54 protein-coding genes and 1 pseudogene (2 of these 55 cut by a window edge) are annotated in these 57671 nt (G+C 68.9%); 18 read left to right on the top strand and 37 right to left on the bottom strand.

Features of this window, described 5'->3' with window-relative positions; genetic code table 11:
- The 12 genes and pseudogenes from MAA44156_RS05910 to mutA form a co-directional block, all read right to left on the bottom strand.
- Positions 1-549: the start of a glycosyltransferase gene (locus tag MAA44156_RS05910; RefSeq protein ID WP_080555749.1), read on the bottom strand. It extends 738 nt beyond the left edge of the window; 549 of the gene's 1287 nt are visible here — the first part of the coding sequence; its start codon is at positions 547-549; its stop codon lies beyond the left edge, outside the window.
- Between the two features lie 403 nt (positions 550-952).
- On the bottom strand, positions 953-2230 hold the full coding sequence (locus tag MAA44156_RS05905; RefSeq protein ID WP_009977506.1) for a glycosyltransferase: 1278 nt from the start codon (positions 2228-2230) through the stop codon (positions 953-955).
- 122 nt (positions 2231-2352) lie between these two features.
- Positions 2353-3159, bottom strand: coding sequence for a TylF/MycF/NovP-related O-methyltransferase (locus MAA44156_RS05900; protein WP_009977507.1), 807 nt, complete (start codon positions 3157-3159; stop codon positions 2353-2355).
- Positions 3160-3440: 281 nt separating this feature from the next.
- Positions 3441-4568, bottom strand: a complete 1128-nt coding sequence (locus MAA44156_RS05895) for a class I SAM-dependent methyltransferase (RefSeq protein WP_011725372.1) — start codon at positions 4566-4568, stop codon at positions 3441-3443.
- A gap of 263 nt (positions 4569-4831) precedes the next feature.
- Complete coding sequence (locus MAA44156_RS05890) at positions 4832-5881, bottom strand: NAD-dependent epimerase/dehydratase family protein (RefSeq protein ID WP_009977510.1); 1050 nt, start codon at positions 5879-5881, stop codon at positions 4832-4834.
- Positions 5882-6012: 131 nt separating this feature from the next.
- The gene (locus MAA44156_RS05885; RefSeq protein ID WP_011725373.1) at positions 6013-7038 is read right to left on the bottom strand and encodes a sulfotransferase family protein; all 1026 of its coding nucleotides are present in this window, start codon (positions 7036-7038) and stop codon (positions 6013-6015) included.
- A gap of 448 nt (positions 7039-7486) precedes the next feature.
- Positions 7487-8401 carry a sulfotransferase family protein gene (locus MAA44156_RS05880; protein WP_031347731.1) on the bottom strand — a complete coding sequence of 305 codons (915 nt, stop codon included), beginning with the start codon at positions 8399-8401 and terminating at the stop codon, positions 7487-7489.
- A 321-nt stretch (positions 8402-8722) separates the two neighbouring features.
- The gene (locus MAA44156_RS05875; protein ID WP_009977514.1) at positions 8723-9919 is read right to left on the bottom strand and encodes an acyltransferase family protein; all 1197 of its coding nucleotides are present in this window, start codon (positions 9917-9919) and stop codon (positions 8723-8725) included.
- A 174-nt stretch (positions 9920-10093) separates the two neighbouring features.
- Positions 10094-11380, bottom strand: a complete 1287-nt coding sequence (gene lipL / locus MAA44156_RS05870) for an esterase/beta-lactamase LipL (RefSeq protein WP_009977515.1) — start codon at positions 11378-11380, stop codon at positions 10094-10096.
- A 52-nt stretch (positions 11381-11432) separates the two neighbouring features.
- Positions 11433-12424 (bottom strand): annotated as a pseudogene (gene meaB / locus MAA44156_RS05865) (methylmalonyl Co-A mutase-associated GTPase MeaB).
- 82 nt (positions 12425-12506) lie between these two features.
- The gene (gene scpA / locus MAA44156_RS05860) at positions 12507-14759 is read right to left on the bottom strand and encodes a methylmalonyl-CoA mutase (protein ID WP_009977518.1); all 2253 of its coding nucleotides are present in this window, start codon (positions 14757-14759) and stop codon (positions 12507-12509) included.
- Positions 14760-14764: 5 nt separating this feature from the next.
- Positions 14765-16642: a methylmalonyl-CoA mutase small subunit gene (gene mutA / locus MAA44156_RS05855; RefSeq protein WP_009977519.1), complete on the bottom strand. Its 1878-nt coding sequence runs from the start codon at positions 16640-16642 to the stop codon at positions 14765-14767.
- Positions 16643-16822: 180 nt separating this feature from the next.
- On the opposite strand from mutA, the gene MAA44156_RS05850 reads away from it, so the two are divergent.
- Together MAA44156_RS05850 and MAA44156_RS05845 are read left to right on the top strand one after the other, a co-directional pair.
- Complete coding sequence (locus MAA44156_RS05850) at positions 16823-17590, top strand: TVP38/TMEM64 family protein (RefSeq protein ID WP_009977520.1); 768 nt, start codon at positions 16823-16825, stop codon at positions 17588-17590.
- Between the two features lie 61 nt (positions 17591-17651).
- Positions 17652-18641 (top strand): trypsin-like serine protease, encoded by a 990-nt coding sequence (locus tag MAA44156_RS05845; protein WP_009977522.1) that lies wholly within the window; start codon positions 17652-17654, stop codon positions 18639-18641.
- Between the two features lie 427 nt (positions 18642-19068).
- On the opposite strand, the gene MAA44156_RS05835 is transcribed toward MAA44156_RS05845, so the two are convergent.
- The gene (locus MAA44156_RS05835) at positions 19069-20523 is read right to left on the bottom strand and encodes a HAMP domain-containing sensor histidine kinase (RefSeq protein ID WP_121035596.1); all 1455 of its coding nucleotides are present in this window, start codon (positions 20521-20523) and stop codon (positions 19069-19071) included.
- A complete protein-coding gene (locus tag MAA44156_RS05830; protein ID WP_009977526.1) occupies positions 20520-21242 on the bottom strand; it encodes a response regulator transcription factor in 723 nt (240 codons plus the stop codon). Before MAA44156_RS05830 ends, MAA44156_RS05835 begins: the two co-directional genes overlap by 4 nt.
- Before the next feature lie 285 nt (positions 21243-21527).
- Between MAA44156_RS05830 and MAA44156_RS05825 the strand changes: the two genes are divergently transcribed.
- From MAA44156_RS05825 to MAA44156_RS05805, 5 genes are all read left to right on the top strand, one after another.
- Positions 21528-21860, top strand: a complete 333-nt coding sequence (locus MAA44156_RS05825; protein ID WP_121035594.1) for a hypothetical protein — start codon at positions 21528-21530, stop codon at positions 21858-21860.
- Positions 21861-21867: 7 nt separating this feature from the next.
- The gene (locus MAA44156_RS05820) at positions 21868-22395 is read left to right on the top strand and encodes a nitroreductase family deazaflavin-dependent oxidoreductase (protein ID WP_011725380.1); all 528 of its coding nucleotides are present in this window, start codon (positions 21868-21870) and stop codon (positions 22393-22395) included.
- Between the two features lie 112 nt (positions 22396-22507).
- Positions 22508-22699: a hypothetical protein gene (locus tag MAA44156_RS05815; RefSeq protein WP_009977535.1), complete on the top strand. Its 192-nt coding sequence runs from the start codon at positions 22508-22510 to the stop codon at positions 22697-22699.
- A gap of 3 nt (positions 22700-22702) precedes the next feature.
- Positions 22703-23482 (top strand): hypothetical protein, encoded by a 780-nt coding sequence (locus MAA44156_RS05810; protein ID WP_023863977.1) that lies wholly within the window; start codon positions 22703-22705, stop codon positions 23480-23482.
- 69 nt (positions 23483-23551) lie between these two features.
- Entirely contained in the window at positions 23552-24172 is a 621-nt protein-coding gene (locus MAA44156_RS05805) for a sensor domain-containing protein (protein WP_179143962.1), read from the top strand.
- 18 nt (positions 24173-24190) lie between these two features.
- Here MAA44156_RS05805 and MAA44156_RS05800 read toward each other — a convergent pair whose 3' ends face one another.
- The 3 genes from MAA44156_RS05800 to MAA44156_RS05790 are packed head-to-tail and all read right to left on the bottom strand — an operon-like array spanning position 24191 to position 26167.
- Positions 24191-24547 (bottom strand): DoxX family protein, encoded by a 357-nt coding sequence (locus MAA44156_RS05800; protein ID WP_003876108.1) that lies wholly within the window; start codon positions 24545-24547, stop codon positions 24191-24193.
- A gap of 18 nt (positions 24548-24565) precedes the next feature.
- A complete protein-coding gene (locus MAA44156_RS05795; RefSeq protein ID WP_011725383.1) occupies positions 24566-25699 on the bottom strand; it encodes an SPFH domain-containing protein in 1134 nt (377 codons plus the stop codon).
- 30 nt (positions 25700-25729) lie between these two features.
- Positions 25730-26167: an NfeD family protein gene (locus MAA44156_RS05790; protein ID WP_009977542.1), complete on the bottom strand. Its 438-nt coding sequence runs from the start codon at positions 26165-26167 to the stop codon at positions 25730-25732.
- Positions 26168-26224: 57 nt separating this feature from the next.
- Between MAA44156_RS05790 and MAA44156_RS05785 the strand changes: the two genes are divergently transcribed.
- Complete coding sequence (locus MAA44156_RS05785) at positions 26225-27151, top strand: Rv1486c family protein (protein ID WP_009977543.1); 927 nt, start codon at positions 26225-26227, stop codon at positions 27149-27151.
- Between the two features lie 3 nt (positions 27152-27154).
- Here the strand turns inward: MAA44156_RS05785 and MAA44156_RS05780 are convergent, their stop codons facing one another.
- The 3 genes from MAA44156_RS05780 to fabG1 are packed head-to-tail and all read right to left on the bottom strand — an operon-like array spanning position 27155 to position 29783.
- A complete protein-coding gene (locus MAA44156_RS05780; RefSeq protein WP_009977544.1) occupies positions 27155-28165 on the bottom strand; it encodes a ferrochelatase in 1011 nt (336 codons plus the stop codon).
- A gap of 6 nt (positions 28166-28171) precedes the next feature.
- Positions 28172-28981, bottom strand: a complete 810-nt coding sequence (gene inhA, locus MAA44156_RS05775; RefSeq protein WP_009977545.1) for an NADH-dependent enoyl-ACP reductase InhA — start codon at positions 28979-28981, stop codon at positions 28172-28174.
- Between the two features lie 34 nt (positions 28982-29015).
- Positions 29016-29783 carry a 3-oxoacyl-ACP reductase FabG1 gene (gene fabG1, locus MAA44156_RS05770; RefSeq protein WP_009977546.1) on the bottom strand — a complete coding sequence of 256 codons (768 nt, stop codon included), beginning with the start codon at positions 29781-29783 and terminating at the stop codon, positions 29016-29018.
- Between the two features lie 140 nt (positions 29784-29923).
- Here fabG1 and MAA44156_RS05765 point away from each other — a divergent pair, with 140 nt between their 5' ends.
- Entirely contained in the window at positions 29924-30763 is an 840-nt protein-coding gene (locus MAA44156_RS05765; RefSeq protein ID WP_009977547.1) for a type IV toxin-antitoxin system AbiEi family antitoxin, read from the top strand.
- Between the two features lie 101 nt (positions 30764-30864).
- On the opposite strand, the gene MAA44156_RS05760 is transcribed toward MAA44156_RS05765, so the two are convergent.
- The 6 genes from MAA44156_RS05760 to MAA44156_RS05735 form a co-directional block, all read right to left on the bottom strand.
- Positions 30865-31872: a VWA domain-containing protein gene (locus tag MAA44156_RS05760; protein WP_009977549.1), complete on the bottom strand. Its 1008-nt coding sequence runs from the start codon at positions 31870-31872 to the stop codon at positions 30865-30867.
- Positions 31873-31879: 7 nt separating this feature from the next.
- Positions 31880-32830: a DUF58 domain-containing protein gene (locus tag MAA44156_RS05755; RefSeq protein WP_009977550.1), complete on the bottom strand. Its 951-nt coding sequence runs from the start codon at positions 32828-32830 to the stop codon at positions 31880-31882.
- Positions 32827-33969, bottom strand: coding sequence for a chaperone MoxR1 (gene moxR1 / locus MAA44156_RS05750; RefSeq protein WP_003876097.1), 1143 nt, complete (start codon positions 33967-33969; stop codon positions 32827-32829). Before moxR1 ends, MAA44156_RS05755 begins: the two co-directional genes overlap by 4 nt.
- A gap of 122 nt (positions 33970-34091) precedes the next feature.
- Entirely contained in the window at positions 34092-34826 is a 735-nt protein-coding gene (gene ripB, locus MAA44156_RS05745) for an NlpC/P60 family peptidoglycan endopeptidase RipB (protein WP_003876096.1), read from the bottom strand.
- A gap of 25 nt (positions 34827-34851) precedes the next feature.
- Positions 34852-36264, bottom strand: coding sequence for an NlpC/P60 family peptidoglycan endopeptidase RipA (gene ripA / locus MAA44156_RS05740; protein WP_023861230.1), 1413 nt, complete (start codon positions 36262-36264; stop codon positions 34852-34854).
- A gap of 230 nt (positions 36265-36494) precedes the next feature.
- Entirely contained in the window at positions 36495-37040 is a 546-nt protein-coding gene (locus MAA44156_RS05735; protein ID WP_003876094.1) for an Rv1476 family membrane protein, read from the bottom strand.
- Between the two features lie 230 nt (positions 37041-37270).
- Between MAA44156_RS05735 and MAA44156_RS05730 the strand changes: the two genes are divergently transcribed.
- Together MAA44156_RS05730 and MAA44156_RS05725 are read left to right on the top strand one after the other, a co-directional pair.
- Positions 37271-40084, top strand: a complete 2814-nt coding sequence (locus MAA44156_RS05730; protein ID WP_029248521.1) for an aconitate hydratase — start codon at positions 37271-37273, stop codon at positions 40082-40084.
- A 35-nt stretch (positions 40085-40119) separates the two neighbouring features.
- Positions 40120-40698 (top strand): TetR/AcrR family transcriptional regulator, encoded by a 579-nt coding sequence (locus MAA44156_RS05725; protein WP_003876092.1) that lies wholly within the window; start codon positions 40120-40122, stop codon positions 40696-40698.
- Here MAA44156_RS05725 and MAA44156_RS05720 read toward each other — a convergent pair.
- The 4 genes from MAA44156_RS05720 to trxA all read right to left on the bottom strand — a co-directional run bounded on the left by MAA44156_RS05720 (position 40695) and on the right by trxA (position 43853).
- Complete coding sequence (locus MAA44156_RS05720) at positions 40695-40904, bottom strand: helix-turn-helix domain-containing protein (RefSeq protein WP_003876091.1); 210 nt, start codon at positions 40902-40904, stop codon at positions 40695-40697. The genes MAA44156_RS05725 and MAA44156_RS05720 overlap by 4 nt on opposite strands.
- 102 nt (positions 40905-41006) lie before the next feature.
- Positions 41007-42644, bottom strand: coding sequence for an ABC-F family ATP-binding cassette domain-containing protein (locus tag MAA44156_RS05715; protein WP_009977557.1), 1638 nt, complete (start codon positions 42642-42644; stop codon positions 41007-41009).
- 23 nt (positions 42645-42667) lie between these two features.
- Positions 42668-43477 (bottom strand): enoyl-CoA hydratase, encoded by an 810-nt coding sequence (locus MAA44156_RS05710; RefSeq protein WP_009977560.1) that lies wholly within the window; start codon positions 43475-43477, stop codon positions 42668-42670.
- Between the two features lie 22 nt (positions 43478-43499).
- Positions 43500-43853, bottom strand: a complete 354-nt coding sequence (gene trxA / locus MAA44156_RS05705; protein WP_003877663.1) for a thioredoxin — start codon at positions 43851-43853, stop codon at positions 43500-43502.
- Between the two features lie 141 nt (positions 43854-43994).
- On the opposite strand from trxA, the gene MAA44156_RS05700 reads away from it, so the two are divergent.
- From MAA44156_RS05700 to MAA44156_RS05685, 3 genes are all read left to right on the top strand, one after another.
- Positions 43995-45824, top strand: coding sequence for an acyl-CoA dehydrogenase (locus MAA44156_RS05700; protein WP_009977561.1), 1830 nt, complete (start codon positions 43995-43997; stop codon positions 45822-45824).
- Positions 45825-45913: 89 nt separating this feature from the next.
- Complete coding sequence (locus tag MAA44156_RS05690) at positions 45914-46690, top strand: DUF5666 domain-containing protein (protein WP_011725388.1); 777 nt, start codon at positions 45914-45916, stop codon at positions 46688-46690.
- Between the two features lie 128 nt (positions 46691-46818).
- Positions 46819-47538, top strand: a complete 720-nt coding sequence (locus MAA44156_RS05685; RefSeq protein WP_003877660.1) for a DUF5666 domain-containing protein — start codon at positions 46819-46821, stop codon at positions 47536-47538.
- A gap of 31 nt (positions 47539-47569) precedes the next feature.
- Here the strand turns inward: MAA44156_RS05685 and MAA44156_RS05680 are convergent, their stop codons facing one another.
- Genes MAA44156_RS05680 through MAA44156_RS05650 form a run of 7 tightly spaced genes read right to left on the bottom strand, consistent with a single transcriptional unit; the run spans position 47570 to position 53875 of the window.
- Entirely contained in the window at positions 47570-47917 is a 348-nt protein-coding gene (locus MAA44156_RS05680) for a metal-sulfur cluster assembly factor (protein WP_009977564.1), read from the bottom strand.
- Positions 47892-48356 (bottom strand): Fe-S cluster assembly sulfur transfer protein SufU, encoded by a 465-nt coding sequence (gene sufU, locus MAA44156_RS05675; RefSeq protein ID WP_031351714.1) that lies wholly within the window; start codon positions 48354-48356, stop codon positions 47892-47894. Before sufU ends, MAA44156_RS05680 begins: the two co-directional genes overlap by 26 nt.
- A gap of 18 nt (positions 48357-48374) precedes the next feature.
- Positions 48375-49622, bottom strand: coding sequence for a cysteine desulfurase (locus MAA44156_RS05670; RefSeq protein ID WP_009977566.1), 1248 nt, complete (start codon positions 49620-49622; stop codon positions 48375-48377).
- 2 nt (positions 49623-49624) lie between these two features.
- On the bottom strand, positions 49625-50407 hold the full coding sequence (gene sufC / locus MAA44156_RS05665) for a Fe-S cluster assembly ATPase SufC (RefSeq protein WP_003876081.1): 783 nt from the start codon (positions 50405-50407) through the stop codon (positions 49625-49627).
- A complete protein-coding gene (gene sufD / locus MAA44156_RS05660) occupies positions 50404-51594 on the bottom strand; it encodes a Fe-S cluster assembly protein SufD (RefSeq protein ID WP_009977567.1) in 1191 nt (396 codons plus the stop codon). Before sufD ends, sufC begins: the two co-directional genes overlap by 4 nt.
- Positions 51594-53042 (bottom strand): Fe-S cluster assembly protein SufB, encoded by a 1449-nt coding sequence (sufB, locus tag MAA44156_RS05655; protein WP_009977569.1) that lies wholly within the window; start codon positions 53040-53042, stop codon positions 51594-51596. The genes sufD and sufB overlap by 1 nt, the downstream gene beginning before the upstream one ends.
- Positions 53039-53875 carry a helix-turn-helix transcriptional regulator gene (locus tag MAA44156_RS05650; protein ID WP_170924192.1) on the bottom strand — a complete coding sequence of 279 codons (837 nt, stop codon included), beginning with the start codon at positions 53873-53875 and terminating at the stop codon, positions 53039-53041. Before MAA44156_RS05650 ends, sufB begins: the two co-directional genes overlap by 4 nt.
- Before the next feature lie 11 nt (positions 53876-53886).
- Between MAA44156_RS05650 and mptB the strand changes: the two genes are divergently transcribed.
- From mptB to MAA44156_RS05630, 4 genes are all read left to right on the top strand, one after another.
- Positions 53887-55590, top strand: a complete 1704-nt coding sequence (gene mptB / locus MAA44156_RS05645; protein WP_009977573.1) for a polyprenol phosphomannose-dependent alpha 1,6 mannosyltransferase MptB — start codon at positions 53887-53889, stop codon at positions 55588-55590.
- Positions 55587-56522: an ABC transporter ATP-binding protein gene (locus MAA44156_RS05640; protein ID WP_003876076.1), complete on the top strand. Its 936-nt coding sequence runs from the start codon at positions 55587-55589 to the stop codon at positions 56520-56522. The genes mptB and MAA44156_RS05640 overlap by 4 nt, the downstream gene beginning before the upstream one ends.
- A gap of 65 nt (positions 56523-56587) precedes the next feature.
- Positions 56588-57298 carry an ABC transporter permease gene (locus MAA44156_RS05635; RefSeq protein WP_225601037.1) on the top strand — a complete coding sequence of 237 codons (711 nt, stop codon included), beginning with the start codon at positions 56588-56590 and terminating at the stop codon, positions 57296-57298.
- Positions 57299-57466: 168 nt separating this feature from the next.
- On the top strand, positions 57467-57671 hold the 5' end (the start) of the coding sequence (locus tag MAA44156_RS05630; RefSeq protein ID WP_009977577.1) for a COX15/CtaA family protein. It continues 749 nt past the right edge of the window; only the first 205 of its 954 coding nucleotides appear in the window; its start codon is at positions 57467-57469; the stop codon falls past the right edge of the window.

The following is a 57671-nucleotide window of genomic DNA, read 5'->3' as shown; positions in this document are numbered from 1 at the left end:
GGTCGGTAGGCCGAGTTCGCGGCGCTGCCTGTCCTCGGCCTTCTTGTTCATCCGCCAGCACATCCAGTCGTAGACCGCCATCCCGGTGCGGACCAACGGTCCCGGCACCCGCGGCAGCAGCTGACCGTTGGGGCGCATCGGAATGTAGTGCAGCGTGGCCATCGGGATGCCGTAATAGTCGGCGACGTTGATGGCCAGGTCCTGGTAAAGCTGGCCGGTGAACAGCAAATCAGCTCCGGCGCCCACCGACATCAACGCCGAGCTCATTTCCTGCCAGTTCTTCAATACCGGTTCCCAGGCTTCGCGGATCAATGTGACCGGGCCGCGCAGGAAGTTTTTGAAGAAGTCCCGGATGAACTCGTCGCTCCAAAAGTCGTGCATATCCGGCCCATACGCGATCGCCGACAGCCCGGCGGCTTCGGCTAAATCGACCAGATTGGGCGGGACGGCCATACGTACCGAATGCCCTCTGCGCATCAGTTCACGACCAATGGCGAGGCAAGGCTCGATATCGCCACGCGTCCCATAACTTGCCACAGCAAATTTCATCGCGATTATTACCTTAATCAATCTCCGACAGCATGGGCAACTTTGGCGGCGGCGTTTCCTCTCGGTGATCTGCGGCCCGCCATCGGCCCCGGGGCCCGGTCGAAGTCATTGGTTGTAGTTGTTTCGCAACGGATTTGGAAACACCCCACCCAGCGGGAAGATCACGGCGCATCGGAGTAGCCGAGTGCGACAGAGCCAACCTCATCGGCCTTCCCCCCGACCGTAGAAACAAGACGACCCTTGGGCGGTGTGGCTGTACCCAAGCGTCGTCGCCTGATCCTACGTCAGTGTGCCAGACGATCGATCGGGTGTCTTGGAAAACGGGAAGTCAACCGGCGGGTGTGCGGGCACCTGCGGGGTAGCAATCCTGGCCGTTTGCCCAGCGCAGCGGCCATGCGCCAGGTTAGCTGCGACCGGTGCGGCTGCGGGATTGGACGAAGTCCTCCACGACATCGGCGGCCTTCATGACGCTGTCGGCGGGCTTGGTCATCCGGGCGGCGATCTCGCGGGCGCGCCGAGCGTAATCCGGGGCCAGGATCTTGCGCAGATCCTGCACCAGCGAGTCGCGGTCGGTTGCCGAAAAACGCCGTGTGGCACCGACTTTCAGCCGTTTGAGCTGTGCGCCCCAGATGGTCTGGTTGGCGTCCATGGACAGGATCAAGGTGGGCACGCCGGCGCGCAGGCTCGCGGCCGTGGTGCCCGAGCCGCCGTGGTGCACGACCGCGCGGCAGGCCGGGAAAATGGTGGCGTAGTTCACCGGGCCCACCACCTTGACGTGATCGGGCGCCGGGACGCCGCTGAAGTCACTGCGGCCGGCGCACAGCAGCGCGCGCTCGCCCAGCTGGGCGCAGGCCGTGCCGATCATGTCGACCGTGTCGGCCGGCGATTCGACGGGCATGCTGCCGAACCCGAAGCAGATCGGCGGCGTTCCGCCGCGGATCCAGGACATCACCTCGTCGTCGGCCTCGGTGGTCAACTCCATCGTCAGCGTGCCGACGAAGGGCCGTTGGCCATCCCATTTCGCCCATTCCTCGGCCAGGCCGGGGAAGCAGACCTCGTCGTAGGCCTGGATTTCCAGCGAGCCGCGCTCGGCGATCCGCCGCGGCGACGGTCCGGTCGCTTTGGGCAGGCCCAGCTCGCGGCGCTGGGCGTCCTCGACCTTCTTGTTCAGCCGCCAGCAGAACCAGTCGAACGCCGTCATCGCCGAGCGGGCCAGCGGCGCCGGCAGCACCGAAACGACCTGGCCGTTGGGCCGCATCGGCACGTGGTGCAGGGTGGCCAGCGGAAGGTCGTAATACTCGGCGACGTTGGCGGCGGGCTCCTGGTAGCTCTGCCCGGCGAACAGCAGGTCGGCTCCGTCGGCCAGCGACAGCAGCGTGGTGTTCATCTGCGCCCAGCACTGGTCGCTGAGATCCCACATCTCGCGCCACATGCCGCGCATCTCCCCCATCTTCCAGAACCCCCGGAAGAACGACGTCCAGAAGTTGCGGTACACGTCGAGCCAGGCCTGCGAGTCCAGCCCGTAGGGGACGGCCGTCAACCCGGCCGCCTCGGTGAAGCTCACCGAGTCGGGCGGCACGGCCATGATCATGTCGTGGCCCCGGCGCTGCAGTTCGCGGGCGACCACCACGGATGGCTCGATGTCCCCGCGCGTCCCGTAGCTGGCCAGCACACATTTCATCGCGAATCCAAGCCCTTCGGTTGCGTCCTCGACGGTGATGCACCGACCACTCTAGGTATCGACGAATCCGCACAGCACCGGTTTACGGTTCTGCGCCGACGCGGCCCCGATAAAGGTTGCCCTCAGGACTTGCGCCACAGCACGCCGGTGCCGTCGATCTCCTCGATCGGCGCGGTCACGCCGTGTTCGGAACGGTAGTCGGTCACCGCCTGCCGGCAGGCGTCGATGGCGTGGTAGTCGTCGATGATGCAGATGCCGCCCGCCGAGAGCCGCGGGTAGAGCGCGTCCAGGGCCTGGATCGTCGATTCATACAGGTCGCCGTCGAGGCGCAGCACGGCGATCCGTTCGATCGGCGCATCCTGCAGGGTGTCCTTGAACCACCCGGGAACGAAGCGGACCCGGTCGTCGAGCAGACCGTAGCGCTCGAAATTCGCCCGGACCTGCGCCTCGGGTACGGCCAGTATCCCGGCGGCGCGATGCAGCTTGATGCCCTTGTCCGCCTGGTAATGCGCGGTGTCCGGCGGCGGCACGCCCTCGAACGAATCGCACAGCCACACGCAGCGCTTCTCGTCGCCGTAGGCCGACAGCACGGCACGCATCAGAATCGACGCCCCACCGCGCCACACTCCGCACTCGACCAGATCGCCGGGAATGTCGTCTTTGAGGATGGTTTCGACGCAGTGCTGCAAACTGGTCAGCCGCTGCATGCCGATCATCGTCAAGGCGTCGGCCGGCCAATCCAGGCCGAGGTCGCGGGCGTGCGCATTGAACGGGCGCTTGCGCACCAGCATCAGTTTGCGGGTGCTGAAAAGCGGACGGCCCAGATAGTTCCAGCCCACCGGCACCAACTCGTCGCTGCCATACCGGGTGAGGTTGCGCCGCAGCAGGTCGAGGTAGGCGGAACGGGTATCGAGGAATGGAGATCGCATGTCACGATCAGTCACGGTCAAGGCTGCCCCCTGGTTCAGATGAAGTGTCGGTGATGGCCTCGGGATCGCCGAAGCCGTCGATGCGTTTTCCGCATTCGCGCTACAAGCTCGCCTGACCGGCCTCCTTGACCTGCCCCCGCAGCCACCGGGGCTGCCCCCATCCGTGCCCTACCGGGCAGTAGCAACCATCATATGCTGGAAATCCGCGTAACCTGGGCCGCTGTCCCCGACCGTTCGCCGTCCGGGCGCCGGGCGGACACCTGCCACGCGCGCATGCACCATTAGTGCGGCACGGCGAGTTTGCCCAAGCCGGTGATCTCGATGCTCACCGATTTTCGTGACCCGGCCGCGCCGAGTATGAAGAAGATGTCCTCGGCGGGGGCGTTCAACCAGAATCTCCAGAACGGCTCACGGAAGCACGCCCAAAGGAAGCGGCCGTCCCCGAGGAGCAAATACCCGGGGATCGCGGCAATGGAATACAGCCAGCGCTTCCATCGTGAGGTGACCATCTCGACGTTCATTTCGATCATCTCGAGGCCCCAGGCCCGGTATTGCCATTCCAATTCGTAACGCTTCTGGAAGTCGTAGAAGGCCCGCATTTCACCGTTGGTGACGAGATATTCGTCGAACACGAGGATGGATCCGACGACGAAGTGATCCTTGCAGGTCTCCAGCGCGTGCAGGCAGCTTTCGTAGGTGTCCAGGTCCATGTGGAAGAGCCTGATGGGGGCCGCCGGCCGGTCCGCCAGGAACGGCGCCAACGTGTCATAGGTGCTGCCCTTGATGAATCTCACGTCGCGCCCGAGCGCGGCCGGGACGCCGTCGTCGTTGATCGTCACGCCGGTATCCCGGATGAAGCGCTGCGCGAACGGTTCCGAGAGGGAAAAGGCCCCACGCTTGACGATCCGGTCCTCGAGTCGCCAATCTTCGACCAGTCCGGAAAAGGTGTCGAACCCGTACACCGTGCGATGGCACGTATCGAATATCAGCCTGGTCGACCAGCCGATCCAGACGCCCAGATCTAACAGAAGCTCCTCGGAATTCTCCGCGCCGGGCTGCGGCAATTGCGATGCTTCCCATAACAGGGTGTGGCCGCCAATTCTGCGGCGCCGTAATTCCGCGAGGGTCCGACGGATGAATTCGCGATATTGGTCGTCATAGATTCTGGTGTCCCGGGCATACAAATTGGGAATGTAGCGGTCCCGATCCCTGCCGGGAATGCGCGCGCAGAGCAGCAGCAACAGGATTGCGCCGATCCCGACGGCCAGGACCGGCCAGAAGTAACAGGCGGCGGCCAGCAGGAGCGCGCCGCCGAGCAGCACCGCTTTCCATAGCCAGTGAATGCGGGTGCGATCCGGCGCCCGGTGAAGCTTCGTTGGAACCATTGTCCGTCGGTCGACAATGCCCACCGCTTCACCTCTTGCCGCGTCGTAGCCCGTGTATGAAACCTCGCCGAACGATTCAGTAAATTACTCGGTTGCGGGCCATATCAATAGGCCCGAGTTCTCAAAGACAACGGGCTCGGACGGATCCGCGCTGTTCACGAGGCTTTACGCGCGGCGTTACCGGTGGGCGAATGCGTCTTTTTGCCGGTATTTGAAGGTTGCGAAAATTTCGGGGAATCGCCCGATTTGTGCTCAGTCGCCGGATTTCCGGCCGAGCCGCCGGCGGCTTACGGCCGGTTGCCGATCCATTCGAGCAGGGCGCGCAGACCGTCCTCGAGTGTCCACTTGGGGTGCCAGCCGAGCTGGCTGGTTGCCGGCTCGATGTCGCAACTCGCCGCTCGCACGTCGCCGTCCCGGAATTTTCCGACGACCACTGGTTCGGGCGCCTCGCACATGGCGGCGATCGTGTTGGCCAGCTCCTGGATGGTGGTGGCCCGGCCGGACCCGACGTCCAGCCGGCGCTGCGGGCTGGCCGGTCGCTGCACCGCCGCGAACAGCGCGTCGACGACGTCGTCGATGTAGACGAAATCGCGGACGATCCGGCCGTCTTCGTAGACCTCCAGCGCCTGCCCCTGCCGGGCCAGCCGGGCGAACAACGCGACGATGCCGGTGTAGGAATTGGTCAGCGACTGGCCGGGGCCGTAGACGTTCTGCAGGCGCAGCACGCTGAGGTTGGTGTCGTGCGCGGCGGTCCAGGCGGCCAGCAGGTGCTCCTGGGCGAGCTTGGTCGCCGCGTAGACGTTGGTGGGCCGGGGCTCGGTGCGGTCGGCTCGGCTCGGCAGCGGCACCGCCTGCTCACCCGCGGGTCCTTGCGGGTCCCAGCGGCCAGCGACCAGCTGGGCATGGCTGCGGGGTTGCGGATAGAAGACCTCCGCGCCCGACTGCCACGCGCCCTCGCCGTAGACCGCGCGGGAGGACGCCAGCACCAGCTGCTCGGGAACCAGGCCTGAGCGGCTCAGCGCGTCCAGCAGCTGAGTGGTTCCCACGACGTTCACCGAGCCGTGCCGGGTGGCCTCGGACAGCGACTGCGCGGTGCCCGTCTCGGCCGCCAGGTGGACGATCTGGGTGGGCCGGAACAACCGCAGCACCGCGTCGAAGTCGGGCGCGTGGGTGACGTCCCCGGTGAACAACCGCACCGAGGGCGCCAACTCGACGGGCCGGTCGCCGCCGTGCACCTGCGGATGCAGCACGTCCATCAGGGCGACGTCGTATCCGGCCTCGACGAGACGACGTGACAGCGCCGACCCGATGAACCCTGCCCCGCCGGTGATGAGCACGGACGCTGACACGAATCGAGGCCTGCCTTTCGGGCGTAGCGAGAAAATTCAGCGACCGGCGTCTGGTATCGCGGTCCGGTCGATCATATCGGGGACCTTTCCCCGCATCAGACGATTCCGCCAACCGCCGCCTAGGCCCAGGTGCCGCGGTTCCGGTGGAGCATCGCGAAGATTTCCATCACCGGCCGTGCGACGGCCGGCCGGAAAACCCGGAAGAGCATGCTGTTGGACAAGCCGTGAAAGTCCTCGTGCGCCTTGCGGAAATCACGCTCGCTGGCCCGGTAGGAATCGAAAACGCGGTCCAGCGTTGCGGTGTCGACGGGCTCGTCGTGCGCGGCGTCGCGCAGCGCCGCATAGACCGTGGAAATCCAGTCGGCGCCGAAACGATTTGTCACCGACCCGCTGTGCCGCTGCCGATGCAGGCCGGGGGTGAGGAACTTCTCGATGGCGTCCTCGTCCTGGGTGTGCAGCTCGACCGGCAGCTCGGCGGAGATCCGCTTCGTCTCCCGGCGCCAGTCGTCGAGAAGGTTTGCGTAGTCGACGAACACGCGCGGCATGCCCCGCGTGTTTCGTTCGGCCAGGATGTTGCACTTCAGCCACAGGGCGCTGGCGAGTGCCGGCGAGACTCGCCAGGACTTCGCGATCGAGCAGATGACTTCCTGCGGATGACGAACCGCGATCACCGCCGCGACATCGAACCCGGCCCGCCGCGCCGCCTGGAACCACAGGTCGGACAGCGTGGTGATGCGCGGTTCCTTGATCACCACCAGCGGCGCGGCCGGCAGCGTGGACAGATAGGCCGCGATTTTGTTGATACAGGCCGTGTTCGCCGACTCGTCGGCTGCCTGCTCATCCAGAAAACGAAACGACGGGTCGTACCAGTTGGTCCCGAGGCGACGCAGGATCGCCTCGTTGAGCGAGATGGCCGCTCGCGGCTCCCAATAGCCGAGCGGGTTGTTGGCGTCGGCGCCCAGCAGCGCGGTGGGCAGGGTCCCGCCGCACAGCGACAGCACCCGGGTGAGCGCCGACGTTCCGGACCGTTGCGGCCCCAACACGAACAGGGCAACCGGGCGGTTCGGAGGGCCGGCGAGATCAGCGAGCGGACCGGAGGAATTGGCGGCGGTTTCGGCGGGCTTGATCGTCCGGGCCAATCTCATCGCAACTCCAAACCTTTCACTTGTCCTGCGTCTGAGCGACTTTCGGAGTTCGGTTGCCATCCACGGTTTTCCGATTCGGCCAGGCCGCGGGCCAGCCGGCACTCGGCAATCCAGCCGGAATCGACACCGTCGCGCAGACTACGACGTCAGGGAACTAAAACTCAGCCGTATCAACAGCTTTGGCAAAAGAGGCGACGATTTCGTTCGTGCCTCTCGGACCGAGTCAGGCTTGACTTGTGACCGGCAACTCTGCCCCCCTGGCTGAGAATGATCGGATCATTGCGCCCGCTAAAGACTATAGCCGCAGCGGATGAGGCGGGACAGCATTTTCACGAATCCGTTTTGCTTACTTAACCTTTGGTCGGTCTCATTGCATGGAATGGTGCAAAGGCGCTCACCGCGGCGTCGTTACCGTAACAAACGATCTCGGCGGCCGGGCCTTGGCGCGTTAGGCCCAGGCTCCCCTGCGCCGGTGCAGCACCGCGGCAACCTCGAGAATCCACTTCACCAGGAACGGCCGGAACACCCGGCGAACGACGCTGTTGGTCCGGGCCTGAAAATCCGTGAAGGCGGTGCGAAAGTCGCGCTCACTCGCCCGGTACGACTCGAAAACCCGATCCAGCGTGGCCGTGTCCAGCGGGTCGTCGTGCGCGGCGCCGCGCAGCGCCGCATAGACCGCCGACATCCAGTCCGCGCCGAACAGGTCCGTCACCGGCCCGCAGTGTCGCTGGCGTCGCAAATCCGCGGTGAGGAACTCCTCGATGGCGCCCTCTTCTGCGGTGTCCAGCTCGATCTCCAGCGCGCCGGCGATCCGCTTCATCTCCCGGTGCCAGTCGTCGAGCAGGTTCGCGTAGTCCACGAACACCCGCGGCACCCCGCGGGTGTGCCGCTCGGCCAGCAGGTTGTATTTGAGCCACAGTGCACTCGAGAGCTCCGGCGAGGTCGACACGTATTTGGCCGCCGACGCGATCACCTCCTGCGGGTGGCGCACGGCGATCACTGCCGCCACGTCGAACCCGACTCGGCGCGCCGCCTCGAACCACAGGTCGGACAGCGCCGTGATCCGCGGTTCCTTGATCACCACCAGCGGCGCCGCCGGCAGCGTGGACAGATACGCCGTGATCTCCGCGATGCAGGCGGCGCGCTCGGCGGCGCCGAAGGCGGCCTCCTGCTGCAGCCGCAGCGTCGGGTCGTACCAGTTGCTGTCGTGGCGGCGCAGGATCGTTTCGTTGAGCATGATGGCCGTGCGCGGTTCCCAATAGCCGCGCGGATTGTTGCCGTCGGCGCCGCACATCCCGGCCGGAAGCGTGCTGCCGCACAGCGACAGCACGCGGGTCAGTGCCGAGGTCCCCGACCGCGCCATGCCCAGCACGAACAACGCGACGGGACGAACGTCGCCCGGGAGGCGGGTGGGGTGCCGCGGGAGGTCGGGGCCGTCGGCGGGTTGACTCGTCCGGGCAGCTCTCATCGGGGACCCACACCCTTTCAGTTGCGCATCTGACGGCCCCCGGGTTCCCGGCCATTATCCATGACATTGCGAGTTCTCGCGCGGTGTTGAATTACCGGTATCCGGCAACGCGCAATGGGCGGATCGGAAAGCGTCAATCCGGGCTTTTCCAAGCTCTCTGGCTAAAGGTGACAGTGAGGGTTTTGCTATTGCGCAAAAGCCGCGGCTATGACTTTCCTATGAGCCTGGTGTGGAAATGCGTGAGCCACTGGAGACGACGGCGCCCCACCCGCGCGCTCGGCGCTTGATGCGAGATTTGAGCGACAGGGCGCGCTTTTCCACCAGAAACCAGCTCAGTGCGGCCAGCGGAAGGGTGACGACGACGGCGACGACGGCGAACACGACGGGAGGCAAGAAGCTGAGCCCGCAGATGGCCAGCAGCTGCTGCATGGGCCACGCGTAGATGTAGACGCCGTAGGACAGGTCGGTGCGCAACCTCAACCGCTCGTGGTGGATCAGCGCTCCGGAGACGACGACGGCGTAGGCCAGCGGAATCGCGGCCAGCACCCGGTAATTGGGCATCAGCAGGCCGGCCGCCAGCACGATCACCGCGCTGAGCGCCACCAGTGACCAGCGGGCGGGGATCTTGTCCTGGAACTGATGCAGCAGTGTTCCCGCCGCGAACACCAGGGCGAACCGCCCGATCATCTGGAAGACGGTCTGCACCTCGACCGGGTAGGCCACCAGTGCCGAGAAGACCACCAGAAGGATGAATACCACCACCGCCGGCCACCGGCGCTTGAGCAGTCCGGCCACCCCGGCGACGGCAATGGCGATGTAGCAGAAGATTTCGAAGATCAGGGTCCACAGCACGCCGTCCCACACGCCCGGGAACGGCACGTGGCGCGGCGTTCCGTCGATGCCGGCGAAAAAGACGTGCAGGACCGCGTTGTGGAGCACGTACTCGATGGGCGCGCGCGACATCAGCAGCTTCGCGGCCGAGCCTCCTTGGATCGCCACCCCGATCGGGGCGATGACGAACGCGATCACTACCAGGCAGACCCACAACCCGGGCAGAATGCGCAGCGCCCGCGCCGCGACATACTCGCGCAGCCGCGGATTGCGCACCCAGCTCGCCGCGATGAGGAATCCCGAGATCGCGAAGAACCCGTCCACCCAGACCTGGGTGAACAGTTGGTCATACGGTGGGTGCACCTTCCGGCCGGTCAGCGGCCAGGAGTGTTGCAGGATGACGCCGGAGGCCAGCACCAATCGCCACACGTTCAGCGCGTTGATCCGGGTGTCGAAAACCTGGGCGAGTGTCGGGCCCGGGACCCGTCGCCGGGCAGGCCCCCGCGCAGCGATGGTAGTGGGATCGGAAACGTTCGGGTCGGCGCTCACCGGCGCGATTCCCGCACCCTCGGCTGGCCGCACCGAGTTTGACCGGCCCGGTATTCTCCGGCGACACCGCGGGAATGCGCGGGAATGGTCGGAGCAAACACCCGCACAGAGTACATTGCGTGCGAACTACTGCGCAGCGGCGTTCCTGCGAAAGGGATTGCCGATTTAAGCGCCGTGTTCAATACCGGCCATTCCCGTGACGGCGCCTCAGCCGGCGACGGCTCCCGGCTCGCGAAACGGCGCGCCGAATTCGGTGACCGGCCGGAACCCGTGCTTGCGCACCTGCTCGGCCGCCCGGCGGATCAACGCGTAGATCCCGACGAACGCCGCATGGTCCGTCATCACCAGGGGCGTCAGCAGCCGGTTGTGCACCAGCGAGAAGGCCACCCCGGAGGCCGGGTCGGCCCACCCGAGCGAACCGCCCATGCCCACGTGGCCGAACCCGGGCATCACACCGCCGATCGGCACACTGTGATAGCCCAGATGAAAAGCCAACGGCACGTACAGGTTTCGGTCCGGCCGCAGACTCCGCTCACCCGTCAGACCCGCCACCAGGTCGCGGGAGAGGAACCGGATGCCGTCGACCTCGCCGCCGTTGGCGATGGCGCCGTACATCCGCGCCAGACCACGGGCCGTCGCCACCCCGTTGGCCGCCGGGATCTCGGCGTCCAGCAGCGGGGTGTCGCCCTGCACGGCGGCGATCATGCCCGGGAAGTACATGGCCCGGAATCCGCCGGAAAGCTGGTTGGCGACCTTGCGGGACACGTAGTTGACGATCGAGCTGCCCACCAGGTTCTGCGGCGCGACGATCTCGGCGACCCGCGTCGGTGCCCCCGCCGGCGGGCGGCCCAGGTACAGGCCGTCGGTGCCCAGCGGCTCGGCGAGCTCCTCCCGGATCAGCGTGCGCATCCCCTTACCGGTGACGGCCCGGCCCAGGCCCGACATCAGCCAGCCGAACGTCAGCGCGTGGTAGGCCGATTTGCCCAGCAGCCGTCCGGGCGCCGCCGCGGCCAGCCGCTCCTCCATCACGAGGTGATCGAGCAGCTCCTCCTTGGTGGCGCCGCGCAGCCCGGACAGGCCGGCCTGGTGGCGCATCACCTGGCGCACCGTCATGTTGGCCTTGCCGTTGGCCGCGAACGCGGGCCAGTACTCGGCGACCGGGGCCTCGTAGTCGATCAGCCCGCGATCGACCAGCCGGTGGATGACCGTGGCGGCCATTCCCTTGGTGGCCGAGAACACCATCGGCGCGGTGTTCTCCGACCACGGCCGCTGACCGGCCCGGTCGGCCCACCCCGTCCAGACGTCCACCACGGGCTGGCCGTCGACATAGACGGCCAGCGCCCCACCGCCAAACCGGCGGGCCGGGAACATGCTGGCGAAACTGCGAACGACGCAACCGAAGTGTGAGTCCGCCGCGCCGGACACACGGTGACCTGCGTCAAGGTCATCGTGGACACGGACCGCGCGGCGATCGACTCGGGCATCCACCGTCACACTTCCGAATCTACTTGGATTACACACCCGGCAGGAGCGAAATCCGGATTATTTACCTATCCGTTAGCGCGACGCGGCCGCCAGGATTTCCTGGGCAGCCAGCGCCGGGGTGAGCTCCCCCGCCTTGACCCGTCGCTCGACGTCGGCGCGCATGGTGCGGACCGCCGGGTTGGACAGCAGCCGGTCCAGCACCGTGTCGCGCACCATCTGCCAGGTCCAGTCCACCAATTGCGACCGGCGCCGCGCCTCGAACTCGCCGGCCTTGCTGAGCACCTGACGGTGCCGCTCGATGGTCTCCCACAGTTCCGGCAGACCGGTGCCCTGCGCCGCGCTCATCGTGAGAACCGGTGGGCGCCAAAGGGTTTCGCGGGGGTGGATCAGCCTGATCGCGCCGGACAGTTCACGCGCGGCGGACCGCGCCTCGGCCAGGTGCTCGCCGTCGGCCTTGTTCACCACGACGATGTCGGCCAGCTCCAGCACGCCCTTCTTGATGCCCTGCAGCTGATCGCCGCCGCGGGCCAGGGTCAGCAGCACGAACGTGTCGACCATGTTGGCCACCGTCACCTCGGACTGACCGACGCCGACGGTCTCGATCAGGATCACGTCGAAACCGGCGGCCTCGAGCAGGACCACCGTTTCGCGGGTGGCCTTGGCCACGCCGCCCAGCGTGCCCGACGTCGGCGATGGCCGGATGTAGGCGTCCGGATGATTGGCCAGCCGGGCCATCCGGGTCTTGTCGCCCAGGATGGAGCCACCGGTGCGGGTCGACGACGGGTCGACGGCCAGCACCGCCACCTTGTGGCCGAGCCCGATCAGGTGCATGCCGAGCGCCTCGATGCTGGTGGACTTGCCCACCCCGGGGATGCCGGTGATGCCGACTCGATGCGCGTCGCCGGCATCCGGCGTCAGCTCCAACAACAGCTGCTGGGCCTGCTCCTGATGGTCGGCGCGGGTGGACTCCAACAGCGTGATGGCCCGCGGCAGCGCCGCGCGGTCGCCGCTGCGGATCGCCTCGGCCAGCTCGGTCACCGTCCGCCCGCTCATGGGACCGCCGCCTGTAACGCCATGGCGAAAATCCGTGCCATTCTTCGCCGTAGCGTTACGAGAGCGGCAGGAATCGCGGCCATCAGCCGAGGTCGTACCCGAGCCGCTCGGCCAGCTTGTGCAGCAAACCGATTGCGGCGTCGGCGATTACCGTCCCGGGCGGGAAGATGGCGGCGGCCCCGGCGGCGTACAGCTCGTCGAAGTCGCCGGGCGGGATGACCCCGCCGACCACGATCATGATGTCGGGCCGCCCCACCTCTTTGAGCGCGTCGCGCAGCGCCGGCACCAGGGTCAGGTGGCCGGCGGCCAGCGAGGACACTCCGACCACGTGCACGTCGTTGTCGGCGGCCTGGCGGGCCACCTCCTCGGGGGTGGAGAACAGCGAGCCGACGTCGACGTCGAAGCCGATGTCGGCGAAGGCCGTCGCGATCACCTTCTGGCCGCGGTCGTGGCCGTCCTGGCCCATCTTGGCCACCAGGATCCGGGGCCGGCGGCCGTCGGCCTCGGCGAACTTCTCGACCAGTTCCGTAGCGGTGGCGATGTTGGTGGCCTTTCCGGCTTCGTCACGGTAGACGCCGGCGATGGTGCGGATCTCCGCCTGATGGCGCCCGTATACCTTTTCCAGCGCGTCGGAGATCTCCCCGACCGTGGCCTTGGCCCGGGCGGCGTTGATCGCCGGCGCCAGCAGATTATTACCCAGCCCGTCCTCACCGGCGCGGCCCTGTGCCGCCGCCGCGCGGGACAGCTCGGCCAGCGCGGCGTCGACGGCCGACTGGTCGCGGCTGTCCCGCAGTTCCTTGAGCTTGGCCAGCTGCTCGGCGCGCACCCGGCTGTTCTCCACCTTGAGGACCTCGACCTCCTGGTCCTCCTCGACCTGGTACTTGTTCACCCCGATCACCGGCTGGATGCCCGAGTCGATGCGGGCCTGGGTGCGCGCGGCCGCCTCCTCGATGCGCAGCTTGGGGATGCCGTCGCTGATGGCCTGGGCCATGCCGCCGTGCTCGGCCACCTCGGCGATGTGCGCGCGGGCCTTGCGGGCCAGGTGGTGGGTCAGCCATTCCACGTAGTAGGAGCCGCCCCACGGGTCGATGGGCCGAGTGGTGCCCGACTCCTGCTGCAACACCAGCTGGGTGTTGCGGGCGATGCGGGCCGAGAAGTCGGTGGGCAGCGCCAGCGCCTCGTCGAGCGCGTTGGTGTGCAGCGACTGGGTGTGCCCCTGGGTGGCGGCCATCGCCTCGATGCAGGTGCGGGCGACGTTGTTGAACGCGTCCTGCGCGGTCAGCGACCAGCCCGAGGTCTGCGAATGTGTGCGCAGCGACAGCGATTTGGGGTTCTTCGGGTTGAACTGGGAGACCAGCTCGCTCCACAGCAGCCGGCCCGCGCGCAGCTTGGCGACCTCCATGAAGAAGTTCATCCCGATGCCCCAGAAGAAGGACAGCCGCGGCGCGAACTTGTCGATGTCCAGCTCGGCGTCCAGGCCGGCCTTGATGTAGTCCACCCCGTCGGCCAGCGTATAGGCCAGCTCCAAATCGGCTGTGGCCCCGGCTTCTTGGATGTGGTAGCCGGAGATCGAGATCGAGTTGAACTTGGGCATCTTCGCGCTGGTGTAGGCGAAGATGTCGGAGATGATCCGCATCGACGGCTTGGGCGGATAGATGTAGGTGTTGCGCACCATGAACTCTTTGAGGATGTCGTTCTGGATGGTGCCGGCCAGCTTCTCCGGCGGCACCCCCTGCTCCTCGGCGGCCACCACGTACAACGCCAGGATGGGCAGCACCGCGCCGTTCATGGTCATCGACACGCTCACCGTCGACAGGTCGATGCCGTCGAACAGCTGCCGCATGTCGAGAATGGAATCGATTGCCACACCGGCCATTCCGACATCGCCCTGCACACGCGGATGATCCGAGTCGTAGCCGCGGTGGGTGGCCAGGTCGAAGGCCACCGACAGGCCCTTCTGCCCCGCCGCCAGGTTGCGCCGGTAGAAGGCGTTGGACTCCGCGGCGGTGGAGAACCCGGCGTACTGCCGAATGGTCCACGGCTGGTTGACGTACATCGTCGGGTAGGGGCCGCGCACGAACGGCGGCTCGCCGGGGAAGGTGTGCAGCGGGTACCCGTCGGCCTCGACGGCGGCCCGGTCGGCGCCGATGTAGACCGGTTTGACGGCGATGTCTTCCGGTGTGTGCCAGTGCAGTTGGTCGGGCGTGTACAGGTGCGCGGCCGCGATCGCCGCGACGTGTTCCTCGACGGCAGCCTCGGTGGCCGGCGCGACGGGCCGCTCGCTGCGCAGTGGCACGTCGGCGAAGCTGCCGACAGCAGGTGCAGTGGTCGTCATGGTAACTACGCCCCCAGCCTTGTGAGCAGATCCGACAGTGCTTCGACCGCATTGATTTTCGCGGTCAGGAATTGGTCCGGCCGGTGCTCGGCGTCCGCCACGGCTTTCTCCGGCCCGGCCAGATAGACCCGGGAGACGCCGGCGCCGCGCGCTGCCTGCACGACGTCCGACGCCTCGTCCTGGTAGCGCTTGTCGGTGCCGCAGATGACCGCCACCGCCGGCGATCCTGCTTCTTTGACGGCCTTAGCGACGCCGGCGGCGTCGACGGTTCCCGGGTTGACCGCCTCGATGCCCCCGGAAGCCAGCAGGTTCGACGCGAACGTCGCGCGAATGTTGTTCTCGGCCAACGGCCCCAGCGGCAGTAACAACGCCTGCGGGCGCGAGCCGGTGCGGGCCAGGTAGGCGTCGGAGCGGTCGCGCAGGGCCTCGAAGTCGGTGGCGTACCGGATCAGCTTGCCCGCCGCGAGCGGCGAATACGACGAATCGCTGTGCGGCAGCGCCGGTTCGGCGAGGTTGGGGAATTCGTTGACGCCGGTGATCGCGGTCCGCCGATGCGCGATGTCGTCGCGGCGGCGGGCGGCGATCTCGGCGATCTGGCCGGCGATGAAATCGCGGGCCTCGGCGAATCCCCCGCGCGCCTCGATGGCCTGGAAGTGCTGCCAGGCCTGCTCGGCCAGCCGCTGGGTGAGGTCCTCCACGAACCAGGATCCCGCGGCCGGGTCCAGGACCCGGCCCACGTGCGACTCCTCGAGCAGCAGCAGCTGGGTGTTGCGGGCGATGCGGCGGGCGAAACTGGTTGCGGTGCCCGGGAATCCACCGTCGATGGCCACATCGAACGGGAACACCAGCAGCGAGTCGGCGCCGCCGACGCCCGCCCCGAACGCGGCCAGCGTGCAGCGCAGCATGTTCACCCAGGGATCCCGCTGAGTCATCATCGGCAGCGACGTCTCGGCGTGCACCACGGCCGCACCGGCGTCCGGCTCGCCGACCACCTCGGCCACCCGCGCCCACACCGTGCGCGCCGCGCGGAACTTGGCGATGGTCATGAACTGGTCGTCGTCGGCGGCGAACCGGAAGCTGATCTGGCGCAACGCCGCAGCGATCGTCAACCCCGATTCGGTGAGCACCCGCAGGTAATTGACCCCGGCCGCGATCGAGGCGCCCAGCTCCCATGAAGCGTTGGCTCCCAGGTTGTGGAAGGCTGGCCCGTCGACGGTGATCGCGCGGACCCCGGTGTGACCGGCGGCCCGCTTGGCGACGGCGACCACGTCCTTGAGCTCCGGGGCGGGGCGCCCGCTCAGCCCCGCGGTCAGCGGGTCGCCGGCCAGGTCGATCGACACCGTGGCGCGCTGGTCGGGTTCGATCTCGTCGGCCAGGCCCAGCACCGCGTCGCTGGCCCCCGGGTAGTCGGCGCCGGCCTCCAGGATCAGCGGCGCCATGCTCAGGTAGACGCCCTGCAGGCTGTCGGCCACCTGGTCGGGCGCCACGCCCGACTCGCCGATCCGCAGCAGCACGGCGCCGGCGCCGTTGCCCAGCGCGTCGAGCACCGCGGAGTTGATGTCCTTGGCCGCGACGCCGGGCACCGGGGTGGCCGGGAACGCCTCGGCGACCTTCCAGCCGGACCTGACGTCGCGCAGCGCGTCGCCGCCGCGCACGAACGGCCACTCGCCCGGCAGCGGTGGTTCGGGCAGCTCGTCGAGCGCGGTGTAGAGCGCGCGGATCGCGATCCCGTCGTACGTCGGGGTTTCCAACAGCCGCTCCGGCGCGTCCCCCAACTGCTCGGGGTCCTTCCGGGTGCTTTTGGCCAGCACTCCGGCAACCGCACTGCGCCAACGCCCGCGAACCTGTTCCAGGTCGGCGAGTTCGGGTACATCAATGGACACCGATTGCTCCCTTTTCCCAGCATTTGGGCAACAGCTTTGGGGATACCACTTGACTACCGAGGCTAATTGATCGGGGCTCCGCGCTGAAAACCGCCGGCCGGCCCGCGCGGTCCGGATTCGGAGGGAAACGCCAGCCGCGGGAAACGCTGGATTCACCTGCGCCCCGTAATCTTGGAAGGCGTGACGGGTTCCGCCACCAGCAAAATCGCCGAAACACTGCGCGATCTCGGCTGCGCGATCGGCGCGGCCGCGCGCGGTGTGTCCCGGTCGCGGATCGCCTGGACAGTGGCGGGCATCACAGCGCTGGTGGTGCTGGCGTCGCTGATCCCGCTGCCCTCGCCGGTGCAGATGCGCGACTGGGCGCAGTCCGTCGGGCCGTGGTTCCCGCTGGCGTTTCTGCTCGCGCACATCGTGGTGACGGTGGTGCCCGTGCCGCGCACCGCGTTCACCCTGGCGGCCGGGCTGCTGTTCGGCCCGCTGCTGGGGGTGGCCATCGCGGTGGCCGCCAGCACCGCGAGCGCGATGATCGCGATGCTGCTGGTGCGCGCGGCCGGCTGGCGGTTGACCCGGCTGGTGCGGCACCGGTCGATGGACACCGTGGAAGAGCGGCTGCGGCAGCGGGGCTGGCTGGCGATCGTGTCGCTGCGGCTGATCCCGGCGGTCCCGTTCTCGGCGCTGAACTACGCCGCGGGTGCGTCGAGTGTGCGGGTGCTGCCCTATGGGCTGGCCACCCTGGCCGGGTTGCTGCCCGGCACCGCCGCGGTGGTGATCCTCGGCGACGCGCTGGCCGGTCACCCCTCCTCGCTGCTGTACCTGGTGTCGGCGCTCACCAGCGCGCTCGGGCTGACCGGGCTGATCATCGAGATCCGCCACTTCCGCCGGCACCACCGCCGCGCACACCGGCACCGCGACGACGAGCCCTCCCCCGAGCCGGCCACCATCGGCTGACACCGAATTTCGCTGAGCGACTTCGCTGAGAGCGCCGCGCGATGCGGCAAAGATCGATCTAATGGTGAGCGTGGACGCGCTGGAGCTCGCCAGCTGGGGGACGCCATACTCACCCGCTCGTACCGTTGCGCTGCCGCTCGGCGCGCTGGTGCTCGCGGTGCTGGCCGTGTTGGGTTTTCTGCCCGGCCGCGCAGAACGGCGGCGCAAGCCGGCGACGGGCGCTTTCCCCGCCACCGATGTGCTGCCGCCGCGCCCGCGCACCCACACCACCGTGCTCACCCTGGCGGCGGTGTGCAGCATCACCGCGCTGGTGGCCGCGGTGTGCCTGCTGCCGAGCGCGGCCACGCCGGCGCAGCAGCCCACCCCGCCGCCCGTGCTGGCGCCGATCGACCTGCCCGCGGCCAGCGCCATCGGCCCGGGCGCCGGGATCTACGTCGACTACACTGACGGATCCGGTGGAATGGGTTGCACCGCAGGGTTTTTGGTGCACACCAGCAGCGGCCAGGCCGGCATTCTCACCGCCGGCCACTGCAACCGTTCCGGCGAGCCGAGCAAGGTGACGATGAACCTGGGCGGCGTGCTGCCCTACGCGACGCTGGGCACGTTCAGCCAGACGATCAGCGAGGGCGTGCACGACGAACAGCACGACATCGGTTTGATCACCCTGGACGGCGACAACGTGCCGCAGTCGCCGGCGATCGCGGCGTCGGTGCCGGTGTCCGGCGTCGCCGCCAATCTGCAAGTGGGACAACAGCTGTGCAAGTTCGGCATGGGCTCGGGCGCGGACGCCTGCGGGCAGATCGTCGAGATCACCGGCAGCAAGGTGAAATTCCTGGCCGGCGGCCAGTGCGGCGATTCGGGCGGGCCGGTGTACCGGTACGAGAACGACGGCACCGTCAGCGCCGTCGGCATCCTCATCCGCGGCGGTGACCCCTACACCCGCAAGGCCGGGTGCGCGGCCCGGGCCAAATTCTCGGTCGCCGAGCTGGTGCGGCCGTGGCTGGACACATGGCGGCTGACCATGGTGACGGCAGCGTCGGCGCCGCGCTGATTCGTTCGTCTTCAGCTTGGCTTCAGGCTGGCGCCCTACCGTCTGCTGGTGACTGGTAATGCGGTGCGGGATCGCCGTTTTCGCGCTGCACCGATCGAGGATGGAGGGACATAGTGAGGCTGAGGCAAGCGATCGCTGGTTCGTTGATCGCGGGAGCGCTCGGTGTGGCCGCGGCGGGCTTCGGCGCCGCGGTGGCGAGCGCGGATCCCCCGCCACCGCCGCCGGGCCCGGGGCAGCCGTGGGGACCGGGGCCGGGCGGCCCGGGCGGGCCGGGTGGACCGGGTGGACCGGGTGGACCGCCCCCGCCGCCGGGTGGACCGCTGGGCCCGCCGCCGGGCGGGCCGGGCGGGCCGGGCGGGCCTCCGCCACCGCCGGGCTGGTGATGCGTCGACGGGTGGCCGCCTCGAGTATTCGAGGCGGCCACCGTTCACTGTGTGGTCGCCCGCGGCAACGTGAGCCGGAACCGGGCGCCGCCCTGATGCGGCAGGCACACCAGGTCGCCGCCGTGCGCGCGGGCCAGCGCCCGGGCGATGGCCAGGCCCAGCCCGGCGCCGCCGTGATCGCGGGCGCGGCCGGCATCCAGACGCACCAGCCGGTCGAAAATGTGCTCCCGCTCGTCGTCCGGGATGCCCGGGCCGGTGTCGGTGACGGTGATCTCGGCGGCGCCGTCGCCGGCGCGCAGGTCGATCTCGATGGCGCCGCCGGCCGGGGTGTAGCGGCGGGCGTTGTCGAGCAGGTTGGACACGATCTGCGACAGCCGGGTGGCGTCGGCTCGGACGTTCAGCGCGGTGAGTCCCGTGCGGCGCACGCCGATCTGGGGTGCCAGCAGGGCCGCCCGGTCGGCTTCGTCGCGCAGCACGGCGGCAACGTCGACGTCGTGCAGTTCCAGCGGAAGCCCGGCGTCGATGCGGCTCAGGTCCAGCATGTCGTTGACGAGTCGCCCGGCGCGGCGCGCGTCGGAGAGCAGCAGGCCGGCCCGACGGTATTGCCCGTCGTCGGGGTGTTCGGAGGCGCCGTGCGCGAGTTGCTCGGCGGCGACCTGCATGCCGGCGATCGGGGTGCGCAGCTCGTGGGCGGCGTCGACGAGGAAGCGCCGGGTCGCCGTCTCGGCGCGCTGGGCGGCCTCGGCGGCCTGTTGGGCCCGGCGTTCCGACATCTCCAGAGCGTCCAGCATCGTGTCGAAAGCGCTTGCAGCGCGGCCTAATTCGGTGTCGGCGCGGTGCGGGCGCAACCGGCGGCCGCGGTCCCCGGTGGTGATGGCGTTGGCCAGCGCGGTGAGCCGGTCCAGCGGGCGCAGGGCCGCCCGGCTGACCGCGATCAACAGCAGCGCCGCGATCAGCAGGGTCACGATGCCGGCGGCTATCATCAGACCGCGCAGTTGCCGGGTGACCTGGGTGGTTTGCGTGGTGTCGGCGACCAGGATCAGCCGCGCGCCGCCGGACAACGGGTGCACGACGGCCGCCGCGGTCGTATCCGGCAGCGGGCCGGGCGGGGGCGGATAAGGCGGTGGGTACGGCGGCGGGTAGGCCGGCGGCGGATAAGGCGGCGGTAACGGCGGCGGGTACGGCGGGGGCGGTTCGACCGGCCCCTCGGCCAGGTCGGGGCTGATCACGCGGTCCCCGTAGGCCTGGCCGTCCGCGGTGACGACGAGCGCGCGGATCCCGCCGCCGTTGAGCTCGGCGGCGAGCAGGTCGGGGGCGGTGTGCGCGGCGCTCAGCGCGTCGGCCCGCGACGTCGCGGCGAGCAGCCTGTCGTGCAGGTTGCGGCGGGCGAGCACGCCCATCGTGACGTCGATGGTGACGCCGAGCACCACCAGCAGCACGGTCAACAGCGCCAGCACCACCAGCGTCACCCGGCGTTGCAGCGACGGCGTCGGCGTCATGACCGCTCGGGTTGTAGGCGGTAGCCGATGCCGCGGACGGTGTGCAGGATCCGCGGGCCGTGCGCCTCGAGCTTGCGCCGCAGCCCGCTGACGTGAACCTGCACCAGGTTGGGGTCGTAGGCGTCGTAACCCCACACCCCGTTGAGGATCTGGCCGGCGCTGACGATCCGGCCGCGCTGCTCCACCAGAAATGTCAGCACGCGCAGCTCGGTGGCGGTCAGGTCCAGCCGGTGACCGCCGCGCGCGGCGACTCCGGCGCCGGGGTCCAGCGTGACGTCGCCGACCTGGATCACCTGCGGCAGCCGTCCCCGCCGGCGCAGCACCGCGCCCACCCGCGACACCAGCTCGGCCAGCTCGAAGGGCTTGATGACGTAGTCGTCGGCGCCGCCGTCCAGGCCGCGCAGCCGGTCCGGCAGGCCGTCGCGGGCGGTGATCAGCACGATGCCGATGTCGCCCCAGTCGCGGATCACGTCGATCAGCGCGAACCCGTCGCGTCCGGGCAGCATCACGTCGAGCACCACCAGGTCGGGCCGGATGCCGTCGAGCAGCTCTTCGAGTCGCTCGCCGTCGCGGCGGGCCTCGGTGTGGTAGCCGACCTCGGTGAGCGCCTCGCTGACCATCTCGCGGATGGTCTCGGAGTCCTCGACGACCAGCACCCGCGGGGTGCCGACGGTGAATTGGCCGGCCGCCCCGCGGAGACAATCCGTCATGGCCACCATTGTCGGCGCCGGTGCTGAAACCAACCTGAAGGCGCCGGTGCGCCGGCGTCGCATCCCGCCCCGTTGGCACCAATCCTGCCCCGTTTGGCACCAAGAAGGCGGGGGTGTCAAGTGCCCGCCTCACAGCGACAACCTCGTTAGGACGTCTGACCTGCGGAAACGCGTTGTCGCTGTGAGGCGGGCACAACACCGCTTCTCTCCTCGGGAAACGCAAGTGGCGCCTGGGGCTCAGCGGACAGCCGTTCCTTCAGATCCACTTCAGCTGCGGCTCCTACCGTCGCGACCATGACCACGAACGACGACATCAACACCACAACACCCGCGCCGCCGCCGGCCGCGCACCAACCGCCCGAGCGACGCCACTCCACCGGCGTGGTGATCGGCGCCGGCGTGGCGGGCGCGCTGCTCGGCGCGGTCGGCACCGTGGCGGCCATCGCCTTCGCCTGGATCATCAGCGTCGGACCGCCCGGCCCGCCGCCGCCCGGGCCGCCGCCGATGTGGGCCGCACCCCCGATGCCGCCCCCGCCGCTGCACGGGCCGCCGGGACCCCCGCACGGCTTCCCGCCGCCGCCACCGGGCGAGGCGTTCCCGACGCCGCCGCCCTCGCCGCGCCCCTGAGGGCAAGATGGGAGGCGTGTCGGCCGCCCGAGCCTCGTCGCTTTCCGCCAGCATTGCCGCGCGGCTGTTGCGGTCGCGCCAGCTGATGCGGGCACCGATCTGGATCTACCGCGCTCGCGGGGGCGCGGTGTTCGGATCACGCATCCTGCTGCTCGAACACGTCGGCCGAAAGTCCGGGGCGCCGCGCTACGCTGCGTTGGAGGTCGTCGACCACCCATCGCCCGACGCCTACGTCGTCGCCTCGGGCTTCGGCCGAAAAGCCCAGTGGTTCCGCAACATTCGGGCCAATCCACGGGTCCGGGTGTACGCCGGCAGCCATCCGCCCCGGGCCGCCACCGCGCGCGTCCTCGACCAAGCCGAGGCCGACCGCGCCCTGGCGGCCTACCGCACCCGTCACCCGCGGGCGTGGCAGCGGATGCGGCCCGTGCTGGAAGAGACGCTCGGCGTGCCGATCACTGACACCGGCACCCCGCTGCCGATGGTCGAGTTAAAGCTGGACCAGCGCATGCACACAAAAAAGCCAAGCACGCCATAAGCTTCCCTTCATGGATCGGCTCGAGGTAACAAGCGCCGAGTTGCGGATGCTTTCTGGCAAATGGCACACGAACGCCGCCCGTCTGCGCGTCGCTACACCGCCGCCGTCGGGTATGTCCTACCAACCCAGTGCGGTCGCCGTGGACGCCGCCCATGCAGCTGTCGAGGTGGCAGCGAACTCTCTGATCGGCCGCATGACCGAAACCGCAACGAAAGTCGCGGCGGCGGATATTAGTTACACCGCCAACGAGGCCGATTCGGCGGAAAAGATGTCGGCGATTGGCCGGCAACCGGCGAGGCAATAGCCCATGCGTGCCGTCCCCATACCGCGCCTGTCCGAGCTCTTAGCCTGGCCGACGGATCATCTTACGGAGGCAGCCGACCATTGGATGTCCACCCGTGACCGGTGGTATGAGGCGTTCACGGAGACATGGAAAGACTCCCTGAGCATCGGGTGGCAAGGCAACGGCGCGGAGGCGCTGCGCAGCCGCACTTATGCCGACAAAGTGAAGGTCAGCGACATGGTCGACCAATTGCACGAAGCGGCCAGAGTGGCTCGTGCTGGCGCCACGGACCTCTCCGCCGCGCGGTCGCGCATGAGAAATGCGGTTGTCGATGCACACGAAGCGGGCTTCTATGTGCATGAAGATCTTTCAGTCACCGACCTCTCGACAGGTAATTCCTCGGCCGACCGCGCGATCCGAGAAGCGGAGGCCGAAGCTTATGCCGCCGATATCCATCAGCGTGCCGCTGATCTCATCAGAGCGGACGTACGCACCGCTGACAGGATCAGCAACGCAATGGCTGGCTTAAACGGACAGGTACCCGAAAGTCCCTCGACACCGACACCACAACCGTCTGAGTGCGCAGATCCGACGGAACTGCTTCACGATTGGAGCGAGTTGATCAACGAGATAAACGAGCACAACGAACGGCAATACAACCCATACGACCCAGCCGAAGTTGCGGCCTACGAAGAAGAGTATCTAAACCTGAACGCGAAGTTACTGAAGCTCTCGAGCGAGCTGTTGGACTGTGGAATTCCAACGTCCGTTACCCCGGCGCCCGCACCGACTCCCTCTCGGTGAACGCAATTGATAACTACTCGTCAGGCCGATCGCTTTGGGACGAAGTGTGGTGTCGCTGTTTTTCTGGCGTTGGCCATTCTGGTCGTGGCCTCCTTATTGCCCGGTTGCGGTCGCACGGATACCCCCACCACAAAGGAAACGACAACCACTTCCGGAAAGAGCGTCGAAACGTTACTCGTCAACCTCGATGACGTGCGCCGCATAGCCGACACCGAAAGCCTGAATTCCGGCCCCGGCTCACAAGTCCAGCAACCGCGCCACTCGGATTCGAACACCCCCACCCCGTGCCGCGCCGTATTCGACCAAGAGGCGATTTTCGACGGCGACTGGACACAGTTTCGTTCCGCGACTTACAACGGTGACGTCTACAGCGGCACGGGCCAAGTCAAAGTGCGCGGTATCGCCAATGTGGTGCAAGCCGTGGGTATTTACCGGGATGCGGACACAGCGCGCGCCCATTTTGATCAGCTTCTTCCATCGCTGACGGCCTGCACTGCCCTGCACGCCAAGAACTATGATTTCACAGTACGCCAGCTGGACACCGACACCCTGAGCCTGAGCTCCAGCGTGTGGAAACTGTTCTACCGGGTGAAATCATCGGTGCTGATATACGTTGGAGCGCTTGGCGTTCCGCAAACCGAACAAAGCGCCCAACAGATACTTCAGACGATTACGAACCGGGTTACGTAACGCACGCGACGGCGCGCTCTAACTCCGCTCGGGCCCGCGCACCGTCATCGCGGCGAACAACGCCACAAACAGCGCGGCCGGAAGACCGTTGACGACCTTGTCGCGCACCCGCACGTGCGCGCCGACCGCGAGCACGAAGTACAGCGTCAGCATCGCCGTCGTCAGCCGGGCCAGCCCGGGAAAGCGGGTGACCGACAGCAAACCGACCGCCGCGGCCGCCTTCACGACCGGCAGCACCGGCCGGATGTTGTCCGGAACACCCAGGTTGTCAAGGGTTTTGCGGATCGGGGCGACCTGGACGCCGCACGCGACCGCGTCGACGGCGTGGAACACGCCCAGCGCCGCGTAGGTCTTCGGTGAAGTCAACGCACTCATGCGGCAATCCTAGGGAGGCTATTGGGTCAGCTCCCCCGTCGGGCCGTCCGCCGGCTGGCGGGCGATCGCCTCGGCCTTGGCCACCGCCTGCGCGATCGCCGGATCGGTCTCGGTGGAGAACCAGTCCGCGACGTCGGCGTCGTCTTCGGCGCTGTGCTTGGGCACGTCCTCGACCGGCGACGGCTGGAACCGGAACACCCCGTCCTGGCCCGGCGTGCCCAGCAGCTTGGTGAATCCCTGCAGCGCCGCGCTGAAGTCGCTGGGCACCACCCACACCTTGTTGGCGTCGCCGCGCGCCATCTCCGGCAGCGTCTGCAGGTACTGGTAGGCCAGCATCTCCGGGGTGGGCCGGCCGGCCTTGATCGCGGCGAACGTCTTCTCGATGGCCTTGGCCTGGCCCTGCGCCTGCAGGTAGGCCGCGGCCCGCTCACCCTGGGCGCGCAGCATCCGGGACTGCCGGTCGGCCTCGGCCGCCAGGATCGCGGCCTGCTTGGCGCCCTCGGCGGCCAGGATCTGCGCCTGCTTCTGGCCCTCGGCCTCCTTGATCGCCGACTCGCGCATGCCCTCGGCGGTCAGGATCATCGCCCGCTTCTCGCGGTCGGCCTTCATCTGCTTTTCCATCGACGCCTGGATCGACGGCGGCGGGTCGATGCTGCGCAGCTCCACCCGCGCCACCCGCAGGCCCCAGCGGCCGGTGGCCTCGTCCAGCACGCCGCGCAGCTGCCCGTTGATCTGGTCGCGGGAGGTCAGCGTCTGCTCCAGCGTCATGCCGCCGACCACGTTGCGCAGCGTGGTGGTGGTGAGCTGTTCGACGCCGACGATGTAGTTGCTGATCTCGTAGACGGCCGCCTGGGGAACGGTGACCTGGAAGTAGACGACGGTGTCGATGTTCAGCGTCAGGTTGTCCTCGGTGATCACCGGCTGGGGCGGGAACGACACCACCCGCTCCCGCAGATCCACCCGGGCCCGGATCCGGTCGATGAACGGCACCAGCAGCGTCAGCTGCCCGCTGACCGTGCGGCTGTACCGACCCAGGCGCTCGATCACCGCGGCCTCCGCCTGAGGTATCAGCGCGACCGACTTGGCCACCACCACGATGGCGAAGATCACCAGAACGGCCAGCAGCACCAAACCAGCAACCGCACCTTGCATTGGAATTCCTTTCTCTTGCAGCCCTTTTCGCTAAAGACTGCTCTTGAAGACCACTGCGGTGGCGCCGTCGATCTGCATGACGGTGACCGGCTCACCGGGTTCGTAGACGTCGTTCTCGTCGAGCGGACGCGCCGTCCACACCTGGCCGTCCAGCTTCACCTGGCCGCGGTCGCGGGCGACCCGCTCGAGCACCAGCGCGGTCTTGCCCTCCAGCGCCTCGATGCCCAGCTGCGGCACCGCGGCCGGGGTCAGCCGGCGCCGCAGCGGCGGGCGCACCACCACCAGCAGCAGCACCGAGACGACCAGGAACACCGTCCCGTTCAGCCACGCCGGGAAATCGGTCAGCCAACTGGTCAGCGCCGCGGCCAGCGCGCCCCCGCCGAGCATCACCAGGAACAGATGGCCGGTGAGGGCCTCCGCACCGGCCAGCACCAGCGCGAATATTAGCCAAAGCACCGCGGCGTGCATGCGGCAAGAATACGCGTGATCGGCCTTCCCGGGGCAAAACAACTACACTGCCTTCTCGTGTGGTGTCCCAGTGTTTCGCTGTCCCTGTGGGCCAATGCCTGGCTCGCCGGCAAGGCCGCGCCCGACGACGTCCTCGACGCGTTATCCGTTTGGGCGCCAAAGCAATCGGTGACCGCGTATGATGCCGTCGCCGCGGGCCACACCGGGCTGCCGTGGCCCGACGTGCACGACGCCGGGACGGTCACGCTGCTGCAGACGCTGCGCGCCGCGATCGGCGTGCCGGTGGGCTCCGGACTGATGCGCGGGACGATCAACGTGGTTTTGCCGGTACCGGGCGATGTGCGCGGGCTGGCCCCCGGCACCCAGTTCGAGCAGGACGCGCTGGCCGCCGGCGAGGCGGTGATCGTCAGCAATCCGCACCAGCCCGGCGCCGCCGTCGGGCTGGTCCCCGAATTCTGTTACGCCGACGACGACGATGGGTCCCAGGACTACGCGCTGACCGAATTGTGCGCGCTGAGCTGGACGGTGTATTCGCTGCCCGGGGCGCCGGTGCTGGACCATCACGAGCTCGGCGACGCCGAGTACACGTTGCGCTCCGCGGTGCGCTCGGCCGCCGAGACGCTGGGCGCCATCGGCCTCGGCTCGGCCGCGTCCGACGTCGACGACCCGCGGGGGCTGGTCGAGCAGTTGCTGGAATCGGCACGGCAGCACCGCATTCCGGATCACGCGCCGTCGCGCGCGTTGCGGGTGCTGGAGAACGCCGCGCACGTCGACGCCATCATCGCGGTGAGCGCCGGGCTGAGTCGGTCGGATTCGCCGGACCGATTCGCCGCGCCGATCGCCGCCGGTCTGGAACCGCTTGGCACACAATCGTCGTCGGAGGCGCGCATCGCCGGCGACGCGCTGCGGCCGCTGACCGCGGTGGTGCGTTCGGCGCGGATGGCCGCGGTCACCGCGATCCTGCATTCCGCCTGGGGCGATTAGGTTCTAGCCGGTAGCTTGGGCCGCGCAGTGCGGCGGCCGGCACGGTGCACCGTTGACGCTTGCGAGACAACCGGGCACCGGGTCGGGGCCGGTCACCCGGGCGGGCGTTCGGCCGCAACGCAATTCGTCGATCAGGTCGGCCGCCAACCGCGCGAAACGCGGCTGGGCGTTGGGCGTCGACGCGCGCGCCATCAGCATCCCCGCCGACTCGGCCTGCGCGCGCAGCTCCTCGTCGAGGTCCCACACCACCTCGATGTGGTCGGCCACGAACCCGATCGGGCAGACGATGACGGCCGGGGTGCCGGATTCGGCCAGGGCGCGCAGATGGTCGGCGACGTCGGGTTCGAGCCAGCGGACCTGGGGTGGCCCGGAGCGCGACTGCCACACCAGGTCGTGCTCGGCGTACCCGGCGGCGGCCGCCACAAGCCTTGCGGCATAAGCGACTTGGCGGCTGTACAGTCGCGGCCCCACGCGCTCGTCCGCGGCCACCGGGACCGAATGCGCGGTGAACACCAGACGCGCCCCCGCGGGTACCTTCGCCGCCGCGTCGGCGATCGCGCCGGCGAACATCTCCACGAACAGCGGATGGTCGAAATACGGCCGCAGCTTGACCAGTTCGGGCGCGCCCGGCCCGGCCGCGGCCCGCGCCCGGGCGATGTCCTCGACGTACTGCGTGCAGCTGGAGTAGCCGCTCCATGCGGAGGTGGTGAACACCGCGGCACGCCGAATCCCGTTGTCGCGCATGACCTTCACCGTGTCTTCGACGTAGGGCTCCCAGTTGCGGTTGCCGAAGTAGACGGGCAGGGCCTGGGCGGCCCGCAGCTGCTCGATCAGCGCGCGGTTGATGCCGTTGATCGGCGACACCCCGCCGAAATGCAGGTAGTGCTCGGCGACGTGGTCGAGACGTTCCGGCGGCACGCCGCGGCCCCGGGTGACGTTCTCCAAGAACGGCCGAACCTGCTCGGGCCCTTCCGGCCCGCCGAAGGACAGCAGCAGGACGGCGTCGAAATCCATTGCCGTCTACAGCAATTGGGTGCTGGCGCCGCCGTCGGCGTAGATGATGGTGCCGGTGGTGGCCGGCAGCCAGTCGGACAGCAGCGCGCACACCGTCTTGGCCACCGGGGTGGGGTCCTTCATGTTCCAGCCGATCGGGGCCCGCTGATCCCAGCCCTCCTCCAGCAGCCGGATCTGCTCGGCCGCCTGGTCGCCGAGCACGCCGCCGACGATCCCGGCCATCGCCAGCGTGCGGATCGGGCCCGCCGCAACGAGATTCGAGCGCACGCCGTGCGGCCCGGCCTCGCGCGCCACGAACCGGTTGACCGACTCCAGCGCGCTCTTCGCGACCGTCATCCAGTTGTAGGCCGGCATCGCCCGGCTGGGGTCGAAGTCCATGCCCACGATCGACCCGCCGGGGTTCATGATCGGCAGCAGCGCCTTGGCCAGCGAGGCGTACGAATACGCCGAGATGTGAATGCCTTTGGAGACATCCTCGTACGGCGCGTCGAAGAACGGGTTGATGCCCATGCCGGTCTGCGGCATGAAGCCGATCGAGTGCACCACCCCGTCGAGCTTGTTGCCCTCGCCGATCTCGGCGGTCACCCGCTGGGCCAGGGTGTTCAGGTGCTCCTCGTTCTGCACGTCGAGCTCGATCAACGGGGCCTTCTCCGGCAGCCGGTCGACGATGCGCTGGATCAGCCGCAGCCGGTCGAAGCCGGTCAGCACCAACTGCGCCCCGGCCTCCTGGGCCACCTTGGCGATGTGAAACGCGATCGACGAGTCGGTGATGATCCCGGTGACCAGGATCCGTTTGCCGTCGAGCAGTCCTGCCATGTCCGTCCTTAATGTCCTTGTGTGCTGGTTGGAATCAGTGGCCCATGCCCATACCGCCGTCGACGGGGATCACCGCGCCGGCGATGTAACTGGCGTCCTCGGAGGCCAGGAAGCTGACGGCCCCGGCGACCTCCGCGGCGGTGCCGACCCGCTTGGCCGGGATGAACTCCAGCGCGCCCGCCTGGATCCGCTCGTCCAGGGCGCGGGTCATCTCCGTGTCGATGTAGCCGGGCGCGACGACGTTGGCGGTCACACCCGCCTTGGACAGTTCGCGGGAGATCGAGCGGGCCATCCCGATCAGGCCGGCCTTGGCGGCCGCGTAGTTGGACTGGTTGCCGATGCCCCACATGCCGGACACCGAGCCGATGTAGATGATGCGGCCGAACCGCTTTTTCTGCATGCTGCGCGCCGCGCGCTGGGTCACCCGGAACGCCCCGGTCAGGTTGGCGTTGATGACCTCGGTGAACCGCTCCTCGGTCATCCGGATCAGGAATGCGTCCTTGGAGATACCGGCGTTGGACACCAGCACCTCGACCGGCCCCTGGTGCTCCTCCACCTCTGTGAAGGCGCGGTCGACGGCGTCGTTGTCGGTGACGTCGCACTCGACACCGAACAGCCCGTCGGGCGCCCCGGATCCGCGGTGCGTGACGGCCACCTTGTGGCCGTCGGCGGCCAGCCGCTGGGCGATCGCCAGACCGATGCCCCGGTTTCCTCCGGTCACCAGGACGGAGCGGGAGACGAATGCCGGTCTGCCGAAGCCGGCGGCACTTTCGGTGGTGTTCTCGGTGGCCGTGTCAGTCACCCCGTCAACCTATCGCCTCGGCTGATCGGCCCGGAAACCGGCTGGCCCCGCTCGTAACGCCAGGGCGGAAATCCGGGCGAGTTTGCGCCGTGGCGTTACGAGCGCGCCACGGTGTCGGTGTGGCGCAGCACACTTTCGCCATGACGGACCCCTTCCTGGGCAGCGAAGCCCTGGCCGCGCGGTTGCTGTCTCGCCACGAGTTGCGCAGCCGGTACGTCGCGCTGCACCGGGACGTGTATGTCGCTCGCGACGCCGAGTTGACGGCGGTGGTGCGGGCGAAGGCGGCATGGCTGCGGTCGCGCCGGCGCGGCGTGCTGGCGGGTTTCTCGGCCGCCGCGCTGCACGGTTCGAAGTGGATCGACGCGGCGCGGCCGGCCGAGATCATCGACACCAATCGCCGTCACGCCCGCGGGGTGCGGGTTTGGGAGGAGCGCATCGAGTCCGACGAGATCACCGTCGTCGACGGCACGGCGGTCACCACGCCGGTGCGCACCGCGCTTGACCTGGCGCGCCGCCATCCCAGGGGCGTGGCGGTCGCCGCCATCGACGCCCTGGTGCAGGCGACGGAGCTGAAGATGGCGGACGTCGAGCTGCTCGTGGACCGCTACCGCGGTCGGCATGACATCAAGGCGGCCAGAGCGGCATTGGCACTGGTCGACGGCGGCGCCCAGTCGCCCAAAGAGAGCTGGCTGCGGGTGTTGCTGATCGACGCCGGGTTCCCGCGGCCGCAGACGCAGATCCCGGTGCGCAACGAATGGGGTTGGGCCGAGGCGTATTTGGACATGGGATGGGAAGAGATCAAGGTCGCCGCAGAGTATGACGGCGACCAGCATCGGGCGAGCCGCTATCAGTACGTCAAAGACATCCGCCGGCTCGAGATGCTCGAGCGGTACGGGTGGATCGTCGTACGGGTCATCGCCGAGGACCGTCCCGACGAGATCATCCGCCGGGTGCGCGACGCCCGGCGACGCCGCTCGTAACGCCACGGCGGAAATCCGGCCGAGATTCCGCCGTGGCGTTACGAGCGCGGCGAAGAGGGCGCAGCGCGGCGAAGAGGGCGCGGCCGGCGGGCGCGCCCCACCTAGGTGGGCAGGCGGCGGTTGATGAGCAGCGCGGTCAGCGCGGCCAGCGCCAGCACCAACGCACCCAGCCGCACCCAGCCCACGCTCGCGTCGCCCTTGATGGTCTCGTAGCCGATCTGCTGCTGCAGCGTCGCGTACACCGACTTCAGCTCCTGCAATGACGCTGCGTTGTAAGCGTTTCCGCCGGAGAGCTGGGCCACCTTCTTCAACGTCTCGTCATCGACCGGCACCGGCTGGCGCTGGTCGTTGATCTCCACGAACCCGTACGGGGTGCCGAACGAGATGGTCGAGATCGGCACGCCCTGATCCTTGGCGGTGCGCGCGGCGGTGAAGGCGCCCTTCGGGTTGTCCGGATTGGTCGGCATCGTCTCCTTGCCGTCGGAGAACAACACGATGCGCGCCGGCGGCGGCTTGTCGCCGCCGCCGATCACCGCGCCCACCGTCGCGATCGCCTGCAGGGCGGTGAAGATGCCCTCGCCGGTGGCGGTGCGGTCGGCGAACTGCAGCTTGTCCAACGCGTTCTTGGTGGCCTCCCGGTTGGTCGTCGGCGACACCAGCACCGTCGCGGTCCCGGCATAGGCGATCAGCCCCAGGTTGATACCGGGGGTCAGCTCGTCGGCGAACTGCTTGGCCGCCTCCTGGGCGGCCGCCATCCGGTTGGGCGCGACGTCGGTGGCCCGCATCGACTGCGACACGTCGATCACCAGCATTACGACCGCGCGGTTACGCGGAATCCGGACGTCGTTCGTCGGGCCCGCCATCGCGATGGTGAACAGCACCAGCGAGGCCACCAGCAGGATCGCCGGCAGATGCCGCCACGTGGACGTCCGCTTGGGCGCGACGCTTTCCAGCAGCTCCATGTTGGCGAACCGCAGCATCCGCCGCTGCCGGGCCAACTGCATCAGGATGTACAGCGCCGCCAGCCCGGCGACCACCAGCAGGAACAGGAAGAACCACGAATGTTCGAAGCCCGACAACGACATTGGGCCGAGGAACGGCAGGCTCATATTCGAGTCACTGCCGCCCCGCCAATGCCCCGCGCCGGCGGGATTCCACGAACCGCACGATGTCGGCGATCCAGTCGCGGTCGGTGCGCAGCGTCAGGATCGGCGCCCCGCAGCTGCGGATGGTGCGCGCGACGTCGGCCCGGTGCGCCGCGGCGGCCTTGGCGAAGTCGTCGCGCAGCTGGGCGTCGATGGTGAACTCGCGGGTCACGCCCGTCTCGGCGTCCTGCAGCACCACGTCGCCGATGTCGGGCAGTTCGACGTCCCGCGGGTCGAGCACCTCGATGGCCAGCACCTCGTGCCGGGCCGCGATCGCCCGCAGCGGCCGCTGCCAGTTGATCGGACCGAGGAAGTCGCTGATGATCACCGCCATGCCGCGCCGGCGTTCCGGACGGCGCAGCGCGTCGATGGCCGTCGCCAGATCGCCGCGCACCCCGACCGGCGCCCGCGGCGTGGTCGCGATGGTGCGCAGCAGCGTCTGCTCGTGCTGGCGCCCGGACCGCGCCGGCACCCGAGTCATGGTGGCGCCGTTGGCAATCAGCGCGCCGAGCCGGTTGCCGCCGCCGCTGTTGAGGAAGGTGATCGCGGCCGCGGCCGCCACCGCCAGGTCGCGTTTCTCGCACACCGTGGTGCCGAAGTCCAGGCTGGCCGACATGTCGACCACCAGCCAGGTCTCCAGCTCGCGGTCGGCGATCATCTGCCGCACGTGCGGATGCGTGGTGCGCGCGGTGACGGCCCAGTCCATCCGCCGCACGTCATCGCCGGGCTGGTACTCGCGCGACTCCCCCGGCTCGGATCCCGGCCCCGGGATCAGGCCCAGGTGGTCGCCGTGCAGCACCCCGTCGAGCTTGCGTTTGACGGTGAGCTCGAGCGTGCGCAGCGCCGCCGACAGCTTCGGGTCATCGATCTGCCCGCGCTGCATCGAGGGCGGATGCAGCACCGGCCTCTTGGGGTCGGTCACCGACCGCTGGCCGCACCGGCAGGCTGCATCACCGGGGGCACCGAATGCCCTTGCTGCGGAACGGCATTCACTTGAGGCAGGGCGACCGTCTGCAGCACCCGGTTGATGACGATCTCCGGCGAGATCTCGTCGGCCAGCGCGTCGTAGGTGAGCACCAGCCGGTGCCGCAGCACGTCCGGAATGACGTCCACGACGTCCTGCGGAATCACGTAGTCGCGGCCACGCACCAGCGCCAGCGACCGCGCCCCGGCGATGATGCCCAGCGAGGCGCGCGGCGAGGCGCCGAACGAGATCCACGTCTTGACGTCGTTCATGCCCAGCTGTTCGGGGTGCCGGGTGGCGGTGACCACGCGCACCACGTAGTCGACCAGCGCGTGGTGGACGAAGACGTTGGCCGCGATGTCCTGCAGCCGGACCAGGTCGCCGGTGTTGAGGATCTGCTTGGGCTCCGGCGGGCGCACGCCCATCCGGTAGATGATCTCGCGCTCCTCCTCCGGCGACGGGTAGCCGACATTGATCTTGAACAGGAAGCGGTCGCGCTGGGCCTCGGGCAACGGGTAGACGCCCTCGTGCTCGATCGGGTTCTGCGTCGCCATCACCAGGAACGGGTTGGGCAGCGGGAAGGTCTTACCGCCGATCGACACGTGGCGTTCCTGCATGACCTCCAGCAGCGCCGACTGCACCTTGGCGGGCGCGCGGTTGATCTCGTCGGCGAGCAGGAAGTTGACCACCACGGGGCCCAGCTCGGTGTCGAACTCCTCCTTGCCCTGCCGGTAGATGCGGGTACCGATGATGTCGGTGGGCACCAGGTCGGGGGTGAACTGGATGCGCGCGAACGTCCCGCCCACCACCTTCGCGAAGGTCTCGACGGCCAGCGTCTTGGCGACGCCGGGCACACCCTCGAGCAGCACGTGCCCCTTGGACAGCAGGCCGACCAGCATCCGCTCGACCAGCTGGTCCTGGCCCACGATGATGCGTTTGACCTCGAAGATGGCCCGTTCCAGGGTCTGCACCTCGGCGGCCAGGCCATTGCCGGCACCGGCGCCGCCGGTCGGCGCTTCGTGCGCGCCCGGCCCGGACTGCCCGCCCGGGCCCGAGTAACCGCCGGCGCCTGGCGGCGGCCCACCTGCTGCTGTCATCGATAACCCTCCAGAGCTCAATCGGACACGACTGCCGGGCAGCGACGTGCCCTCGTCCAACTATTCCAGGCCCGCCGAATTCCGTCGACGCTCGCCCAGCCGATGGCCGGGCCGGCCCGCGATCAGTACTCGATGATCCTAGTCAGGAACGGCGTCATGCCGGGCTTGCGCACCGGGCTGACGGTGACCTTGCCGGCGCTGCCGGACGCCTCGAGCATCTGCCCGTTGCCCAGGTACATGGTGACGTGCTGGGACCCGCCCGGGCCGTAGAAGATGAGGTCGCCGCGGCGGGCCTGATCCTGCGGGATGTGACGCCCGGCGTTGTACTGGTCGCCGGAGAACCGCGGGATCAGCACGCCGACCCCGGCGAAGCCGTAGCGCATCAACCCCGAGCAGTCGAACCCGGTGATGTTGGCGCCGTCGCCGACACCCTTGCTGGGACCGTCCAGCGAGCCGCCGCCCCACGAGTACGGCACCCCCATCTGCGACCCCATCCGCTTGATCACGTACTCGATGGCCTGCCGGCCGTAGACCCGCGGGATCTTGCCGCCCGGGTTGGACGGCGTGGCCGCGGCCGCGGGCGCGTCGTTGCCGCCCAGGTTGATGCCGAGCCCGCCGAGGAATTGCTTGCCCAGGTTCAGCGTGGTCTGGGTGGCCTGCGCGGTGGCCTGCAGCGAGGCGTTGGCGACGGCGAGCGGATCGCCCGGGGCGCCGGCACTGATCTGGGCCGGCAGGGTGGGATCCCACTCGCCGGGGTCGGCCAGCGCGGCGGGCGTCGGTGCCACGGAAAACATCAGCCCGGTCACCATCGCGGTGATCCAGGCGAAGACGATGAGGCGAAACCGGTTGCGGCGCATGGCTCCTCGTTCACTGCTCACTTGCTCACCACTCGATGTAACGAACCACGTAGGGCGTCATGCCGCTGGTGCGGACGGGGGCGACGCGGACCTTCAACCCGATGTCGGGCGCCTCGAGCATCTGGCCGTCGCCGAGGTAGATGGTCACGTGCTGGGAGCCGCCCGGGCCGTAGAAGATGACGTCGCCGCGGCGCATCTGCGAGGACGGGATCTTGCGGCCCAGGTTGTACTGCGAGCCCGAGTAGTGAGGCAGCTTGATGCCCACCCCGGCGAACGAATACAGCACCAGCCCCGAACAGTCGAAGCCGACGATGTTGGCGCCGGAGTCGATGCCCTTGCTGGGGCCGGCCGCGTTGCCGCCGCCCCAGGAGTAGGGCACCCCGATCTGCGACATGCCGCGACGGATCACGTACTCCGTCGCCTGCCGCCCGTACACCCGCGGGATGCGCGCCCCGACCCCACCGGGCGCCGCGTTGGTGATGCCGGTGTCGTCGGGCTTGAGGATGCCGAGCTGCTGCAGGAAGTTACGGCCGAGACCGGCGGTGACCTGGGTCGAGGTGGCCGAGATGCCCAGCACCTGGTTGATCACCGCGATCGGGTCGCCGGGAACGTTGGCGCTCGGAATCATCGGCAGGGTGGGGTCCCAGGCGCCGTCCCATTGCCGGCCCGCGGACGGCGCCGGCGCGCCCGCCGATCCCGTCTCCCAGCGGTCGCCCGAGCCCGGGGTGGACAGCTGACGTTTGGCCGCCTCCAGCTTGGCCTGGGCCTGGTCCCGCTCGGTGGCCAGCCGGATCATCTGCTCGCGCTGCTCGTCGAACTTCTGCCGGGAGTTGGTCAGTGCGGCCACCGCGGCGTCCTGGCTGGCCTTGGCGTCGGCGGCGGCCTTGTCGGCGTTCTGCTTGGCCAGCCGCGCCGCCGACTCCCTGTTGACCTGCTCGGTGCGGGCCTGCTGCAGCTTGGCCATCACCGTCTGCGAGCTGGCGGTCAGGGTCTTGGCGGCGGCCTCGGTGGCGATGATGTCGTCGGGGTTGCGTGCGGTCAGGTAGCTGTTCGACGGGCCGTTCATGTAGGCCGCCGCGGCAAACGTGTCGAAGCGGCGCTGCGCGCCGGCGATGGCGGCGTTGGCGTCCTTGACCGCTTGCTGGCTGGCTTCCAGGTCGTGCTGGGCGGCGGCCGCGTTGTCCCGGGCGGTCTCCACGTCGACCAGCGCCTTGTTGACGCTTTCCTGCTCGGTCTGGATTTCGGCGCTGAGGTTCTGCAGGCGCTGGTTGGCCTTGGCGACGTTGGCGATCAGGGCGGCCAGGTTGTCGGCGGCGGGATCAGCCTGCGCCAGGCCCGGAGTGCAGATCAGCAGGGCCACGCTCAACACCGACGGCACGACGGGCCGAACCAGCCTCGCGGCCGGCCGCGCGGAAGACCCCCAGCGTGTGCGTCTCATTCGACTCAGGTCTCCTACGGCTCAACGCAACGGGTGGCGCCGACCACGGAATAATTCGTTAGGCACCAAAGACAACACCAGCATCATTTGCACCGTACGTCACACAATTGGGCGCGCAAACGCTCCACCGAAATCGCACTCTCTACGTGCGTTTAATGTGACCGAACGGTTATCTGCCGGGTTTGCCGCGGCGCGGCGGGCCGGTTGCGGCCCGAAGCCGGACGGGCGTGCTACGCGGTGTTTGTCGGCGTCACGGTGTCGGCGCCAGCCGCGTCGGGCGGCGTTGCTGCGCGCCTGCTGCGGACCTGCAGCACGCGGGTGCCGACGGCCGCCGCGAAGACCGCGATCAACAGGAAGATGGTCAGCCCGGTCCAGGGGAACTCGGGCGTGTCGAGCTCGTGCAGAAAGTGCTGCGCCGAGACCACCGGGTTGCCGGTCTTGGCGATGTCCTCGCCCGCCTCGAGGGTGACGCGCGGGAACTGGGTGCTGTAGCTGCCGACGTAATTGGGGCTGAGGGTCAGCACCGTGGCGTCGTGGTAGTCCGCGCCGACCACCGTCGAGATGTCGCGCAGCGGGGTGTCGTTCGGCGGATTGTGGTCCAGCAGCACGATTTTGAGGTTGATGCCCTCGGCGCGGGCCTGGTTGACCACCTCGAGCAGGCCGGGCATGGCGGCCGGCGGCGCGCTGACCCCGGTGGCCGCGACCGCAGCCTTGACCATCGTCATGTCGACGTCCACCGGAATGTAGAGCGGTGGCGCAGAATCGTGCGCGGTCATCGTCGTCCCTCCTGCTGCGGCGGTCACGCTGGCGTGACGCTCGGCCCCGGCGGTCACTCTAGTGTGACGCTCGGCGGGCATTCGGGGCCGAACGGGGGTTTAAACCGGCGGGAACGGCGATAAGACTGAGATCAGGACCGCCGACGTAATGCAGGACAAGCGTACTGTTAAAGTTGGCACCGTCGCCGACACGGCCCGTCGGCGGAAGAACTAAATCCTTGGGAGTTGAAGTGACTGATTCTGTGAACTCGTTCGGAGCCCGCAACACCCTCAAGGTCGGCGACAAGAGTTACCAGATCTATCGCCTCGACGCCGTCCCCAATACCGAGAAGCTTCCCTACAGCCTCAAGGTGCTGGCCGAGAACCTGCTGCGCAACGAGGACGGCAGCAACATCACCAAAGACCACATCGAGGCCATCGCGAACTGGGATCCCAAGGCGGAGCCCAGCATTGAGATCCAGTACACGCCCGCCCGGGTGGTGATGCAAGACTTCACCGGGGTGCCGTGCATCGTCGACCTGGCCACCATGCGGGAGGCGATCGCCGACCTGGGCGGCAACCCGGAGAAGGTCAACCCGCTCGCGCCGGCCGACCTGGTGATCGACCACTCGGTGATCGCCGACCTATTCGGCACGGCCGACGCGTTCGAGCGCAACGTCGAGATCGAATACCAGCGCAACGGCGAGCGCTACCAGTTCCTGCGCTGGGGGCAGGGCGCCTTCTCCGACTTCAAGGTGGTGCCGCCGGGCACCGGGATCGTACACCAGGTGAACATCGAGTACCTGGCCCGGGTGGTGATGGAGCGCGACGGGGTGGCCTATCCGGACACCTGCGTGGGCACCGACTCGCACACCACGATGGTCAACGGCCTGGGCGTGCTGGGCTGGGGCGTCGGCGGCATCGAGGCCGAGGCCGCGATGCTCGGCCAGCCGGTGTCGATGCTGATCCCGCGGGTGGTCGGCTTCAAGCTGACCGGTGAGATCCAGCCCGGCGTGACGGCCACCGACGTGGTGCTGACGGTCACCGAGATGCTGCGCAAGCACGGCGTGGTCGGCAAGTTCGTCGAGTTCTACGGCGAGGGGGTGGCCGAGGTGCCGCTGGCCAACCGCGCCACCCTGGGCAACATGAGCCCCGAATTCGGTTCCACCGCAGCGATTTTCCCGATCGACCAGGAAACCATCGACTACCTGAAGTTCACCGGCCGCAAAGCCGAGCAGGTGGCGCTGGTCGAGACCTACGCCAAAGAGCAGGGCCTGTGGCACGACCCCGCCCACGAGCCGGCCTTCTCGGAATACCTGGAGCTCGACCTGTCCCAGGTGGTGCCCTCGATCGCCGGACCCAAGCGCCCCCAGGACCGAATTGCGTTGTCGCAGGCCAAGTCCGTCTTCCGCGAGCAGATCCCCAGCTACGTCGGCGACGGCGACGGGCAGCAGGGCTACTCGAAGCTGGACGAGGTGGTCGACGAGACGTTCCCGGCCAGCGACCCGGGGGCGCCGTCCAACGGCCACGCCGACGACCTGCCCGCGGTGCAGTCGGCCGCCGCGCACGCCAACGGCCGCCCGAGCAACCCGGTGACGGTCCGCTCCGACGAGCTGGGCGAGTTCGTGCTCGACCACGGCGCGGTGGTGATCGCCGCGGTCACGTCGTGCACCAACACCTCCAACCCCGAGGTGATGCTGGGCGCGGCGCTATTGGCGCGCAACGCCGTTGAGAAGGGGCTGGCCTCCAAGCCGTGGGTGAAGACCACGATGGCGCCGGGCTCGCAGGTGGTCCACGACTACTACGACAAGGCCGGCCTGTGGCCGTATTTGGAGAAGCTCGGCTTCTATCTGGTCGGCTACGGCTGCACCACCTGCATCGGCAACTCCGGTCCGCTGCCCGAGGAGATCTCGAAGGCCATCAACGACAACGACCTGTCGGTGACCGCGGTGCTCTCGGGTAACCGCAACTTCGAGGGCCGCATCAACCCGGACGTGAAGATGAACTACCTGGCGTCGCCGCCGCTGGTGGTGGCCTACGCGCTGGCCGGCACCATGGATTTCGACTTCGAAAAGCAGCCGCTGGGCAAGGACAAGGACGGCAACGACGTCTACCTGAAGGACATCTGGCCGTCGCAGAAGGACGTCTCGGACACCATCGCCTCGGCGATCAATTCCGAGATGTTCACCAAGAACTACGCCGACGTCTTCAAGGGCGACGAGCGCTGGCGCAACCTGCCCACCCCGAGCGGCAATACCTTTGAGTGGAGCCCGGATTCGACGTACGTGCGCAAGCCGCCGTACTTCGAGGGCATGCCGGCCGAGCCCGAGCCGGTCGCCGACATCTCCGGCGCGCGGGTGCTGGCGCTGCTGGGCGACTCGGTGACCACCGACCACATCTCCCCCGCCGGCAGCATCAAGCCGGGCACCCCGGCGGCGCAGTACCTCGACGAGCACGGCGTAGACCGCAAGGATTACAACTCCTTCGGCTCGCGGCGCGGCAACCACGAGGTGATGATCCGTGGCACGTTCGCCAACATCCGGCTGCGCAACCTGCTGCTCGACGACGTGGCCGGCGGCTACACCCGCGACTTCACCCAGGACGGCGGTCCGCAGGCGTTCATCTACGACGCGGCGCAAAACTATGCGGCACAGAACATTCCGCTGGTGGTGCTGGGCGGCAAGGAATACGGGTCCGGCTCGTCGCGAGACTGGGCGGCCAAGGGCACCCGGCTGCTGGGCGTACGCGCGGTGATCGCCGAGTCGTTCGAACGGATCCACCGCTCCAACCTGATCGGGATGGGTGTGATCCCGCTGCAGTTCCCGGACGGCAAATCGGCCAAGGACCTGGGGCTGGACGGCACCGAGGTGTTCGACATCACCGGCATCGAAGAGCTCAACAAGGGCAAGACACCGAAGACGGTGCACGTCAAGGCGAGCAAAAACGGTTCGGACGCAGTCGAATTCGATGCGGTGGTGCGCATCGACACCCCCGGTGAGGCGGACTACTACCGCAACGGCGGCATCCTGCAGTACGTGCTGCGCAACATGCTCAAGTCCGGCTGACCCGGCCGACGACTCCCTGCCGGATGCCCAGCTAGATGCCAAAAGTCAGCGAGGACCATCTGGCGGCCCGGCGCCGCCAGATCCTCGACGGCGCCCGCCGCTGCTTCGCCGAATTCGGCTACGACAAGGCCACGGTGCGCCGGCTGGAGCAGGCCATCGGGATGTCGCGCGGCGCGATCTTCCACCACTTCCGGGACAAGGACGCGCTGTTTTTCGCCCTCGCCCACGAGGACGCCGAGCGGATGGCCGAGGTGGCGTCGCGGGCCGGGCTGATCCAGGTGATGCGCGACATGCTGGCCGCGCCCGACCAGTTCGACTGGCTGGCCACCAGATTGGAGATCGCCCGCAAGCTGCGCAACGATCCGGCGTTCAGCCGCGGCTGGGCGGAACGCTCCGCCGAACTGGCGGCCGCGACCACCGACCGGCTGCGTCGGCAGACCGAGGCGCACCGGGTGCGCGACGACGTGCCCGGCGATGTGCTGCAGTGCTACCTGGAGTTGGTGCTCGACGGGCTGGTGGCCCGGTTGGCGTCCGGCGAGGATCCGCAGCGGCTGTCCGCGGTGCTGGACCTGGTGGAAAACTCGGTGCGGCGCAACGACTCCCGGCCGGGCTAGGCGCGCGCCGCCTTGGCCGTGCGGTTGGGCCCGCCGCGGCTGCGCATCGTGGTCCCCGACTCGCGCAGCATGCTGTGAATCGACCCGTAGGACCGGCCGGTCCGCGCGACCAGACTGCGGATGCTGGCGCCGCTTTCGTAGGCGTGACGTAGCTCGTCCAACAACTGGTCGCGCGAGTTGGCCGACCGCTGCACTGTTCTTCTCATGGCTCCTCCGACGCCCGGACACATCGCAAGCCCCTAGAGTAGAAAGCCGTCGCCGGGTGCGGGCGGATTTCGCCGAATCGCCTGCGGCGGCGTGCCGTCAGATCAGGCGAGCTCGATGAGATCGCGGTATTCGTCGGACCAGTAGTCCTCGGTGCCGTCGGGCAACAGCACCACCCGCTGCGGGTCGAGGGCCTCGGCGGCGCCCGGGTCGTGCGTCACCAGCACCACAGCGCCGGTGTAGCTGCGCAGCGCGTCGAGCACCTGCTCGCGCGAGGCGGGATCGAGGTTGTTGGTCGGCTCGTCGAGCAGCAACACGTTGGCGGTCGACGCGACCAGACCGGCCAGCGCCAGCCGGGTCTTCTCGCCGCCGGACAGCGTGCCGGCCGGTTGGTCGAGTTGGGGCCCGCTGAACATGAACGCCCCCAGCAGGCCGCGCAGGTCCTGCTCGCCGGAATCCGGTACGGCGTGGCGGATGTTCTGCCAGACGGTCGCATCGTTGTCCAGCGTGTCGTGTTCCTGCGCGAAATAGCCGATCCGCAAACCGTGTCCGGGCTCGATCCGTCCGGTGTCGGGCGTCTCGGCGCCGGCCAGCAGGCGCAGCAGGGTGGTCTTGCCGGCGCCGTTGAGGCCCAGCACCACCACCCGGGAGCCGCGGTCGATGGCCAGGTCCACCCCGCTGAACACCTCCAGCGACCCGTAGGACTTGCTCAGCCCGGTGGCGGTCAGCGGGGTGCGCCCGCAGGCCGCCGGCGTGGGGAACTTGATGCGGGCCACCTTGTCGGCGACGCGCTCCTCGTCGAGCGCGGCCATCATCCGGTCGGCGCGACGCAACATGTTCTGTGCCGCAACGGCTTTGGTGGCCTTGGCGCCCAGCTTGGCGGCCTGGGTGCGCAGCGCGGCGGCCTTGCGTTCGGCGTTGGCGCGTTCCCGGCGGCGGCGCTGTTCGTCGGTGGCCCGCGCGTCGAGGTACTTCTGCCAGCTCATGTTGTAGACGTCGACCTCGCCGCGCACCGCGTCCAAAAACCAGACCCGGTTGACGACGTCGGCGAGCAGCTCGACGTTGTGGCTGATGATCACCAGCCCGCCGGTGTGGGCCCGCAGGAAGTCGCGCAGCCAGCCGATCGAATCGGCGTCCAGGTGGTTGGTCGGCTCGTCGAGCAGCAGCGTGGTCGCCGAACCAGAACCGGTGGCCCCACCCTCAGCGGCGGCGAACAGGATGCGGGCCAGCTCCACCCGGCGGCGCTGCCCGCCGGACAGGGTGCGCAGCTGCTGCGTCAGCACCCGTTCCGGCAGGCCGAGGCTGGCGCAGATGCGGCTGGCCTCGCTCTCGGCGCCGTAGCCGCCCAGGGCCACGAAACGCTCCTCGAGCTGGCCGTACCGGCGGATCGCGCGGTCGCGGGCGTCGTCGTCGGCGACCTCGGCCATCAACGCCTGCTGCTTTTCCAGGTCGGTGAGCAACACGTCCAGCCCGCGCGCCGACAGCACCCGGTCGCGGGCCAGCACGTCCAGGTCGCCCTCTTTGGGATCCCGTGGCAGATAACCGATTTCGCCGCTGCGGGCGATCGTCCCGGCGTACGGCTCGGTCTCCCCCGCCAGGATGCGCAGGGTGGTGGTCTTGCCGGCGCCGTTGCGGCCGACCAACCCGATCCGGTCGCCGGGCTGCACGCGTAGGTCGGGCCCGTCGGGTGAGAGCAGGATGCGCGCGCCCGCGCGGACCTCGAGGTCCGTGGCCGTGATCACGATCGCTCTCCTGAACTGAAAAACTATTTGTCGTCGGTGAACACCGGCGGCCGTCGTTCCGCGCGCGCGGCAACCGCTTCCTCGAAGTTGGCGGTGAGCAGGCGGACGAAAAGCTGTCCCAAGCCCTCGGCTTGCATGTGCCCTTCCAGGCTACCGGCGTCCAGTCCACTCCACAGCGTGCGCTTGGTCAACTCGATTCCCGGCCGGGAGAACGCCGCGATCCGCGCGGCGATGGCGTAGCAGGTGTCCAGCAGTTGCTCCTCGGGCACCTGGCAGGACACCAGGCCGATCCGCTCGGCCTCTTCGGCGGTGACGTCGCGGCCGGTCAGCATGATCTCGAAGGCCCGCGACGACCCGATCGCCCGCGGCAGCAGGTAGGACAGGCCCAGCTCGCTGGCGGTGAGCCCGTTGTTGATGCCCGCGGCGCGGAAGTAGGCGCTGGTGGAGGCCACCCGGATGTCGGCGGCCAGCGCCAGGCACAGGCCGCCGCCGATGGCCGGGCCGTTGACCGCGGCGATCACCGGTTGATGCAGCCGGCGCAGCGCCAGGATGACCTCGTCGAGGATCTCCATGGACCGCAGCGCATAAGTGGGCCGGGTCAGCCCCTCGACGTGGGGCACCGTGCCCGCGGACTTGTGGTCGGCGCCCGAGGAGAAGCCGCGGCCGGCCCCGGTCAGCACGACCACCCGCACCGCGTTGTCGTAGGTGACCTTCTGCAGGGCCTCCTTGAGCGGGACCATGACGTCGAACGCCATGGAGTTCATCCGCTCGGGGCGATTGAGGGTGATCAGCGCGACGCCGGGCCGCGGGTGGTCTACCAGTACCAAACTCACCCGTGCACGGTAGCGCGTCGGGTTATTCGCCTTGCTCGGCGATGGCCGCGTCCACGTCGAATGCGCGGACCTGCTGCACCAGGTCTTCCAGAGCGGCGGGCGGCAGCGCGCCGGGCTGGTTGAACAGCAGTTTGCCCTTCTTGAAGGCCATCAGCGTGGGAATGGACCGGATCTGGGCGGCCGCGGCCAGCTGCTGTTCGGCCTCGGTGTCGACCTTGGCGTGCACGATGTCGGGGTGTTTCTCTGACGACGCCTGGAAAGTGGGCCCGAACTGGCGGCAGGGGCCGCACCAGGACGCCCAGAAGTCGACGAGCACGATGTCGTTGCCCTCGATGGTTTCGTTGAATTTCTCGGCGGTGAGATCGACTGTTGTCACATTTGCTCCCAACGCGCGGCGGCCACCCGATGTTCCCGGACCTGAGCGGCGCCGGCCTGGTTACGGTTGCGTACGTTTTCTCGCGTCCGACAGACTGAGCCTGACGCTCCGCCGCCCGCAACGAGCAGTGAGGGAATCACGTTGGGCCACTACATCGCTAACGTTCGTGATCTCGAGTTCAACCTGTTCGAGGTCCTCGATGTCGGCGCCGTGCTGGGCAGCGGAGGCTACGGCGACCTCGACGAGGAGACGGCACGCACCATTCTGGCCGAGGCCGCGCGCCTGGCCGAAGGCCCGGTGGCCGAGACCTTCGCCTTCGCCGACCGCAACCCGCCGGTGTTCGACCCGGCCGAGCACGCCATCACCGTGCCCGAGGAGCTGGCCAAGACGGTGGCCGCGCTCAAGGAGGCCGGCTGGTGGCGGCTGGGCATGGCCGAGGAGATCGGCGGGATGCCCGCCCCGCCGCCGCTGGCGTGGGCGGTCAACGAGATGCTGATCTGCGCCAACCCGTCGGCGAACTTCTTCTGCCTGGGCCCGTTCATGTCCCAGGCGTTGTACTTAGAGGGCAACGAGCAGCAGCGGCGCTGGGCCGCCGAGGGTGTGGAGCGCGGCTGGGCGGCCACCATGGTGCTCACCGAACCCGACGCCGGCTCCGACGTCGGCGCCGGCCGGGCCAAGGCCATCGAACAACCCGACGGCACCTGGCACATCGAGGGCGTCAAGCGTTTCATCTCCGGCGGGGATGTGGGCGACACCGCCGAGAACATCTTCCACCTGGTGCTGGCGCGCCCCGAGGGCGCCGGCCCGGGCACCAAGGGGCTGAGCCTGTTCTACGTGCCCAAGTACCTGTTCGACCCGGAGACGTTCGAATTGGGGCCGCGCAACGGGGTTTTCGTCACCGGCGTGGAACACAAGATGGGCATCAAGTCCTCCCCCACCTGCGAATTGACTTTCGGCGCAACGGATGTGCCCGCCGTCGGCTACCTGGTCGGCGACGTGCACCGCGGTATCGCGCAGATGTTCACCGTGATCGAGCAGGCGCGGATGACGATCGGGGTCAAGGCCGCCGGCACGCTGTCCACCGGCTACCTCAACGCGCTGGCGTTCGCCAAGGAGCGGGTGCAGGGCGCGGACTTGACGCAGATGGCCGACAAGACCGCGCCGCGGGTCACCATCATCCACCACCCCGACGTGCGTCGCAGCCTGATGACCCAGAAGGCGTATGCCGAGGGCCTGCGCGCGCTCTACATGTACGCCGCCGCACATCAGGATGATCAAGTGGCGCAACGTGTTTCGGGTGCCGATCACGACATGGCGCACCGGGTCGACGATCTGCTGCTGCCGATCGTGAAAGGGGTGAGCTCGGAGCGGGCCTACGAGGTGCTGACCGAGTCGCTGCAGACGCTGGGCGGTTCGGGCTTCTTGCAGGACTACCCGCTCGAGCAGTACATCCGCGACTCCAAGATCGACTCGCTGTACGAGGGCACCACCGCCATCCAGGCGCTCGACTTCTTCTTCCGCAAGATCGTGCGCGACCGCGGCCAGGCCCTGCAGTTCGTGACGGCTCAGATCACCGCGACCGTCGACGACTGCGACGAGGCGCTGCGGCCGATCGCCGAGCTGCTGCAGACCGCCTTCGACGACGTCACGGCGATGACGGGTGCGCTGACCGGCTACCTGATGTCGGCGGCCGAGCAGCCGACCGACATCTACAAGGTGGGGCTGGCGTCGGTGCGCTATCTGCTCGCGGTCGGCGATCTGCTGATCGGGTGGCGGTTGCTGGTGCACGCCGACGTCGCACAGCGCGCGTTGGCGGCCGGCGCCGGCGGCGACGACGAGGCGTTCTACCGGGGCAAGATCGCGACCGCGGCGTTCTTCGCCAAGAACATGCTGCCGCGGCTGAGCGGGCTGCGCGGCATCATCGAAGCCATCGACGACGAGATCATGAAGCTGCCCGAAGCGGCGTTCTGAGCAGCTCCGGCGGCGAACCCACAGGTTAGGCACAGTTTCAGCGGGTAAACCATGACGTTGGCGTTAAACCGGCGATTGGAGAAACCTTGATGTCTGCCAGCTGTCACGGGCTCGCCCGCGTCGCGGTGTTCGCCGTGGCGGGAGCCACCGCGGTGTCCCTGTCCGCCTGCGGCACGTCGAACAAGTCCAGCCCCACCTCGACGTCCACCTCGACCTCCACGGTCACCTCGACCAGCACCTCCGCCGCCCCGAACGCCGAAGCGAAGGTCAGCGGCCTGATCGCGTCGGTGGCGGGCAACTCCATCCAGGTCACCAAGGAAGACAACGGCACCGCCGCGGTGAACTTCACCTCCACCACCAAGATCACCGAGGCGGTCCCGGCCGGGCTGCCCGACGTCACCCCGGGCAGCTGCGTCAGCGTCAAGCCGACCGAGGGCTCGGCGCCCGGCCAGCCGGTCACCGCCGCATCGGTCAAGATCAGCCAGTCCGTCAACGGCGCCTGCCCGAAGCCGCACCAGCCCACCCCGGGCGGATCCAGCAGCCCGGCTCCGTCGCTGCCGCCGTCGCAGGCGCCCGCCAAGCCGGCCCTGGTTCGCGGCTCGGTGGCCTCGGTCTCCGGTAACACCATCAACGTCACCGGCACCGACCCCAGCGGCAACACCACCCAGACCACCGTGACGGTCGACGACAAGACCAAATACACCAAGCAGTCGTCGGCCAACACCGACGCGATCACGCCCGGCAAATGCCTGTCCGCGCGCGGAACCAACGACAGCGGCGGCGCACTGCAGGCGACCAGCATTCAGCTACGTCAGGCCGTCGACGGCAAGTGCGGCAAGCCCAAGCAGCCCGGCCACGGCGGATGAGCCCGGCCGGCCCCGCCTGAGACTGCCGTCACTTCTGCCGGCCGCGGCGTGAGAACCGCGGCCGGCGGGGGTACTTGCTGACGACGGCGAACCGCGCGATCGGAGAAGAGTCTGTGCCTGCCCTTTCGTTGAAGCCGCGGCGGACGCAGATCGCGATCGGCGCGGTGATCGCCCTCATCGTGTTCGGGGTGGCCATGTGCGGGCCCTCGCACGACTCGTCGAGCAGCAGCGCCCCGCCGGCCGTCACCGCCGTCCCGCCGCCGGCACCCAGCGCGGCGCCCCCCGCGTCACCGGCGCCGCCGCCGGCGGGCAGGGACTACGTCGAGGGCATGGTCCAGTCGAATTCGGGCGGCACCATCGCGCTGCGGACCCGCACCGGCTCGGCCACCGTGGACTACACCCCGCAGACGCGGGTGGTTCAGGTCGGCCCGGCGAAGCTGGCCGACGTGACGCCCGGCAGCTGCGTGAACGTGCGCGCCACCCCGCAGAGCGCGCCGCCGCCCGGCGCGATCACCGCGCAGTCGGTGACGGTGACCCCGGCCGCGGACGGCAAATGCCCGCCGCCGGCCGGATTCTTCGGCACGGTCGCCTCGGTGGACGGCAACACCATCGCGGTCACCGGCCTGGGCCCCGGCGGCCCCACCAACGTGACCGTCGCCGACTCGACGTCATACCAGAAGCAGACGCCGTCGGACGCCCAGGCGATCACGAATGGAAAGTGCTTGGGGGCCAATGGAACTCAAGACGGCGGGGTGCTGCACGCGACGATGATCAGCCTCGAGACCTGCCCGCCGATGGGGCATCCGCACCACCACCTGCACCTGCCACACCTGCCGCTGCACCTTTAGCGGCTGTTCAGGCGGGCTGCTTTAGACGGTTCTAGACGGTGAAGCCGAGCGCGCGCAGCTGCTCGCGGCCCTCGTCGGTGATCTTGTCCGGGCCCCACGGCGGGTTCCACACCCAGTTGATCCGCAGGTCGTCGACCAGGCCGGCGCCCACCAGCGCGCTGCGCGACTGGTCCTCGATGACGTCGGTCAGCGGGCAGGCCGCCGACGTCAGCGTCATGTCGATCAGGGCGACCGTTCCCTGGTCGCCCTCCTCGACGTTGAGCCCGTAGACGAGCCCCAGGTCGACGACGTTGATGCCGAGTTCGGGGTCGACGACGTCGCGCATCGCCTCCTCGACGTCGGCGAGCAGTTCGTCATCCGGCGCGGTGGTTTCGCTCATCGGTCACCTCTCTTCTCGAATAGGCTTGGGCCAGCGCGTCTTTGCACGCCATCCAGCCCAGCAGCGCGCATTTCACCCGGGCCGGGTATTTGGCCACTCCGGCGAACGCGATCCCGTCGCCGAGCACGTTCTCGTCGCCCTCGACGGCGCCGCGCGAGGACACCATCTCGGCGAACGCACCGATGGTGTCGAGCGCCTCCTCGACGCTGCGGCCGATCACCTGCTCGGTGAGCACCGAGGTGGCCGCCTGGCTGATCGAGCAGCCCTGGCCGTCATAGGAGACGTCGGCGACGGTCTCGCCGTCGTCGGACAGCGTCACCCGCAGGGTGACCTCGTCACCGCAGACCGGGTTGACGTGAAACACCTCGGCGCCGAACGGTTCCCGCAACCCGCGATGCTGCGGGTGCTTGTAGTGATCGAGGATCACGTCCTGATACATCTGTTCCAGACGCACGGCTCACGCTCCGCCGAAGAAGTCCAGGGCGCGGCGCACACCCGCCACCAGGCGGTCGACCTCCTCGGCGGTGTTGTACACCGCGAACGACGCCCGGGCGGTGGCCGCCAATCCGAACCGGCGGTGCAGCGGCAGCGCGCAGTGGTGGCCCACCCGCACCGCCACGCCCTCGTCGTCGAGCACCTGCCCGACGTCGTGCGCGTGCACCCCGTCGACGACGAAAGACACCGGCGAGCCACGGTTTTCGGTCGACGTCGGCCCGACGATGCGGACCGCGTCGATACCGGACAGGCCCTCGATGGCCGCGGCGACCAGCCGCTCCTCGTGGGCCTGCACCGCGTCCATGCCGAGGGCGCCGAGATAGCGGGCGGCCGCGGCCAACCCGACCACCTGGGAGGTCATCGGGGTGCCGGCCTCGAACCGCTGCGGCACCGGCGCGTAGCTGGAGGACTCCATGGTCACGGTCTCGATCATTGAGCCACCGGTGAGGAAAGGCGGCAGCTGCGACAACACCTCGCGGCGCCCGTAGAGCACGCCGATCCCGTTGGGGCCCAACATCTTGTGCCCGGAGAACGCGGCGAAGTCGACGTCGAGCGCGTGGAAGTCCACCGGCTGGTGCGGCACCGACTGACAGGCGTCCAGCACCGTCAGCGCGCCCACCGCGCGGGCCCGCCCCACCAGCTCGGCCACCGGCGCCACCGCCCCGGTCACGTTCGAATGATGGCTGAAGGCAACCACTTTGACCCGCTCGTCGAGCTGCAACGAGTCCAGGTCGATCCGCCCGTCGTCGGTGACGCCGTACCAGCGCAGGCTGGCGCCGGTGCGCCGGGCCAGCTCCTGCCACGGCACCAGGTTGGCGTGATGCTCCAGTTCGGTGGTGACGATCACGTCACCGGGGCCGACGGCCCGCTCGAAACGGTTGTCCCCCACCACGTACGACACCAGGTTGAGCGCCTCGGTGGCGTTCTTGGTGAACACCAGCTCGTCCGGGTCGGCGCCGACGAACGCCGCGATGTCGGCGCGGCCCTGCTCGTAGGCGTCGGTAGACTCCTCCATCAGCTGGTGCGCACCGCGGTGCACGGCGCCGTTGGAGGTCAGCAGGAATTCCCGCTCGGCGTCGAGCACCTGCAGTGGGCGTTGCGACGTCGCACCGGAATCCAGGTACGCCAACTGGTTTCCGCTGCGCACGATCCGTTTCAGAATGGGGAAATCGGCGCGGATCGCGGCCACATCCAGTTGTGTCGCCGTCATGCTTACGCCCCTGCTGCCGCCGCTTGGGTGAAGCGCACGTAGCCGTTCTGCTCGAGTTCGTCAGCCAGCTCCGAGCCACCGGATTCGGCGATCCGGCCGCCGACGAAGACGTGCACGTATTCGGGGTGAATGTAGCGCAGGATGCGGGTGTAATGGGTGATCAGCAGGATGCCGCCGTGCTCGGCCTGCGCGTAGCGGTTGACGCCCTCGCTGACCACCCGCAGCGCGTCGACGTCGAGCCCCGAGTCGGTCTCGTCGAGGATGGCGATCTTGGGCTTGAGCAGCTCCAGCTGCAGGATCTCGTGGCGCTTCTTCTCCCCGCCGGAGAAGCCCTCGTTGACGTTGCGCTCGGCGAACGCGGGGTCGATCTCGAGGGCACCCATGGCCGCCTTGACCTCTTTGACCCAGTGCCGCAGTTTGGGGGCCTCGCCGCGCACCGCGGTCGCCGCCGAGCGCAGGAAGTTCGACACCGAGACGCCGGGCACCTCGACGGGGTACTGCATGGCCAGAAAGATGCCGGCGCGGGCGCGCTCGTCGATGCTCATCGCCAGCACGTCCTGGCCGTCCAGGGTGATGGAGCCGGAGGTCACCGTGTACTTGGGGTGACCGGCGATGGCGTAGGACAGCGTCGACTTGCCCGAGCCGTTGGGGCCCATCAAGGCATGCGTCTCACCGGATTTCACCGTCAGGTCGACCCCGTTGAGGATGGGGATCTCGCGCTCGGACTCGGCGGCGTTCGGGTTCACGACGCTGACGTGCAGGTCTTTGATTTCCAGAGTGGTCATGAAGCTGTTGCTCTCGATTCGGTGAAGGCCAGTTCGTGTTCGATGGCTGCGGTGAGGCGTTCCCGGATCTCGGGCACCGCGATCTTGGAGATGATTTCGGCGAAGAAGCCGCGGATCACCAGGCGCCGCGCCTGCTCTTCGGGGATGCCGCGGGAGCGCAGGTAGAAAAGCTGCTCGTCGTCGAAGCGGCCGGTGGCACTGGCGTGTCCGGCCCCGGCGATCTCGCCGGTCTCGATCTCCAGGTTGGGCACCGAGTCGGCACGCGCGCCGTCGGTGAGCACCAGGTTGCGGTTCACCTCGAAGGTGTCGGTGCCGGTGGCTTCGGCACGGATCAACACGTCGCCCACCCAGACCGTGTGCGCGTCGGGCAGCGCGGAGGCCGGATCGCCTTGCAGCGCACCCTTGTACAGCACGTTGGATTTGCAGTCCGGCTGCGCGTGGTCGACCAGCAGCCGCGACTCCAGGTGCTGGCCGTCGTCGGCGAAGTACAGGCCCAACAGCTCGGCGTCGCCGCCGGTGCTCGTGTAGCGCACGTTGGCGGTCAACCGCACCACCTCACCGCCGAGGGTGACCGCGACGTGGCGCAGCACCGCGTCCTTGCCCAGCCGGGCGTGGTGCATGCTGACGTGCACGGCGTCGTCGGCCCAGTCGGCCAGCCACACCACGGTGAGCCGGGCGGCGTCGTCGACGACGAATTCGACGTTGTCGGCGAGGGTTCCGCTGCCGCGGTGGTCGATCACCACCACCGCCTCGGCGAGCTCTTCGACGCGGATCTGCAGGTGCCCGTAGGCCACCGCCCCCTCCCCGGGCCCGGTGACGGTGACGCCGATCGGCTCGGCGATTTGGGTGTCACGCTGCACGGTTATCAGGGTCGCGGAGTTGAACGACGAAAACGCCTGCGCGGCAACACGGTCCGTCGGGATGCCGCCCTGGCCCAGCCGCTCGTCGCCGCGGCGCACGGTCTGTACCCGCAGGCCGGGTTGCTCTCCGACGCTGACCTCGGCCTTGCCGGTGGCGGGCGCCGAGCCGTCGTGCAGGCCGCGCAGCCGGCGCAGCGGGGTGAACCGCCAGATCTCGTCGCGGCCGTGCGGCACTTCGAAGGCGTCCACGTCGAAGGAGGCGAACAGCTCCCCCTTGTTCGCGGCGGCCAGGGACGAACCCTCAACCGCTTCAGTCAGATTCGTCACTACCCGACCGCGCCTTCCATCTGCAGCTCGATCAGCCGGTTGAGCTCCAGCGCGTACTCCATGGGCAGCTCCTTGGCGATCGGCTCGACGAAGCCGCGCACCACCATCGCCATCGCCTCGTCCTCGGTCAGCCCGCGGCTCATCAGGTAGAACAGCTGGTTCTCGCTGACCTTGGACACGGTGGCCTCGTGACCCATGGTGACGTCGTCCTCGCGGATGTCGACGTACGGGTAGGTGTCGCTGCGGCTGATCGTATCCACCAGCAGCGCATCGCATTTCACGCTGGAACGCGATCCGTGCGCGCCCTTGTTCACCTGGACCAGGCCGCGGTAGGAGGTGCGGCCGCCGCCGCGGGCCACCGACTTGGACACGATGTTGCTCGACGTGTTCGGGGCCAGGTGCAGCATTTTCGCGCCGGTGTCCTGGTGCTGGTCCTCGCCGGCGAAGGCCACCGAGAGCACCTCGCCCTTGGCGTGCTCGCCGGTCATCCACACCGCCGGGTACTTCATGGTGACCTTCGACCCGATGTTGCCGTCGATCCACTCCATGGTGGCGCCGGCCTCGGCCCGGGCCCGCTTGGTGACCAGGTTGTAGACGTTGCCCGACCAGTTCTGGATGGTCGTATACCGAACACGCGCATTGGGTTTCACGATGATCTCGACGACCGCCGAGTGCAGCGAGTCGGACTTGTAGATCGGCGCCGTGCAGCCCTCCACGTAGTGCACGTAGGAGCCCTCGTCGGCGATGATCAGCGTCCGCTCGAACTGGCCCATGTTCTCGGTGTTGATCCGGAAGTAGGCCTGCAGCGGGATGTCCACGTGCACGCCCGGCGGCACGTAGATGAACGAACCGCCGCTCCACACCGCGGTGTTCAGCGCGGAGAACTTGTTGTCCCCGGCCGGGATCACGGTGCCGAAGTACTCCTGGAAGATCTCGGGGTGTTCGCGCAGACCGGTGTCGGTGTCCATGAAGATGACGCCCTGGGCTTCCAGGTCCTCGCGGATCTGGTGGTAGACCACCTCGGACTCGTACTGGGCCGCCACCCCGGCGACCAGCCGCTGCTTCTCGGCCTCCGGGATGCCCAGCCGGTCATAGGTGTTGCGGATGTCCTCGGGCAGATCCTCCCAGCTGGCGGCCTGCTTCTCGGTGGAGCGCACGAAGTACTTGATGTTGTCGAAGTCGATGCCGTCCAGGTTCGAGCCCCACGTCGGCATCGGCTTGCGCTCGAAGATGCGCAGCGCCTTCAGCCGGGTCTGCAGCATCCACCCGGGCTCGTTCTTCTTCGCCGAGATGTCGCGGACGACGGCCTCGGACAGGCCGCGCTGGGCGCTGGCGCCGGCGACGTCGGAGTCCGCCCAGCCGTAGCCGTACCGCCCCAGCGAAGCGATCGCCTCTTCCTGGGTCAGCGGCGCGACGGCCGTCTTGCTGGCCTCGGGCGTGAGGGTCATAGGGACGCTCCTTTGTTGCTCGTGGTGTGGCGGCGCGGGCTGGGCGCCTTGGCTGTCTGAGCCAGCGGCACGTGCGTGGTGCACGCGCAGTCGCCGTTGACGATGGTCGCCAACCGCTGGACATGGGTGCCCAGCACCTCGGCCATCGCCTGCTGTTCGGCGTCGCACAGCTCGGGGAACTCCTCGGCGACGTGCGACACCGGGCAGTGATGCTGGCAGATCTGCACGCCGTGGATCGGCCCGCCGACCTGCGTGGTGGTGGCGACATACCCCGCCTTGGTCAGCGCGGTGGCGATCCGCTGGGCGGCCGCCTCGATGTCGTCGTCGGCCGCGCTGGCGGCGCCGGGGACACCGGCCAGAATGGCGTCGATGCGCTGCCGGGCGAACGCCTGAACCGCCTCCTCACCGCCGATTTCACGCAGCTGGCGCATGGCCGCGGCGGCCAGATCGTCGTAGGCGTGGTCGAGCTTGGCCCGGCCGGCCGACGTCAACCGGTAGCGCTTGGCCGGACGGCCGCGACCCGCGTGCTGCCACGCCGCGGGTGCGATGGACTCGGCGTCGCCCGCCTCGATCAGCGCGTCGAGGTGGCGCCGCACCCCGGCGGCCGCCAGACCCAGCCGGTCACCGATCTCGCCGGCGGTGATCGACCCCGATTCCAGCAGCAGGCGCACGATGGCGCGGCGGGTGTGACCATCCGGCACAGCCGCGCCCGCCGCGCCCACGGCAGCGTCATCGAGGCTGGTTCGGATTTTCACAACACCAGTGTGACGCAATTCCGGGGATCGGTCTAGCAAGGGTGCCCTGGGTGGACGGTTGCCCTGGTCACACCGGATAGGCTGCACTGATGGCAGCCCGCCACCACACGCTGAGCTCGTCGATCGCGAGTCTGCACGGCGACGAGCAGGCAGTGGGCTCGCCGCTGAACGATACCGAGCTCACCGCGCTGCGCCGCACCCGGCTGTTCGGCGCCAGCGGCACCATGCTGATGGCGATCGGCGCGCTGGGCGCCGGGGCCCGGCCGGTGGTGCAGGACCCCACATTCGGCGTGCGGCTGCTGAACCTGCCGTCGCGCATCCAGACCGTGTCGCTGACCATGACCACCACCGGCGCGGTGATGATGGCGCTGGCCTGGCTGATGCTCGGCCGGTTCGCGCTGGGCACCCGCCGGATGTCGCGCGGCGACCTCGACCGCACCCTGCTGCTGTGGGTGCTGCCGCTGCTGATCGCCCCGCCCATGTACAGCAAGGACGTCTACTCCTATCTGGCGCAGAGCCAGATCTCGCTGGAGGGGCTCGACCCGTACCGGGTCGGCCCGGCCTCCGGGCTGGGGCTGTCGCACATCTTCACGCTGTCGGTGCCCACGCTGTGGCGCGAGACGCCCGCCCCGTACGGCCCGCTGTTCCTGTGGATCGGGCGGGGCATCTCGGCGATCACCGGGGAGAACATCGTCGCCGCGGTGCTGTGTCACCGGCTGGTCGAGCTGATCGGGGTGGGGCTGATCGTGTGGGCGACGCCCCGCCTGGCCCGGCGCTGCGGCGTCGCCGAGGTGAGCGCGCTGTGGCTGGGCGCGGCCAACCCGCTGCTGATCATGCACCTGGTGGCCGGCGTGCACAACGAGGCGCTGATGCTCGGGCTGATGCTGGCCGGGGCCGAATTCGCGCTGCGCGGAATCGATTCCGCGCGGCTGCTGCCGCACTCGCTGCGGCCCGGCCCGGACTGGGAGCCGCTGGGCATGCTGCTGGCCGGCGCCGTGCTGATCACGCTGTCGTCGCAGGTGAAGCTGCCGTCGCTGCTGGCGCTGGGCTTCGTCACGATGGCGCTGGTCTACCGGTGCGGGGGCAACCTGCGCGCGCTGCTGCTGGCCGGCGGCGGCATGGCGGCGCTGTCGCTGGCGGTGATGGCGCTGGTCGGCTGGGCCAGCGGGCTCGGGTTCGGCTGGATCTACACGCTGGGCACCGCCAACGTGGTGCGCAGCTGGATGTCGCCGCCGACGCTGCTGGCGCTGGGCACCGGGCAGGTCGGCATCCTGCTGGGCCTGGGCGATCACACCACCGCGGTGCTGGGACTGACCCGCGCGATCGGTGTGCTGATCATCACGGTCATGGTGGGCTGGCTGCTGCTGGCCGTGTTCCGCGGCCGGCTGCACCCGATCGGCGGGCTGGGCGTCGCGCTGGGCGTCACCGTGCTGCTGTTTCCCGTCGTGCAGCCCTGGTATCTGCTGTGGGCGATCATCCCGCTGGCCGCCTGGGCCACCCGCACCGGTTTCCGGGTGGCCGCCATCGTGATCAGCCTGGTGGTCGGCATCTTCGGCCCCACCGCCAACGGCGACCGGTTCGCCCTGTTCCAGATCGTCGACGCCACCCTGGCCAGCACCGTCATCGTGGCGGTGCTGATCGCGCTGACCTACACCCGGCTGCCGTGGCGGCCGTTGCCGGCGCCGCAGCGCGCGCCCGACGGTCAACCGGTGATCGATCCGGTGGCCCCCGCGCGGTCGCCGTCGACCCCCCGGCCGACGCCGGCGCATGACGCCTACGCTGATTCCACGTGAGCGCGGACGTTCCTGAAACGGTCGTGCGGCTGCGCGGGGTCAGCAAGCACTACGGATCCACCACGGCGGTCCGCGATCTCGACCTCGAGGTGCACGCCGCCGAGGTGCTGGCGCTGCTCGGCCCCAACGGGGCGGGCAAGACCACGACGGTCGAGATGTGCGAGGGCTTCGTGCGCCCGGACGCCGGCACCCTCGAGGTGCTCGGCCTGGACCCGATCGCCGACAACGCCCGGCTGCGGCCGCGGATCGGGGTGATGCTGCAGGGCGGCGGCGGCTATCCCGCGGCCCGCGCCGGCGAAATGCTCAACCTGGTGGCCGCCTACGCCGCCGACCCGCTGGACCCGGCCTGGCTGCTGGACACGCTGGGCCTGACCGACGCCGCCCGCACCACCTACCGGCGACTCTCCGGGGGCCAGCAGCAGCGGCTGGCGCTGGCCTGTGCGCTGGTCGGGCGGCCCGAGCTGGTGTTCCTCGACGAGCCCACCGCGGGCATGGACGCACACGCCCGGCTGCTGGTGTGGGAACTGATCGACGCGCTGCGCCGCGACGGGGTGACCGTGGTGCTGACCACGCATCAACTCAAGGAAGCCGAGGAGCTGGCCGACCGGCTGGTGATCATCGACCACGGGGCGACGGTGGCCGCGGGCACGCCCGCGGAGTTGATGCGCAGCGGAGCCAAGGACCAGTTGCGGTTCAGCGCACCGCCGCGGCTGGACCTGTCGCTGCTGAGCGCCGCCCTGCCCGAGGACTACAAGGCCACCGAGCTGACACCGGGCGAGTATCTGGTCGAGGGCCCGGTCGACCCCCAGGTGCTGGCGACGGTCACGGCGTGGTGCGCCCGGATCGACGTGCTGGCCACCGACATGCGCGTCGAACAACGCAGCCTCGAGGATGTGTTCCTCGACCTCACCGGCAGAAAGCTACGGCAGTGACTGATTCCGGCGTCTTCCCCGTGGGCACCTTCACCCCCAACCCGCGGCCCAGTGCGGTGCCGAAAATGCTTGCCGCGCAATACGGTTTGGAGCTCAAGCTGTTGCTGCGCAACGGCGAGCAGCTGCTGCTGACCATGTTCATCCCGATCACACTGCTGGTAGGGCTCACCCTGTTGCCGCTGGGCTCGTTCGGCCAGCACCGCGCCGCCACCTTCACCCCGGTCATCATGGCGCTGGCCGTGATCTCCACCGCGTTCACCGGGCAGGCCATCGCGGTGGCCTTCGACCGCCGCTACGGCGCGCTGAAACGCCTTGGGGCGACACCACTTCCCGTGTGGGGCATCATCGCGGGCAAGTCGCTGGCCGTCGTCACGGTGGTGTTCTTGCAGGCAATCCTATTGGGGGCCATCGGCTTTGCGCTGGGATGGCGGCCGGCGTTGGCCGCGCTGGCGCTGGGTGCGGCGGTGATCGCGCTGGGCACCGCGGTGTTCGCGGCCCTGGGGCTGCTGCTCGGTGGGACGCTGCGGGCCGAGATCGTGCTCGCGCTGGCCAACCTGATGTGGTTCGTCTTCGCCGGCCTGGGCGCGTTGACCGTGGACAGCGGGGTGATCCCGGCCGGCGTCAAATGGGCGGCCCGGTTGACGCCATCGGGCGCGCTCACCGAGGCGCTCTCCCGGGCGATGACCCTGTCGGCGGACTGGTTCGGGATGGCCGTGCTGGTGGCGTGGGGGGCGCTCGGCGCGCTGGGGTCGCTGCGCTGGTTCCGCTTCACCTGACGGCCCTTGCCGCTCGCCCTGGGTGCCCGGGTGCCGCCGGCCTGGGTGCCCGGGGCACGACACGTACATGGTGGCGAAGACACGCCGACGCCCGTGTGCGTGGTTTAAAACTCGTGGACCCGGCGGGCTTACTACGGGCTGTAGTTTTCGGTCGCATACCATCGGGCAATGCTCGGACGAACGCTGCTGCGGTTGGTGGACCTGCTGCCCAATCCCAGCGTGGGCGTCCAGCGCCTGATCGCCGTGGCCGTCATCCTGACCCAGGGCGGAATCGCCATCACCGGCGCGATCGTCCGCGTCACCGCCTCGGGCCTGGGCTGCCCCACCTGGCCGCAATGCTTCCCGGGCAGCTTCGTCCCGGTGCCGCACGCCG

Source organism: Mycobacterium avium subsp. avium (assembly GCF_009741445.1).
GTDB lineage: Bacteria > Actinomycetota > Actinomycetes > Mycobacteriales > Mycobacteriaceae > Mycobacterium > Mycobacterium avium.
This window is presented reverse-complemented; position numbering and strand designations above follow the sequence as displayed.

Excerpts from the sequence above, each read along its gene's own strand:
- MAA44156_RS05905 (WP_009977506.1), bottom strand. The coding sequence starts at position 2,230 with ATGAAATGTGTGCTGGCCAGCTACGGGACGCGCGGGGACATCGAGCCA.
- MAA44156_RS05900 (WP_009977507.1), bottom strand. The coding sequence starts at position 3,159 with ATGCGATCTCCATTCCTCGATACCCGTTCCGCCTACCTCGACCTGCTG.
- MAA44156_RS05885 (WP_011725373.1), bottom strand. The coding sequence starts at position 7,038 with ATGAGATTGGCCCGGACGATCAAGCCCGCCGAAACCGCCGCCAATTCC.
- MAA44156_RS05880 (WP_031347731.1), bottom strand. The coding sequence starts at position 8,401 with ATGGCGCGGTCGGGGACCTCGGCACTGACCCGCGTGCTGTCGCTGTGC.
- scpA (WP_009977518.1), bottom strand. The coding sequence starts at position 14,759 with ATGACGACCACTGCACCTGCTGTCGGCAGCTTCGCCGACGTGCCACTG.
- MAA44156_RS05845 (WP_009977522.1), top strand. The coding sequence starts at position 17,652 with ATGGTGAGCGTGGACGCGCTGGAGCTCGCCAGCTGGGGGACGCCATAC.
- MAA44156_RS05835 (WP_121035596.1), bottom strand. The coding sequence starts at position 20,523 with ATGACGCCGACGCCGTCGCTGCAACGCCGGGTGACGCTGGTGGTGCTG.
- MAA44156_RS05830 (WP_009977526.1), bottom strand. The coding sequence starts at position 21,242 with ATGGTGGCCATGACGGATTGTCTCCGCGGGGCGGCCGGCCAATTCACC.
- MAA44156_RS05825 (WP_121035594.1), top strand. The coding sequence starts at position 21,528 with ATGACCACGAACGACGACATCAACACCACAACACCCGCGCCGCCGCCG.
- MAA44156_RS05820 (WP_011725380.1), top strand. The coding sequence starts at position 21,868 with ATGGGAGGCGTGTCGGCCGCCCGAGCCTCGTCGCTTTCCGCCAGCATT.
- MAA44156_RS05815 (WP_009977535.1), top strand. The coding sequence starts at position 22,508 with ATGTCCTACCAACCCAGTGCGGTCGCCGTGGACGCCGCCCATGCAGCT.
- MAA44156_RS05810 (WP_023863977.1), top strand. The coding sequence starts at position 22,703 with ATGCGTGCCGTCCCCATACCGCGCCTGTCCGAGCTCTTAGCCTGGCCG.
- MAA44156_RS05800 (WP_003876108.1), bottom strand. The coding sequence starts at position 24,547 with ATGAGTGCGTTGACTTCACCGAAGACCTACGCGGCGCTGGGCGTGTTC.
- MAA44156_RS05795 (WP_011725383.1), bottom strand. The coding sequence starts at position 25,699 with ATGCAAGGTGCGGTTGCTGGTTTGGTGCTGCTGGCCGTTCTGGTGATC.
- MAA44156_RS05790 (WP_009977542.1), bottom strand. The coding sequence starts at position 26,167 with ATGCACGCCGCGGTGCTTTGGCTAATATTCGCGCTGGTGCTGGCCGGT.
- MAA44156_RS05780 (WP_009977544.1), bottom strand. The coding sequence starts at position 28,165 with ATGGATTTCGACGCCGTCCTGCTGCTGTCCTTCGGCGGGCCGGAAGGG.
- inhA (WP_009977545.1), bottom strand. The coding sequence starts at position 28,981 with ATGGCAGGACTGCTCGACGGCAAACGGATCCTGGTCACCGGGATCATC.
- MAA44156_RS05765 (WP_009977547.1), top strand. The coding sequence starts at position 29,924 with ATGACGGACCCCTTCCTGGGCAGCGAAGCCCTGGCCGCGCGGTTGCTG.
- MAA44156_RS05760 (WP_009977549.1), bottom strand. The coding sequence starts at position 31,872 with ATGAGCCTGCCGTTCCTCGGCCCAATGTCGTTGTCGGGCTTCGAACAT.
- moxR1 (WP_003876097.1), bottom strand. The coding sequence starts at position 33,969 with ATGACAGCAGCAGGTGGGCCGCCGCCAGGCGCCGGCGGTTACTCGGGC.
- ripB (WP_003876096.1), bottom strand. The coding sequence starts at position 34,826 with ATGCGCCGCAACCGGTTTCGCCTCATCGTCTTCGCCTGGATCACCGCG.
- ripA (WP_023861230.1), bottom strand. The coding sequence starts at position 36,264 with ATGAGACGCACACGCTGGGGGTCTTCCGCGCGGCCGGCCGCGAGGCTG.
- MAA44156_RS05735 (WP_003876094.1), bottom strand. The coding sequence starts at position 37,040 with ATGACCGCGCACGATTCTGCGCCACCGCTCTACATTCCGGTGGACGTC.
- MAA44156_RS05725 (WP_003876092.1), top strand. The coding sequence starts at position 40,120 with ATGCCAAAAGTCAGCGAGGACCATCTGGCGGCCCGGCGCCGCCAGATC.
- MAA44156_RS05720 (WP_003876091.1), bottom strand. The coding sequence starts at position 40,904 with ATGAGAAGAACAGTGCAGCGGTCGGCCAACTCGCGCGACCAGTTGTTG.
- MAA44156_RS05690 (WP_011725388.1), top strand. The coding sequence starts at position 45,914 with ATGTCTGCCAGCTGTCACGGGCTCGCCCGCGTCGCGGTGTTCGCCGTG.
- MAA44156_RS05680 (WP_009977564.1), bottom strand. The coding sequence starts at position 47,917 with ATGAGCGAAACCACCGCGCCGGATGACGAACTGCTCGCCGACGTCGAG.
- sufU (WP_031351714.1), bottom strand. The coding sequence starts at position 48,356 with ATGTATCAGGACGTGATCCTCGATCACTACAAGCACCCGCAGCATCGC.
- MAA44156_RS05670 (WP_009977566.1), bottom strand. The coding sequence starts at position 49,622 with ATGACGGCGACACAACTGGATGTGGCCGCGATCCGCGCCGATTTCCCC.
- sufC (WP_003876081.1), bottom strand. The coding sequence starts at position 50,407 with ATGACCACTCTGGAAATCAAAGACCTGCACGTCAGCGTCGTGAACCCG.
- sufB (WP_009977569.1), bottom strand. The coding sequence starts at position 53,042 with ATGACCCTCACGCCCGAGGCCAGCAAGACGGCCGTCGCGCCGCTGACC.
- mptB (WP_009977573.1), top strand. The coding sequence starts at position 53,887 with ATGGCAGCCCGCCACCACACGCTGAGCTCGTCGATCGCGAGTCTGCAC.
- MAA44156_RS05635 (WP_225601037.1), top strand. The coding sequence starts at position 56,588 with ATGCTTGCCGCGCAATACGGTTTGGAGCTCAAGCTGTTGCTGCGCAAC.